50 protein-coding genes and 1 pseudogene (2 of these 51 cut by a window edge) are annotated in these 57,671 nt (G+C 61.3%); 31 read left to right on the forward strand and 20 right to left on the reverse strand.

Features of this window, described 5'->3' with window-relative positions:
- Both asnB and IMCC21224_RS05550 read left to right on the forward strand, forming a co-directional pair.
- Positions 1-523 carry the 3' end of an asparagine synthase (glutamine-hydrolyzing) gene (gene asnB / locus IMCC21224_RS05545; protein WP_047994506.1) on the forward strand. The gene continues 1,334 nt to the left of window position 1, outside the view, so only the last 523 of its 1,857 coding nucleotides appear in the window; its start codon lies off the left edge, out of view; it ends in the stop codon at positions 521-523.
- Between the two features lie 60 nt (positions 524-583).
- Positions 584-7,816, forward strand: a complete 7,233-nt coding sequence (locus IMCC21224_RS05550; RefSeq protein ID WP_047994507.1) for a non-ribosomal peptide synthetase — start codon at positions 584-586, stop codon at positions 7,814-7,816.
- A 16-nt stretch (positions 7,817-7,832) separates the two neighbouring features.
- On the opposite strand, the gene IMCC21224_RS05555 is transcribed toward IMCC21224_RS05550, so the two are convergent.
- From IMCC21224_RS05555 to fdxA, 8 genes are all read right to left on the reverse strand, one after another.
- Positions 7,833-8,543, reverse strand: coding sequence for a thioesterase II family protein (locus IMCC21224_RS05555; RefSeq protein ID WP_082135138.1), 711 nt, complete (start codon positions 8,541-8,543; stop codon positions 7,833-7,835).
- Between the two features lie 7 nt (positions 8,544-8,550).
- Complete coding sequence (locus tag IMCC21224_RS05560; protein ID WP_053078901.1) at positions 8,551-9,684, reverse strand: prohibitin family protein; 1,134 nt, start codon at positions 9,682-9,684, stop codon at positions 8,551-8,553.
- The gene (locus IMCC21224_RS05565; protein WP_047994508.1) at positions 9,668-11,335 is read right to left on the reverse strand and encodes an ATP-binding cassette domain-containing protein; all 1,668 of its coding nucleotides are present in this window, start codon (positions 11,333-11,335) and stop codon (positions 9,668-9,670) included. The genes IMCC21224_RS05560 and IMCC21224_RS05565 overlap by 17 nt, the downstream gene beginning before the upstream one ends.
- 74 nt (positions 11,336-11,409) lie before the next feature.
- The gene (locus IMCC21224_RS27680; RefSeq protein WP_156178145.1) at positions 11,410-11,574 is read right to left on the reverse strand and encodes a hypothetical protein; all 165 of its coding nucleotides are present in this window, start codon (positions 11,572-11,574) and stop codon (positions 11,410-11,412) included.
- A 9-nt stretch (positions 11,575-11,583) separates the two neighbouring features.
- Entirely contained in the window at positions 11,584-12,072 is a 489-nt protein-coding gene (locus IMCC21224_RS05570; RefSeq protein ID WP_053078902.1) for a YcjF family protein, read from the reverse strand.
- Positions 12,073-12,351: 279 nt separating this feature from the next.
- Positions 12,352-13,110 carry a 4'-phosphopantetheinyl transferase gene (locus IMCC21224_RS26390; RefSeq protein WP_156178147.1) on the reverse strand — a complete coding sequence of 253 codons (759 nt, stop codon included), beginning with the start codon at positions 13,108-13,110 and terminating at the stop codon, positions 12,352-12,354.
- Between the two features lie 146 nt (positions 13,111-13,256).
- The gene (locus tag IMCC21224_RS05580; protein ID WP_047994509.1) at positions 13,257-14,057 is read right to left on the reverse strand and encodes a ferredoxin--NADP reductase; all 801 of its coding nucleotides are present in this window, start codon (positions 14,055-14,057) and stop codon (positions 13,257-13,259) included.
- A gap of 13 nt (positions 14,058-14,070) precedes the next feature.
- The gene (fdxA, locus tag IMCC21224_RS05585; RefSeq protein WP_047994510.1) at positions 14,071-14,412 is read right to left on the reverse strand and encodes a ferredoxin FdxA; all 342 of its coding nucleotides are present in this window, start codon (positions 14,410-14,412) and stop codon (positions 14,071-14,073) included.
- A gap of 137 nt (positions 14,413-14,549) precedes the next feature.
- On the opposite strand from fdxA, the gene IMCC21224_RS05590 reads away from it, so the two are divergent.
- The 13 genes from IMCC21224_RS05590 to IMCC21224_RS05650 all read left to right on the forward strand — a co-directional run bounded on the left by IMCC21224_RS05590 (position 14,550) and on the right by IMCC21224_RS05650 (position 26,590).
- A complete protein-coding gene (locus IMCC21224_RS05590) occupies positions 14,550-14,840 on the forward strand; it encodes a DUF971 domain-containing protein (protein WP_047994511.1) in 291 nt (96 codons plus the stop codon).
- Between the two features lie 62 nt (positions 14,841-14,902).
- Positions 14,903-16,645: a fumarate reductase/succinate dehydrogenase flavoprotein subunit gene (locus IMCC21224_RS05595; RefSeq protein ID WP_047994512.1), complete on the forward strand. Its 1,743-nt coding sequence runs from the start codon at positions 14,903-14,905 to the stop codon at positions 16,643-16,645.
- An 11-nt stretch (positions 16,646-16,656) separates the two neighbouring features.
- A complete protein-coding gene (locus tag IMCC21224_RS05600; RefSeq protein ID WP_047994513.1) occupies positions 16,657-16,899 on the forward strand; it encodes a ferredoxin family protein in 243 nt (80 codons plus the stop codon).
- Positions 16,900-16,906: 7 nt separating this feature from the next.
- Positions 16,907-17,869: a HEAT repeat domain-containing protein gene (locus IMCC21224_RS05605; protein ID WP_047994514.1), complete on the forward strand. Its 963-nt coding sequence runs from the start codon at positions 16,907-16,909 to the stop codon at positions 17,867-17,869.
- Positions 17,870-18,176: 307 nt separating this feature from the next.
- Positions 18,177-19,553, forward strand: a complete 1,377-nt coding sequence (locus IMCC21224_RS05610) for an ABC transporter substrate-binding protein (protein WP_197089168.1) — start codon at positions 18,177-18,179, stop codon at positions 19,551-19,553.
- Positions 19,554-19,640: 87 nt separating this feature from the next.
- Positions 19,641-20,537, forward strand: a complete 897-nt coding sequence (locus tag IMCC21224_RS05615; RefSeq protein ID WP_082135140.1) for an ABC transporter permease — start codon at positions 19,641-19,643, stop codon at positions 20,535-20,537.
- On the forward strand, positions 20,537-21,202 hold the full coding sequence (locus tag IMCC21224_RS05620; protein ID WP_047994515.1) for a hypothetical protein: 666 nt from the start codon (positions 20,537-20,539) through the stop codon (positions 21,200-21,202). Before IMCC21224_RS05615 ends, IMCC21224_RS05620 begins: the two co-directional genes overlap by 1 nt.
- Positions 21,195-22,034, forward strand: a complete 840-nt coding sequence (locus tag IMCC21224_RS05625; protein WP_047994516.1) for an ABC transporter ATP-binding protein — start codon at positions 21,195-21,197, stop codon at positions 22,032-22,034. Before IMCC21224_RS05620 ends, IMCC21224_RS05625 begins: the two co-directional genes overlap by 8 nt.
- The gene (locus IMCC21224_RS05630; RefSeq protein WP_047994517.1) at positions 22,031-22,627 is read left to right on the forward strand and encodes an SCO family protein; all 597 of its coding nucleotides are present in this window, start codon (positions 22,031-22,033) and stop codon (positions 22,625-22,627) included. Before IMCC21224_RS05625 ends, IMCC21224_RS05630 begins: the two co-directional genes overlap by 4 nt.
- Positions 22,624-23,055: a copper chaperone PCu(A)C gene (locus IMCC21224_RS05635; protein ID WP_047994518.1), complete on the forward strand. Its 432-nt coding sequence runs from the start codon at positions 22,624-22,626 to the stop codon at positions 23,053-23,055. The genes IMCC21224_RS05630 and IMCC21224_RS05635 overlap by 4 nt, the downstream gene beginning before the upstream one ends.
- Complete coding sequence (locus tag IMCC21224_RS05640) at positions 23,042-23,647, forward strand: c-type cytochrome (protein ID WP_047994519.1); 606 nt, start codon at positions 23,042-23,044, stop codon at positions 23,645-23,647. Before IMCC21224_RS05635 ends, IMCC21224_RS05640 begins: the two co-directional genes overlap by 14 nt.
- Positions 23,644-24,360, forward strand: coding sequence for a Crp/Fnr family transcriptional regulator (locus tag IMCC21224_RS05645; RefSeq protein WP_047994520.1), 717 nt, complete (start codon positions 23,644-23,646; stop codon positions 24,358-24,360). The genes IMCC21224_RS05640 and IMCC21224_RS05645 overlap by 4 nt, the downstream gene beginning before the upstream one ends.
- A gap of 334 nt (positions 24,361-24,694) precedes the next feature.
- Entirely contained in the window at positions 24,695-26,590 is a 1,896-nt protein-coding gene (locus IMCC21224_RS05650) for a propionyl-CoA synthetase (RefSeq protein WP_047994521.1), read from the forward strand.
- A gap of 65 nt (positions 26,591-26,655) precedes the next feature.
- On the opposite strand, the gene IMCC21224_RS05655 is transcribed toward IMCC21224_RS05650, so the two are convergent.
- Positions 26,656-28,932 (reverse strand): NADP-dependent malic enzyme, encoded by a 2,277-nt coding sequence (locus IMCC21224_RS05655; protein WP_047996896.1) that lies wholly within the window; start codon positions 28,930-28,932, stop codon positions 26,656-26,658.
- Between the two features lie 207 nt (positions 28,933-29,139).
- Here IMCC21224_RS05655 and IMCC21224_RS05660 point away from each other — a divergent pair, with 207 nt between their 5' ends.
- From IMCC21224_RS05660 to IMCC21224_RS05685, 6 genes and pseudogenes are all read left to right on the forward strand, one after another.
- Positions 29,140-29,532 carry a cytidine deaminase gene (locus IMCC21224_RS05660; RefSeq protein WP_047994522.1) on the forward strand — a complete coding sequence of 131 codons (393 nt, stop codon included), beginning with the start codon at positions 29,140-29,142 and terminating at the stop codon, positions 29,530-29,532.
- A complete protein-coding gene (locus tag IMCC21224_RS05665; protein WP_197089169.1) occupies positions 29,532-30,857 on the forward strand; it encodes a thymidine phosphorylase in 1,326 nt (441 codons plus the stop codon). Before IMCC21224_RS05660 ends, IMCC21224_RS05665 begins: the two co-directional genes overlap by 1 nt.
- Positions 30,854-32,064, forward strand: a pseudogene (locus IMCC21224_RS05670) (phosphopentomutase). The gene IMCC21224_RS05665 and the pseudogene IMCC21224_RS05670 overlap by 4 nt, the downstream one beginning before the upstream one ends.
- Positions 32,061-33,089, forward strand: coding sequence for an adenosine deaminase (locus IMCC21224_RS05675; RefSeq protein ID WP_231582020.1), 1,029 nt, complete (start codon positions 32,061-32,063; stop codon positions 33,087-33,089). Before IMCC21224_RS05670 ends, IMCC21224_RS05675 begins: the two are co-directional and overlap by 4 nt.
- Positions 33,086-33,718 carry a uracil phosphoribosyltransferase gene (gene upp, locus IMCC21224_RS05680; RefSeq protein ID WP_047994523.1) on the forward strand — a complete coding sequence of 211 codons (633 nt, stop codon included), beginning with the start codon at positions 33,086-33,088 and terminating at the stop codon, positions 33,716-33,718. Before IMCC21224_RS05675 ends, upp begins: the two co-directional genes overlap by 4 nt.
- A 67-nt stretch (positions 33,719-33,785) precedes the next feature.
- Positions 33,786-35,093, forward strand: a complete 1,308-nt coding sequence (locus IMCC21224_RS05685) for an SPOR domain-containing protein (protein WP_047994524.1) — start codon at positions 33,786-33,788, stop codon at positions 35,091-35,093.
- A 92-nt stretch (positions 35,094-35,185) separates the two neighbouring features.
- Here the strand turns inward: IMCC21224_RS05685 and IMCC21224_RS05690 are convergent, their stop codons facing one another.
- Together IMCC21224_RS05690 and IMCC21224_RS05695 are read right to left on the reverse strand one after the other, a co-directional pair.
- On the reverse strand, positions 35,186-36,211 hold the full coding sequence (locus IMCC21224_RS05690; protein WP_047994525.1) for a hypothetical protein: 1,026 nt from the start codon (positions 36,209-36,211) through the stop codon (positions 35,186-35,188).
- Between the two features lie 133 nt (positions 36,212-36,344).
- Positions 36,345-37,970, reverse strand: coding sequence for an AMP-binding protein (locus IMCC21224_RS05695; RefSeq protein ID WP_047994526.1), 1,626 nt, complete (start codon positions 37,968-37,970; stop codon positions 36,345-36,347).
- 117 nt (positions 37,971-38,087) lie between these two features.
- Between IMCC21224_RS05695 and IMCC21224_RS05700 the strand changes: the two genes are divergently transcribed.
- Positions 38,088-38,741 (forward strand): sulfotransferase family 2 domain-containing protein, encoded by a 654-nt coding sequence (locus IMCC21224_RS05700; RefSeq protein ID WP_047994527.1) that lies wholly within the window; start codon positions 38,088-38,090, stop codon positions 38,739-38,741.
- Positions 38,742-38,771: 30 nt separating this feature from the next.
- Here the strand turns inward: IMCC21224_RS05700 and IMCC21224_RS05705 are convergent, their stop codons facing one another.
- Entirely contained in the window at positions 38,772-39,347 is a 576-nt protein-coding gene (locus IMCC21224_RS05705) for a cupin domain-containing protein (protein WP_047994528.1), read from the reverse strand.
- A gap of 314 nt (positions 39,348-39,661) precedes the next feature.
- Between IMCC21224_RS05705 and gabT the strand changes: the two genes are divergently transcribed.
- The 6 genes from gabT (at position 39,662) to IMCC21224_RS05735 (ending at position 47,948) form a co-directional block, all read left to right on the forward strand.
- Complete coding sequence (gene gabT, locus IMCC21224_RS05710) at positions 39,662-40,972, forward strand: 4-aminobutyrate--2-oxoglutarate transaminase (protein WP_047996899.1); 1,311 nt, start codon at positions 39,662-39,664, stop codon at positions 40,970-40,972.
- A gap of 241 nt (positions 40,973-41,213) precedes the next feature.
- A complete protein-coding gene (locus IMCC21224_RS05715; RefSeq protein WP_053078904.1) occupies positions 41,214-43,277 on the forward strand; it encodes a hydantoinase/oxoprolinase family protein in 2,064 nt (687 codons plus the stop codon).
- A complete protein-coding gene (locus IMCC21224_RS05720) occupies positions 43,274-44,917 on the forward strand; it encodes a hydantoinase B/oxoprolinase family protein (protein WP_047994529.1) in 1,644 nt (547 codons plus the stop codon). The genes IMCC21224_RS05715 and IMCC21224_RS05720 overlap by 4 nt, the downstream gene beginning before the upstream one ends.
- A 37-nt stretch (positions 44,918-44,954) precedes the next feature.
- Positions 44,955-45,578 (forward strand): TRAP transporter small permease subunit, encoded by a 624-nt coding sequence (locus tag IMCC21224_RS05725; protein ID WP_053078905.1) that lies wholly within the window; start codon positions 44,955-44,957, stop codon positions 45,576-45,578.
- Positions 45,575-46,882: a TRAP transporter large permease gene (locus tag IMCC21224_RS05730; RefSeq protein ID WP_047994530.1), complete on the forward strand. Its 1,308-nt coding sequence runs from the start codon at positions 45,575-45,577 to the stop codon at positions 46,880-46,882. The genes IMCC21224_RS05725 and IMCC21224_RS05730 overlap by 4 nt, the downstream gene beginning before the upstream one ends.
- A 28-nt stretch (positions 46,883-46,910) precedes the next feature.
- On the forward strand, positions 46,911-47,948 hold the full coding sequence (locus IMCC21224_RS05735; RefSeq protein WP_047994531.1) for a TRAP transporter substrate-binding protein: 1,038 nt from the start codon (positions 46,911-46,913) through the stop codon (positions 47,946-47,948).
- 64 nt (positions 47,949-48,012) lie between these two features.
- On the opposite strand, the gene IMCC21224_RS05740 is transcribed toward IMCC21224_RS05735, so the two are convergent.
- A complete protein-coding gene (locus IMCC21224_RS05740) occupies positions 48,013-48,888 on the reverse strand; it encodes an SHOCT domain-containing protein (protein WP_047994532.1) in 876 nt (291 codons plus the stop codon).
- A 240-nt stretch (positions 48,889-49,128) separates the two neighbouring features.
- Here IMCC21224_RS05740 and IMCC21224_RS05745 point away from each other — a divergent pair, with 240 nt between their 5' ends.
- Positions 49,129-50,076, forward strand: coding sequence for an NAD(P)-dependent oxidoreductase (locus IMCC21224_RS05745; protein ID WP_047994533.1), 948 nt, complete (start codon positions 49,129-49,131; stop codon positions 50,074-50,076).
- 96 nt (positions 50,077-50,172) lie between these two features.
- On the forward strand, positions 50,173-50,661 hold the full coding sequence (locus IMCC21224_RS05750; RefSeq protein ID WP_047994534.1) for a hypothetical protein: 489 nt from the start codon (positions 50,173-50,175) through the stop codon (positions 50,659-50,661).
- A gap of 2 nt (positions 50,662-50,663) precedes the next feature.
- Here IMCC21224_RS05750 and IMCC21224_RS05755 read toward each other — a convergent pair whose 3' ends face one another.
- The 3 genes from IMCC21224_RS05755 to IMCC21224_RS05765 are packed head-to-tail and all read right to left on the reverse strand — an operon-like array spanning position 50,664 to position 53,309.
- The gene (locus IMCC21224_RS05755) at positions 50,664-51,335 is read right to left on the reverse strand and encodes a TadE/TadG family type IV pilus assembly protein (protein ID WP_047994535.1); all 672 of its coding nucleotides are present in this window, start codon (positions 51,333-51,335) and stop codon (positions 50,664-50,666) included.
- Positions 51,336-51,345: 10 nt separating this feature from the next.
- Positions 51,346-51,882, reverse strand: coding sequence for a TadE/TadG family type IV pilus assembly protein (locus IMCC21224_RS05760; RefSeq protein ID WP_047994536.1), 537 nt, complete (start codon positions 51,880-51,882; stop codon positions 51,346-51,348).
- Positions 51,879-53,309, reverse strand: coding sequence for a Tad domain-containing protein (locus tag IMCC21224_RS05765; protein WP_082135143.1), 1,431 nt, complete (start codon positions 53,307-53,309; stop codon positions 51,879-51,881). Before IMCC21224_RS05765 ends, IMCC21224_RS05760 begins: the two co-directional genes overlap by 4 nt.
- A 364-nt stretch (positions 53,310-53,673) precedes the next feature.
- Between IMCC21224_RS05765 and IMCC21224_RS05770 the strand changes: the two genes are divergently transcribed.
- Entirely contained in the window at positions 53,674-55,110 is a 1,437-nt protein-coding gene (locus tag IMCC21224_RS05770; protein ID WP_047994537.1) for a Glu/Leu/Phe/Val dehydrogenase, read from the forward strand.
- A 258-nt stretch (positions 55,111-55,368) separates the two neighbouring features.
- Here IMCC21224_RS05770 and lpdA read toward each other — a convergent pair whose 3' ends face one another.
- From lpdA to odhB, 4 genes are all read right to left on the reverse strand, one after another.
- Entirely contained in the window at positions 55,369-56,757 is a 1,389-nt protein-coding gene (gene lpdA, locus IMCC21224_RS05775; protein ID WP_047994538.1) for a dihydrolipoyl dehydrogenase, read from the reverse strand.
- A gap of 75 nt (positions 56,758-56,832) precedes the next feature.
- Positions 56,833-57,228: an MAPEG family protein gene (locus IMCC21224_RS05780; RefSeq protein WP_047994539.1), complete on the reverse strand. Its 396-nt coding sequence runs from the start codon at positions 57,226-57,228 to the stop codon at positions 56,833-56,835.
- Complete coding sequence (locus IMCC21224_RS05785) at positions 57,225-57,458, reverse strand: hypothetical protein (protein ID WP_047994540.1); 234 nt, start codon at positions 57,456-57,458, stop codon at positions 57,225-57,227. The genes IMCC21224_RS05780 and IMCC21224_RS05785 overlap by 4 nt, the downstream gene beginning before the upstream one ends.
- 112 nt (positions 57,459-57,570) lie before the next feature.
- A protein-coding gene (gene odhB / locus IMCC21224_RS05790; RefSeq protein ID WP_047994541.1) for a 2-oxoglutarate dehydrogenase complex dihydrolipoyllysine-residue succinyltransferase crosses the window boundary here: on the reverse strand, positions 57,571-57,671 show its 3' end. The gene runs 1,411 nt beyond the window's last position; only the last 101 of its 1,512 coding nucleotides appear in the window; the start codon falls outside the window, past its right edge — the gene reads right to left on this strand; it ends in the stop codon at positions 57,571-57,573.

A 57,671-nucleotide genomic window follows, 5' to 3' on the forward strand; every position in this document is an offset into this window, starting at 1 on the left:
GCCAGTGGATCACGCGCAACTGGCCGGGCGCAGCGCATTTCACAAACGCTCATACCTCGATCTCAAGCTGCGGCTGCCGGATCATCTGTTGGCGGATCATTCCGACCGCGTTGCCTATTGCGCCAGTGTCGAGGCGCGGTATCCCTTTCTGGATCCCAATGTCATCGACGTCGCACGCCGGATTCCGCCCGCGCTGATGCTGCGCGGCGGTGAGGAAAAATATATGCTCAAGGCGCTGGGGGCGCGTTATCTGCCGCCCGACCTGTGGCAGCGGCGCAAATTCAGCTTTGTGGCGCAGGGCAGCCCGCATTTGCTGCGCAAGGGACAGGATTGGGTAATGGATCTGCTGGCCCCGGACACTGTGCGGCGGCGGGGGGTCTTTAATCCAGACACCGTGGCAAGGTTGCGCGCGCAATATGAAACGCCCGGTTTTGACCTCAGTCAGACATTTGAGGACGATTACCTGATGATTGTCCTGACCACCGAACTTTTGATGGACGCGTTCGACCTGTCCGTCGCCTGACATCAATTATAAATCAATCGCTGCGCAAGCGGCGCCAGACATGCAGACAAGGCTATTCACATGCTCGACTTCCGCGACGCGATCTTGACCCTGGCACAGCAGACCCCGGATGCGGCGGCGGTCGTTGACGATCGCGGGGGGCTGACCCGTGGCGCGCTGGCCTTGCGGGCCGGCGGAGTGGCGATCTGGGCAGCGGGGCTGCCCGCCGGGACGACAAAGGCACGGATCATCGCCATCCTTGCGCCTGCCGGCGGCGCGCAGATCGCGGCGATGCTGGGGGTTTCTGCCAGCGGTGCAGCCTTTATGCCGATCGACCCGACTCTGCCTGCCGCGCGCATTCGCGCCATGCTGGAGCGCGCCGGGCCGGTGGGGTTATTGCATGACCAAGCCTTCAGCGAGCTGGCGGCGCAGCTTGCCACGGACATGCCCCGCGCGTCACTGGATGAGCTTGCGTGCGCACCGCTGGGGTTGTCACCGGTGCGCCCGGATGCGGCGGCTTATGTCATGTTCACCTCAGGCTCGACCGGCGCGCCAAAAGGCATTCTGGGGCGCTACAAAAGCCTGAACCATTTCCTGACCTGGCAGCGCGACAGCTTTGATCTGGATGCGACGACGCGCAGTGCGCAGCTGGCACCGGTGACGTTCGATGTCAGCCTGCGCGACGTTCTGCTGCCGCTTAGCCTGGGCGGCGTGGTCACTGTGCCGCCGCGCGACCTGATTGCGGTGCCACGCAAATTACTGGGTTGGCTGCGGGATCACGACGTGACGCTGCTGCATTGCGTGCCCAGCCTGCTGCGCCTGCTGACCTCGGAGCTGGCGCTGTCGCCGGACGCAGAGCGTGCAACACCTGACGCCCTGCGCCACCTGTTTCTGGCCGGAGAGCCGCTGTTGGGCCGCGATGTCAAAGCCTGGCGCGCAGTGACCGGGGCCGACACCACAATCGTCAACCTTTATGGTCCATCCGAGACCACACTGGCCAAGGTGTTTGCCCGCGTCGGCCCGGACGCCGATCTGCCTGATGGGATGTTGCCGATCGGGCAGAGTCTGCCGGATACAGATGTGCTGATCCTCAAAGCCGACAGGATTGCCGTCCCCGGTGAGATTGGCGAAATCTGCATCCGCACAGGATTTCCGTCGCTTGGCTATCTTAACGATCTTGAGGCGACGCGCACGGTGTTTCAGCGCAATCCCTTTGGCACCGAGGCGAATGATATCCTGTATCGCAGCGGTGATATGGGGCGGCGTCGGCCGGATGGGCAGATCGAATGCCTGGGGCGCCGCGACAGTCAGGTCAAGATTGCAGGCAATCGTGTCGAAGGCGCCGAGGTTGAGTCGGTGCTGCGCGGCCTCTCTGGTGTTTCGGGCTGCACAGTGGTGATCAACCGCGACGATCCGGCGGATCCGTTTCTGGTGGCCTATGTCACGGGCGACGCGCCGGATCAGGACGAGTTGCGGGGTGCATTGCGCGACATCCTTCCGGATTATATGTTGCCCCGTTTCATTGTGCCGCTGGACGCGCTGCCGATGCTGATGAACGGCAAGATCGACAAACGCGCGCTGCCCCGCCCCGAGGCGCTGGTGCATGGCGATGCGGGCCCCGTGCCCGCCGCAACCGCAACCGAGCGTCGGGTTGAGGGGATATGGCAGCAAATCCTGGGGCTGGAGACTGTCGGGGTCGAGACACCGTTTGCCAATCTGGGGGGTGATTCCCTTAAGGCGATCAAGGTGCTCGGCGCAATCTACCGCGAAACCGGGATTGAGCTGCGGATTGCGGATTTCTTTGCCGCCCGGACAATCCGGGCGCTGTCTCTGATCCTTGATGATCCCGAAACGACCGGGGGTGGTGGTGCGATGACGTCGATCCCACAGGCCGCAGCGGCCGCGCATGACCCGCTGTCGGACACGCAGGAACCGCTGTGGGCGATGCAGCAGATCGGCATGAACCCAACCGTTTACAACCTGTGCTTCGGGTTTCGTGCCGAGGGTGGTCTGGATCTGGCGCGGCTTGAACGGGCGTTTGTCCACCTGATCCAGAGTTATGAAATCCTGCGCACCCGGATTTCCGTGGTGGATGGTCAGCCAAGGCAGGTGATTGTCGACGATGCCGGATTCCGGATCGAACACCAGGAATTGCCCGCCGATGAGGATTTTGAGGGCGCAGCGCAGGCACTGCTGCGCGCTGAGCGGCAACGGCCCTTTGATTTGGGTGTCGCGCCGCTGGTGCGGGTGGTCGCGGTGCAGGCTCTGGGGGACGGCCCGGTTTTTCTGGTGATTTCGTTCCATCATGCTGTGTGTGACGGACAATCGCTGAACACGGTGGTTGATCTGATTGGGCAGGCCTACGCGAACGACGCGCCTTTGGCTGCGCCGTCGCTTCAATATCGCGATGTCACCGCATGGCAGACCGCTCGTCTCGCCACGCCAGGGGCCGAACGCCTGCGCAGCTATTGGAAAACCTGCCTTGACGGAGCCCCGCGCGCGATTGATCTGCCCGAGGCCCAGCCGCGTCCGGCGCAACAGCAATTCCACGGTGCCACGCTGCGGCACGATTTGCCGCGGCATCTGGCCAAGGATTTGACTGCACTGGCCCGAAACGGTGACAGCAGCCTGTTCAACGCGCTGCTCACCGGGCTGGCAATCGCGCTGGATCAGCGCGCCGACCAGCCGGACATGGTGATCGCGACTCCGGTGCTGGGGCGGAATCACCCGGATCTGGCGGATCAGATCGGGTTCTTCGCCAATACGCTGTGCCTGCGCGTCACCCTGGACCGCGCAGGCAGCGTGAGCGATGGGTTACAACAGGTCACACGGCGGGCGCACGAGGCGCTGGACCATCAGGACTGGCCGTTCAACCGGCTGGTTGCCGACTTGAACGAGCCGCGCGATTTGTCGCGCAATCCGGTTTGCAACGTCATGCTGGTGTTGTTTGACGCCGACCGACCGGAATTAAGCCTGCCCGGCGTGTCACTGACCGCGTTTGGGCGCGACACGGAATGGGCCTTTAGCCGGTTTGATCTGGTGTTCCACGTCACCCATGACAGCCGCACGGGTGCGATGGTTCTGGATCTCAACCACGACACGGCGCTGTTTGACACCGCACAGGTGGCGCGGATCGCGCGGCATTTCCAGACCATTCTGGAACAGATGGCCGCAGCGCCGGATCGCGCCATTGGAACGCTCACCCCCCATGATAGCGCCCAGACGGCCATAGTTGCGTCGCTTGATCGCACAGCACTGGCTGCTGACGAGGCCACGCTAACTGCGCTGTTCGCCAAGGTTGTCGCCACCACGCCCGAGGCCATCGCGGTCGTGGATGATCACGCAGCGCTGAGCTACGGCGCGCTCGATCAATGGTCCAATGGCATTGCGCAAACTCTGGTTGCGCAGGGCGTCGGGCCAGAGCGGACGGTTGCCATTTCAGGCGCGCGCTCGGCGGCAGGGGTGGCCGCGATCCTTGGCGTGTTAAAGGCCGGGGGCGCCTGGGTTGCGCTGGATGAGCGTTGGCCCCGGGCACGCACCGATGCGGTTCTACGCGATGCCGACGCAAGCGTCGTGTTGGAGGGCGATGCCGCCCGGGTCACGCCCAACGCGCTACGAGTGCAGGATATCGATTCAAGTGCTAAGCCGATGGATCATGCGACCCCAACAGGTCTGGCCTACGTCGTCTTCACCTCAGGTTCGACCGGCACACCCAAGGGGGTGATGATCGAACACCGCGCTGTCACCAACATGCTGCGTCAGCAAATCAACGCGTTTGGCGTCACGCCTGACAGTCGGTTTCTGCAATTCGCCGCACCAGTGTTTGATGCGCATGTCTCTGAGGTGTTTGTCACGCTGCTCGCCGGGGGTCGGCTGGTCATTCCGTCGCGCGACACCCTGGAGAATCCTGCGGCACTGAAACGGGCCATGGGCGATCACGGCGTCACCCATGCCACGTTGCCGCCCAGTTTTTTGGATGTTGCCCGTGATGTGCTGCCTGAAACGCTTGAGGTGCTGATCACTGCTGGCGAATCCGCGCGCCCCGAAGAAAGTCGGCGTCTTGGCGCGCGGTTCCGGCTGATCAATGCCTACGGACCAGCGGAAAATGCCGTCTGTTCGACCGTGTACGTCGTCGATCCGCAGGATATCGAGTCCGTTGTGCCGATTGGCGCGCCAATCAATGGCACCGGTTTGACGCTGTTGGATGGATCGGGGCGCGCTGTGCCGGTTGGCGTCCCGGGGCAGCTCATGCTGCACGGCGCAGGTTTGGCGCGCGGATATCTGGGGCAGCCGGAGTTGACAGCGGCGGTGTTTTCCTCGGCAGATGTGCCCGGTGGGCGTCGTTATGCCACCGGTGATATCGCGATGCTGCGCGACGATGGTGCGGTTGTGTTCCTGGGGCGGCAGGATGACCAGATCAAGATTTCGGGCCAGCGGCTGGAACTGGCCGAGGTCGAAGCGCGTCTGAACGCGGCCCCCGATGTTGCGCGGGCTATCGCGGCCCCAGTGACTGGGGCGGGCGGGCGCACGACACTGGGGGCTTGGGTGCTCAGGGCACCGGGGCCAGTCAGCCTTTGGCCGTCGGTTGCCGAATTCTTTGTCTATGATGATGTGGTTTATCAGGCGATGGCTGGCGACCGGGGCCGCAATGCCCGCTACGCTGAAGGGTTTCAACGTCATTTGCCCGGCCAGACCGTACTTGAGGTCGGACCCGGCCCCTATGCGATCCTGTCGCGCATGGCGATTGAGGCCGGCGCCCGCCACGTCTACGCGATTGAAATCAACCCCGAGATTGCCGACCGTGCCCGCGCCGCTGTGATCGAGGCCGGAATGCAGGACCGGATCACGGTTTTGACGGGGGACGCGACCGAACTGGTTCTGCCTGAACCTGCCGACTGGTGCATTTCGGAAATTGTCGGTGGGATCGGCGGTTCCGAAGGGGCGGCGGCGATCCTGAATGGAGTGCGCGCCAACCTAAGCCACCCTGAAAACATGCTACCACGCAGCAGCGTCACCCGAATTGCGGCGGTTGATCTTCCTATGTCGCAGATCGATCCCGGCTTTTCGTCGGTTGCGGCGGACTACGTGCGTCGGATCTTTGAGCAGCGCGGTCGCCCGTTTGATCTCAGATTGTGCCTGCGCCGGTTTGACCGCGACCGGCTGCTCAGCAGTTCGGATGTTTTCGAGAATCTGAATTTCACCCACGAAATGACATTGGAGGGCGCGCATGACATCTCTTTAGATGTGCTGCGCGACGGGCATATGTCGGGGTTTGTCCTATGGCTGACCATGGATGTGGGGGCGAACCGGGGGATTGATGTACTGAGCGATACGTCAAGCTGGCTGCCGGTTTATGTGCCGCTCGGATCGGGTGGCATTGCAGTGCATCAGGGGGATCAGATCCGGGCGCGGATCACCCGGACGCTCGATGCAGGCGGACGACATCCCGACTTTGACATCAAGGGTGCGTTGATGCGCGGGGCTGACGAGGTGATGCCGCTCCGGGTGGCGGTGCCACATATGGCGCCGGATTTTGGCAATAGCCCCCTCCATTCGCACCTGTTCAATGCATCCGGACAGCCCCGCATTGTCGAGGATGGTTTTCTGGACGGGATTCGCGCTTACGCCGCCGCCCATCTGCCACGCTACGCTGTGCCCGGCATCCTGCGAGAGATCGAGACACTGCCGCGCACCGTCAATGGCAAACTGGCGCGTGCCGAATTGCCCGATCTCGTGGCGCAGGGTCAGAATAGTTCTCTCGTTCCGGTGGATATCTCTGATCTCGCCAGTCAGATCGCCGGTGTTTTCGCCCGCATGCTCGAGCGCGAGAGCATTGACCCGACCATAGGGTTCTTTGAACTGGGGGGCGACTCGATTTCGGCCGTCAGGGCCGTCGGTGCGCTGGCAACCGAACAAATCGATGTGACCGCGGCAGAGATTCTGCATCATCAGAGCGCGGTGGCGCTGTCGTCCGTGGCGCGCCAGGCGGGTCGCCGCGAGATTTCCCGCAATATCGGCCCGGTTCCGGCCCATCCCGTACAGGCATGGTTTATGGCTCGCCACCCGCATGTGACGCGCCGGTTCAATCAGTCGGTCCTGATCAGCCTGCCAGAGCGTGCAGACATCGCTGTGCTGGAGGATGCTCTGCAGGTGTTGCTGCGTCGTCACGGCGCCCTTCGTTTAACGTTTGCCCCCGGCACAGGCGGGATTGAAGAGCCGGAATATTCGCAGCAGCAACCGCTTCTACAGGTCGATGAGTTGCGTGATCTTTCGCCCGACGCATTGGCCGCCCGGCGTGACGCAGCGGCTGAGAGGGCCCATGATATGATCGACCCGCTGCTGGGGCAGCTCGTTTCCGCGCGGTTGCTGCGCGATGCTGAACGGGACCAACTGCTGCTGGTGGCGCACCACCTGTCCGTGGATATGCTGTCCTGGCAAACCCTGATCGCCGAGCTGGACCAGCTGTTGCACGATCCGCAAAAGCCACTGCCAGAAGTGCGCGCGCATTATACCAACATTTGCGCGGCGCTGGCCAAAGAGGCGCTATCGCCGACCACGACAACCGAAAAGCCGTTTTGGGATAGCGTCGCCCGGCTTGCGGACTCGCTGGTCCTGCCTGAGCCGACGAACGGCGCCGTGCGAGACATGATGCCTCTGCGCTTGGATATCCCAGATTCGGTCACTGCATTCGACGCGCACAAAGGTGCCGACATGCAGTCGAGGCTGCTGCGGGCCATGGCGGATGCGGCGAAAATTGTTCTGGGCTGGTCACAATCGGTGATTGATCTGGAAACCCACGGACGGGATTTGCCACGCCAGGTGCCGGATGCCTCGGGCATTGTGGGTTGGTTTACGCGTATCACGCCCGTTGTTGTCGCGGCGCAGTCCAAGGGTGACGTGCTGAGCGAGGTGCCGCGCGGTGGGCTCGGCTTTGGGCTGCTTGCCTGGCAACGTGGGAATCATGACGCGCTGCGCGACGTTCAGGCGCCGATGGCGTTGAATTATCTCGGTGATCTGTCGGTTGCGAAACCGATCCCGGAAAGAGCTGCGGGATTGCAGATTGATTGGGATGGTCTGGGGCAGGGGATTGATCCGGCGTTTCGAACCGGCCATGCCCTTAGCGTTCTGGCGCACCAAAGCGACTCGGGACTATTCCTGTCGCTCAGTGTCGATCTTGCCCTTGTCCGGCTGGATGTTGCGCAGGCGTTTGGCGCAGCTCTGCGCGCAGAGTTGATGACGGCAACACCCGTCCCCGCACATTCGGCTGTGGGCGAGATTGACATGGAGGCGCTGGCCGCTGATCTCGGGCTCTGAGGCGGTGTCTGCAAATCTATCGCGCGGCGACAGAACCCGTCAGATCCAGAATTGAACTGGCGATGGTGTTTAGAACTTTGGCGGGCGCGTTGCGCGGAAAGAAATGTCCGCCATCAAAAAAATGGTGTCGGAACCCGCTGCCCCGGCTGGCCCACTGGGCCATCGCGGCAGCGGGTATTAGTGGATCGTCGCGTCCCGACAGGGCAATCACCGGGATCGGTAAGCGTGGCGTTTCGGCAGGTTCAAAGGTTTCGACCACGGCGAAATCGGCGCGCAGCACAGGCTCCATCAGATCCCAAAGCTCGGGGTAGATGTCAAACGCCAGGTTTGCGGGGTCATAGCCGCGCAACCGCGCCAAAAGGGTAGGTTTGTCCAGAGTATGCATCAGCACTGAACGCTGAACCGGAGGCGGTATACAAGCGGAGACGACCAGCACGTGCGGCAGCGGCAGGTTTTGCTGCAATCGGCGCAGGCACCAAGCGTAGCTGATCATCCCCCCCATCGAATGTCCAAACAGGACGTGAGGTCGCAGCAGCACTGGCACCAGCTGTTCGTCGAGCCAGTCCAGAAGCGGACCCATACGCGTGAACGGTGCCTCTTTGATCCGACCCTCGCGTCCTGGTGGGCAGACCGGTCGAATCCGCAATCCGGGACTTGGCAGGTTCGTCCATGGATGGAAAAAGGCGGTGCCTCCGCCGGCGAATGGCAGGCAGATTAGGTCGCGCATAGCCGACTCATGGGGTTTTCTGGGAGCGTTCAAGCGCAGGTTCGGTCGGCTGGCGGAGACCACTCAGCTGCTCGACCGGGGAAAAGGTCGACGCGCCTGAGATATCTCCGGTCTCGATATGGCCAGATTCTCCGTCAGGGTTGGCGCGTTCAGTGATGATCTCTCCATCGCCGGTTTCGATAGTGTCAAGAACGACCGGCGCTGGCGAATCATTTGTACTGGTGTCTTGCGGATTCTGCGCGACACTCATGCTCTGGCTGCTTGTGTCCAGGATCAGCGGCAACCCGGTCTCCGAATTGCCGATCACCACCACCTTGGCATTGTTGGATTCGGCAAGCCGCAGCGTCGCTTCGATACCACGCCAGCGCAGGTAGCTTTCCGAAATCGCGGGCGAAACAATCTCTTGGAATTGGCGGATGCCCTCCCCTTCGATCTTCTTGCGGGCACTCTCGAGCTTTTCGGTTTCAACCCGGAATTGGTATTCCTCGACGCGCTGGGCTTGTTGCAGCTTTTGTTCGATTGCCACCTGCAATGCATGTGGCAATCGAACGCTCTTGATCAGCGTGTCTTCGAGCACCACGAGGTTGGGTGTTTCGTTTGCGGTGGTGCGTTTTCCAATCCCGTTGGGATAGTCGTGGGCGACCACGCGACTGTAGATCTCTTTCTGTACCTCGCTGCGGTCAACGCTATAGAGTTTTTCCGCCTCGTGCCGCGAGATGACCTCGCGGGCGACCGATCCGACCACCGGAACCAGCAGCGTCTCAAGGTAGTTGAGGCCGACGTTGGTATTCAGTTCCACAATGTGGTTTTTGACGGCGCGCCAGCGGAATGTCAGCGTGATTTCCATGTGCAGGCCGTCGCCAGATACCACCTCGTAGACCTGATCAAAGGTTTGCAGCCGGATGTCGTAGGTGTAAAATTTGTCCCATGGCAGGATAATATGCACCCCTTCACCGAGCGGGCCGTCCGAGGAGTCCTCGGCGGTCCAGGCCATGCGGTGCCAGACGACGCTGGCATGACCGACAGGCGTCGTGTGGACCATAAGATCCCACAGCAAAATCAAGGCGATAATCGCGATCAGGATTGCAAAGCTCAGGCCGTTTGACAGGCGCCGCAGGCGTTTTTTACTGGTTGGCGTCATCTTGTACCTCAAGGTTCAGATGTCCGGCCGCCATATGAACTCTGCGGTCGCAGCAATCAAAATATTGTTCGTCATGCGTGGCAGCGAGGATCGTTTTGCCTGCATCCCTGAGGCCGGGCAGAATCTCGCGGTAGAACCGCCGCCGCGTCTCGGGGTCCTGGTCGGCAGCCCATTCATCAAGGATCAGGATCTGTCGATCCTCGGCCAGCGCCAGCGCCAGCCCAAGCCGTTTTTTCTGCCCTGTTGACAGCGCGGCGGGGTCGATCGTGCGCAGATCCGGGCCAAACTTGGCGCGTATACCAAGTTCGGTTAACCAGTATTCGAACCGTTTCAATCCGGCCTCATCCAACCCGTAAGGTTCAGGAAAGACGTGAAAATCGGCGAAAACTGTCGAAAACAAATTGCGATAGCTTTGTTGCTGGTACAGCGGAGTCGGGGTGCCGTTCAGCAGGATGTCGCCCGTCCTGCGCGGATACAGACCTGTGAGAACCCGGAGCAGCGTGGTTTTGCCCGATCCATTACCGCCGGTCATAAAGACGATTTCATTTCGGGTCAGAGCCAGGTCGATATCGGTGATGGCGAACCCTTGATCGCCGCCGTGGCGATAACTGAGGTTGGCCAGCTCCAAGGATTGGAACGGATCTGATTCCTCGCTGATGATGTCTTGTTCGCGTCGGGCTGACAGCTCGGCAACGCGGGCTTGGAATGCGTCGATTTCCGTCAGTGCGTATTGCGCTGTTGTCACCTGCTGAAAAGTTTGCACCACCGCGCTGATTGGCCCCAGAAGAAAGATCACCGCAATCATGATGCGTGAGATGTCGCCGGAAGACTCCTGTGATAGCAGCGGCATGACGAACACAACCGACCCGGCCATCAGATATGAGGCCGAGTTGCCGGTGGCCAGCATGCCGGCAAAATGCGCCGCCGCGTTGCTGCGTCCCTGAGCCAGTTTGTCCGACCGGGTCTGTACATCGGTGTGGAAATCGCGGCGCCGTGCGGGGTTGAGGCTTAGTTCCTTGGCTCCGCGCACCAACCCTTCGGTGATTTCGCGGTACGCCTCTTCCGCGCGGGTGGCGCGACGCATGTCGTCCTCAAGCAGGCTGCGGCTGGTTAGAAATCCCGCAACGGTCAAGACGACCACAATTGTGGTCAACAGCGCTGCGAGGGGTGACAGGAACAACAGGTAGGCGAACATGAACAGCAGCAGTACAAGGCCTTCTGCCCCCGCGATGATCGGTACAAGCGTCTGAGACAGCGCCGAATAATGCGCGTCGGCGCCGTCCATGACATTGCGTAGGCCGACGGCCTGGATGTCCTCGAGAGACAAGTTCAGGACATCCTCTGCCGTGGCCAGACGACGATCGTGTAGCGCCATTTCGATGGATTGCGTGGCCTCGCGGATCAGGTAGTTCTGCGCCCAGCGATAGATCACCAGCAACAGCAAAAAGCCAAAGGCCATCAGCCGGGAATAGCCGTGATATTCGACTTCGCGTGCCTCTGCGTTCAGCAGGAACAGCACCACGGTGCCACAGGTCGCTGACAGGATCGCGACGATCCCAAGGTTCAGAAGCCCCGGTCGCCCGATGGAAGACCAGAGCTGGAACAGCCCGAAACCCCGTGCATTCTGCCCGGTCCGGCTGCCTGAGGCCATCAGCCTCAAAAGCCTTTCGCCCAGCCCATCGGGCTGAGCGGTTGTAGACGCCTTTCTGGTCATGCTTTCGACAACTAATGTTTAGGCTGAGTCAGTAGCAGCATGATGGCCACGATCAGCGGCGTGAGGATGATGGCGAAGACAAATGCCCCACCAAATCCCAAGGCACGGTCGCGCCCGAACAGCCCTACAATGGCGCAGAGTCCAAGATAGGTTATGACGACGACCGGATGCATCATTGGCCGGACCTATTTTGCTCTCGCGGACGAGAACTCTTCTTGCAGGTCTTTCTTGATCGCATCAACGCTGAAGTCGAGCATGGATCCGCCGCCTTCAAAGTGGCGCACAAATATCTTGCCGATGGCGTAGGTGGATGCAGCGGCAAAGGTCGCCATGCCTGCACTGCCAATCAGCGTACCGCTGAACGGGATCAGTTTGACTGACGCGCCCAGCAGGCTGGTGCTGACAGCGGCCGGGGCAAGCGTCCCGAGCAGCGATGTGATCACCGCCTTGAGATTCTGTTCGTCTGCGTCCTGACCGTAAGCCGCAGCAATCTTGCGGACCATTTGAATCTGGACTGCACCAATGGCAAGCAGGTCAAGATAGGGCACTGGCACAATGCCACCCGCCGCCGACCATTTCACCGAGGAAGAGATGATTTCGGCAGCTTTCTGATGCCGCATATCGGCTTCGGTTGTCGTTTTTTCGTCGTCTTTCGCAATCGTTGCAGTCGCCATTGTGTCACCTCATGTCGGTTGGAATGAAATCGGACCGAAGGTCAGGCTATGCCCGAAATTCAGCTTTCCGCCGCGTCATTACTACAACAGTTATTCGATACCCAAAGGCCAAAGTCCAACCTTATTTGCCCTGTTCAAAACGTTTCGGCCCGGTTTTTTCGATGTGAAACAACGAAATTTACCAGAAGACATGCGGGATTCGGAAATAGTAAAGAAATGGTTAATTTCTGGGGAAATTTTCCCGTGAGGGGATAGAATATTTGAAAAATATTTTAAGCGTCAGCGCGGCCGGAAATCGTTCGGAACAATCTGCGCCGACCGCGCACAAAACGTCAATACCTGCCCCCGCCACCACGCTGCCCGGACGTATAATGTGCGTTGATGTCCGAGCTGTGAGGCCAAGTCTGGCATCAGCTCAAAATGCAGTATGTCGTCTGTGAGTGCCGTCAATCGCGCCTCGTGAAAGTCGACAAAGCGCCTCACGGTTGGATAAACCGCCTTGAACAACGCCTCCTTGGCCGAAAACAGCAGCGTGAACCCCGCCTCAGACCAAGGCGTGTTGACAAGAAGCGCCAGTTCGTCGGGATGAACAATCCGAGGGCCAAGGCCGAGGCTGTCGTCCGGCGCGACCGGGGCTTCGACGTCGATGCCAAGACCAGAAAATTGCTGCGACGCCCCGACGACACATATGACGAATCCGCTGTTGTGCGTGAGACTGCCTATGACGCCAGACGGCCAGATTGGTGCCCGGTCTGGCCCAAGTAATGGCCAGTCCACTGTGCTGCTGTCAAACACTGGCGGAGTGGGGCGCAATTGCCGGATTGCATAACGCGCACAGGTCCGCCCCGCCCGGTATTCGCCCTGACGCTTGGCGACTGCCCGCCCCAGCACTGGGGGCAGGGAAATTCCCAGCGTCGCCATATCGCTGCCATCCAGTGTCATCCAGCGGGCGGATAATCCGGCGTCGTCAAGCCATGTCGGCAGCGCTGCGACTGTATCGTCAGTGGAGAGCGGCCCGGCATTCATTGGTTCCGCCACCCGGACACAAGCCTACAAGCGACCCTGGCTGGCGCGTTTTGAAGAAGAGCGGTCTGTTGGGGGTCAAATTGGCGCATCATGGCACGAGCCTACAAACCCTTGAGGCCGGATGAAAGATGCCGATCACGCAGCAGGCGCGGATATGGTCAATCCAGGAACGCCTTTTCCACGACAAACTGCGCCGGGGCCGAATTTGCGCCCTCTTGCAGGCCAGCCGCCTCGCACAGCCCCATTATGTCCTTGTTCAGTGCCAGATTTCCGCAAACCATCACGCGGTCAGTGTCGGCCGACCAGTGCGGCAGGCCAAGGCTGTCAAACACCTGACCCGAGCGGATGTGATCGCTGATCCGGCCTTCGTGCGCCGACGGCTCGCGCGTGGTGGTGGGGTAGTAGTGCAGCTTGTCCGCGACCAATTCGCCGATCAGGGGATCGTCGGGCAGGGCCGCGACGATTTCTGCGCCATAGGTCAGCTCGGCTTTGGTGCGGCAGGTATGGGCAAGAATGACGTGATCGTACCGCTCCCAAGTCTCGGGGTCGCGCAAAAGCGAGGCAAAGGGCGCAACACCTGTGCCGGTGCAAACCAGCCACAGCCGTTTTCCCGGCAGCAATGCATCATGCACCAGCGTGCCCACAGGTTTCGGGCGCAGCACAATTTCGTCCCCCGCGACGATCTTTTGCAGGCGTGACGTTAGCGGTCCGTCCGGCACCTTGATCGAATAGAACTCCAACTCGTCATCCCAGGACGGTGAGGCAATGGAATAGGCGCGCAACAGCGGTTTCCCGTCCTCCTTGAGCAATCCGATCATCACGAATTCGCCAGAGCGGAACCGCAGCGACGCGGGGCGCGTCACGCGAAACGAAAACAGGGTGTCGGTCCAGTGACGAACCGAGGTGACGGTCTGCGCATCTGGCAGGGTCTTGGTGGCGGGTTTGGTCTGAACATTCATCGGGTGGGTCCTATCAGGCGGCTTCGGCGGCGGGCTTGTCAGAAAAGAGCGTGTCCAGCTTGTCAGGCTGTCCGTCCAGGGCGTCCGCTTCGGGCAGCGGTTCTTTCGCGTCAACGATCACGGGCCAGAGGGCGGCATATTTTGCATTGAAGGCGACCCATTTTTCCATGCCGTCCTCGGTATCGGCACGGATGGCATCCGCCGGGCATTCCGGTTCGCACACACCACAGTCGATGCATTCATCCGGGTCGATCACCAGCATGTTTTCGCCCTCGTAAAAGCAGTCCACCGGGCAGACTGACACGCAGTCGGTGTATTTGCAGCCAATGCAGTTGTCGGTCACGACATAGGTCATCTTTTTAGCGTCCTTTCCTGTTTGAGGCTGAGTGTGCTGCGCTGCGGCGCGCCTGTCCGTCAATAAATTGCTATTGTCGGATTCTGCGGAGCGGCATCCTGGTGGCAACCGAAGACAAGACCACAGGAAGCTTTGAAATGATCAACACATTGGCCGCAACCCCCGACAGCCGCGCCCTGACCGTGACATGGGACAGCGGTGAGGAATCAACTCTCTCGGCTGAAATTCTGCGCCGCGAGGCGCGTGACGCCTATTCGATCCGCGAACGGGTGGATCACGGTGTGGTGCGCGTCCTTCCGGGGATAGCGATCACTGCGCTGGTTCAGGTTGGGCATGGCGGCGTGAACGTCCATTTTTCAGACGGCCATGACCGCGCGATCTATCCATTCGAGTATCTGCGCGAACTCGTCGACCGCTTTGACAACTAATTGACAGAGGTCATGCCGCGCTGCGGCGCAGGCTGATTCCAGCAACCTAAAGGAAGCCGAAAATGGACGAGATACTGGACGGACTGACGCAGATCGACTGCGACATCCTCGTGATCGGAGGCGGGACCGCCGGCCCGATGGCCGCGCTCAAGGCTAAGAAAAAGAACCCCAAAGCCAATGTTGTTCTGCTCGACAAGGCGAATGTAAAACGCTCGGGCGCGATCTCGATGGGGATGGACGGGCTGAACAATTCGGTCATCCCCGGCTATGCCACGCCCGAGCAGTACACCAAGGAAATCACCATCGCCAATGACGGCATCTGTGATCAGGCCGCGGTCTATCGCTATGCCGAGGAATGCTACGGCATCATCCAGGAACTCGACAGCTTTGGCATCCGGTTTCAAAAGGATCAGAACGGCGAATACGACGTCAAAAAGGTGCACCATATCGGCACCTACGTCCTGCCGATGCCCAACGGCGACACCGTGAAAAAGGCGCTGTACCGCCAGTTGCGCAAGGCGCGCATCAACATCGTCAACCGCTATATGGCAACCCGCCTGCTGACTGGCGAAGGCCGCGTCGCCGGTGCGATCTGCGTCAACACCCGCACGGCTGAATTCCTTGTGGTGCGCGCCAAGGCGGTGATCATGGGGTTGGGGGCGGCGGGGCGTCTGGGCCTGCCGACCAGCGGCTACCTTTATGGCACCTACGAGAACGCCAGCAATTCGGGCGAAGGCTATGCAATGGCGTATCACGCCGGTGCGGGCCTTGCGAACCTCGAATGCTATCAGATCAATCCGCTGATCAAGGATTACAACGGTCCCGCCTGCGCCTATGTGGCCGGTCCGCTGGGCGGATATACCGCCAACGCGGCGGGCGAACGGTTCATAGAATGCGACTACTGGTCCGGCCAGATGATGCAGGAATTCTTTGACGAACTTCAGGGCGGCAAGGGGCCGGTGTTCCTGAAACTCAACCACCTGGCCGAGGAAACCGTGGCCGAGATCGAGCGCGTGCTACACATCGTAGAACGGCCTACGCGCGGGCATTTCCACGCCGGGCGCGGCACGGATTACCGCAAGACGATGATCGAGATGCATATCTCGGAAATCGGATTTTGCTCGGGTCATTCGGCCAGCGGTGTCTTTGTTGACGAAAACGCCCGCACCACGATCAAGGGTCTTTATGCGGCCGGCGACATGGCGAACGTGCCGCACAACTACATGCTGGGCGCCTTTACCCACGGTGCCTTTGCTGGTGAGGATGCCGCCGACTATATCAAAGACATGGATTTTGCCGAATTCGACCACGCCGAGGTCGAGGCCGAGCGCATCCGCGTCATGGCCCCGACCAAGCGCGACGACGGCATCCCCCCCAACCAGATCGAATACAAGACCCGCCGTCTGGTGAACGACTACCTTCAGCCTCCCAAGGTCACGGCCAAGATGCAGCTGGCGCAGAAACGCTTTGCCGAGGTGCGCGAGGATATGGAGCAGGGGATGTATGTCCGCGATGCCCATGAACTCATGCGCTCGCTTGAGGCGTCGACGATTCTGGACTGTGCGGACATGGCCGCCGCGGCATCGCTCTATCGCACCGAAAGCCGCTGGGGGTTGTATCACAACCGGGTGGAGTATGAGCGCGACGACGAAAACTGGTTCTGCCACACGATCCTAACCAAGGGGGCCGATGGCCAGCCCGCGCACGCCAAGAAGGCGGTGCAGCCCTACGTCGTCGACATCGCGGACGAGGAGAAGGACGCCTATTACAACCAGCGCGTCGATCCCTCGGTCGCAGCAGAATAAGGAGAGATTTCATGCCCCTGGCCCAAACCGCTACAACCGTTCCCGTCGTCGTCAACAAGGATCTGTGCATCGCTGACAAAGGCTGCACCGTCTGCGTTGACGTCTGTCCGCTGGACGTGCTGCGCATCGCCGTGACCGATGACGGGACCAAGACAGCCTACATGAAGTATGACGAATGCTGGTACTGCATGCCCTGCGAGGCGGACTGCCCCACCGGCGCCGTTACCGTCAACCTTCCCTATTTGCTGAAGTGAGGGCCAGATGACAGCTTTGTTCGAAGAATTTGACGATATCGCGGATCTGGCCCTGGGTCTGGACGACCCGTCGCCGGGGACACGGATCATGGCCGTGATCGATCTGGCCGACAGCGCCGATCCTGCGGCCATTCCCTATCTGACCCGGGCCATCGGTGACCCGGACGGGGGTGTGCGTAAACAGGCGGCGCTGGCGCTGACGTCGTTTGATGGCCCCGACACCGCAGCCGCGCTGGTGATTGCCCTGTCGGACAGCGATGCCGCCGTCCGCGAGGCCGCAGCCCTCAGCCTGACCGAGCTTAAGGACCCCAAGGCAGGCGATGCAATCCTGCCGCATCTGGGCGATCCGGATGAGTTCAAGCTGCTGTCCTGTTTTGCCGGCATCAAGGAACTGCGCCGCCCCGAGGCGATGGAGCCCGCCATTGCGGCATTTTCGCATGGCTCGGCGACCGTTCGGGTGCAGGCGGTGGGAGTTGTCGGGTGGTTGCAGGACGACGCATCGCTGCCTGCGCTACGTGACGCGGCAGGCGATATCGACCCCGCAGTACGCCGCGCTGCGCTGGCCGCGTTGGGCTTTGCCCGGTCGGGCACCGCACAAAAGGCGCTGGTTGAGGGGCTCACCGACCCTGAATGGCTGGTGCGCGAAGCCGCGGCCGAGACGCTGGCAAAAGTCGGCAGCTCCACCTGCATTCAGGCGCTGCGTTCGGCGCTGTCGGATGATTTCTGGCAAGTGCGTCTCAAGGCGGTCCGTTCATTGGGCAAGCTGGGTGCGACCGAGGCGGCGATGCAGATCGGCGCAATGATGGAGCTGAACCTGCCCAATCTGCGCAAGGAATGCGCCGCGGTTCTGGGAGAACTTGCGGTGCAGGAAACGCGGCCCTTTCTGGCACCGTTCGAAGACGATGCAGACCCGGATGTACGCAAGAATGTGCGCTGGGCCTTGGCGCGGATCGACAAGGCCGCCGCCTGATCTGACTAAAAACATAACACTGCCAGGCTCCTCGAACCGCAAGGTTCGGGGGGCTTTTCGCGGCCTAAGATTTAAGATTTAAAGCATTGAAATATAAAGATAAATTTTGAAGTGATTCGGGTCTGATTTGCCATGGAATCCGATCGGATAAGCCAGATTAACGCGCAGATGCCGTCGGAATCAGGTGAAATTTTGGGCATGTCTCGGATGGCCGGTCACAATGTGCCTGCGCGGCTTTGAGGTTCGGCAATCGCACCGGATACTGGGGCAAGAAAATAGAAACGACCCAATCCTTCAGGAGCGACGCATGACATTTCCCCCCCTACGCAGCACCTTTCTAGCCGCTGGCATGGCGACCCTCGCCAGCACGGTTTCCGCTGAGACAATTACAATCGCCATCGGCCACCAGTCGATGTGCACCGACACCTACACCGCCGGCATCGTGGTCAAGGAACTTGGGCTGCTGGAGCAGAACCTGCCGACAGACGGCAAATATGCCGATGCCGAATATGACGTGTCCTGGGCCGACTACAGTTCGGGTGGGCCGATCACCAACCAGATGATGGCGAACAAGCTGAACTTTGGCGTAATGGGGGATTACCCGCTGATCGTGAACGGCGCCAAGTTCCAGGAAACCGACAGCCTGCGCACGCTCTATGTTGCGGGCACGGGCTATAACCTCAAGGGATCGGGCAATTCGATCGTGGTGCCGGTCGACAGCGATATCTATTCCATCGACCAGCTAGTCGGCAAAGAGGTCTCGACCCCCGTTGGCTCGGCTGCGTGGGGTATGCTGCTCAAGGCGATGCAGGACAACAACATCTCGACCGCCGACTATGCGCTCAAGAATCAGAGCCCGGCCGTGGGGGCCGCCAACATCGCAGCGGGCAAGATCGACGCCCACTCGGATTTCTGCCCCTGGTCCGAAATCATGGAATTCCGCGGCACGGGCCGCAAGATCTATGACGGCTCGGAAACCGGTGTGCCCTATCTGCACGGCGTCGTGGTCCGTCAGGATTTTGCCGAAGAATACCCGGAAGTGGTCGAGGCCTTTATCAAGGCGGTTTATCAGGCCGGGGAATGGATCCGCTCTGACCCGATGCAGGCGGTCACCGAGATGGAGGGCTGGACCGGTGTCGAGAAAGAGGTGCTGTATCTCTACTTCTCCAAGGGCGGCCATCTGACGTTGGACCCAACGATCAAAACCGCCTGGGTCGACGCGCTGAAGTTTGATCACAGCGTTCTGGTTGCCGAAAAGGCGATCCCGCCGCTGGATTTTGGTGCCTGGATCACCGAAGATTATCTCAAGGCGGCGTATACCGATCTGGGCGTGGATTACGAAGCCGAAAAGGCCGTGACGGTCGATCCCAAGGAAAACAACGCCGGTCTCCCGATGGAAATCTGGCACGCCCGTGACGGCATTTCCGACTATCCGGATATGACCACGTTTCTGACCGCACTGGCCGAAATGACTTCGACCGGGGCCAAACTGAACGCCACCTACGTCTATGACACCGAAACCGGACTCAAGCTGTTCGGCAAGACGGCGTTCTGGGTCAAGGCCGGGGATGATAGCTATGCCACCTTCCTGCGCAAGGGGGAGGCCGAGAGCTATGCCACCGCCCATAGCGGCGCGATGATCACCTTTGAGGACGCGATCGCGGACTTCACCACCGAAGGCTGATCTTTTGGGGCCGCGCGCCTCCGATCCAGCAAGACGCGGCGCCCCCGTTTCCAGGGGGCGTCCATCGAGCCCGAAAAGGACAAGACCATGAGCCAGGCCGCACAGAGTATTCCAGACGACGCCATCATCCCTCCCGGCCCCTCCGCTCAGTCCGCGCCACCGGACGGACCAGCGCCCGCTGCCACGCCGGGTCGACTGCGGCAATTGCTGCGCCCCGAATTGCTTCAGTCCCTTGGCCTCGGCCTTCTGTCGCTGGCGGCGGGCGTGTTGTTCTGGCACTGGGCGTCGTCCACGAACCTGAATTTCTATGTCAATTTCGAAAATGTTCCTGGCCCGGGCAAGGTCTTTGCCTCGTTCCTCGGACATTTGCAGACCGAGATATTTTACACCCATATCCGCGTGTCGATGCAGCGTATCGTGCTCAGCTATTCCATCGCTGCTGCCCTTGGCATCGGGCTGGGGCTGATCATGGGCCGGTCCAAGATCGTTCGCGCGTTCGTCATGCCATATATCGAGGTGATCCGCCCCATTCCCGCCGTCGCCTGGATTCCGCTGGCGATCCTGATGTGGCCGACCGAAGAGGCGTCGATCATCTATATCACCTTTCTGGGGGCCCTGTTTCCCATCGTACTGAACACCCTGCACGGTGTCGAACAGACGCCCGAAGTGCTGGTGCGCGCGGCGCAATCCCTTGGTGCATCGCGTCTGGCGATCTTTGGTCATGTGGTGCTGCCTGCCGCGCTGCCGTCGATTTCGGCGGGGCTGGCGATTGGCATGGGGGTCAGCTGGTTCTCGCTGCTGGCGGGCGAGATCATCTCGGGCCAATACGGCATCGGTTACTTTACCTGGAACGCTTACAGCCTGATCAACTATCAGGACATCGTTGTCGGGATGCTGGTAATCGGTTTTCTGGGCACGGCCTCGACAGCGGCGATCAAACTGATGACCAAGCCGCTGCTGAAATGGCAAAAGAGGACCCGGTGATGGCTGCGACTCTGTCTGTCATCGCCGAAGTGGTGCGACGCGACTGGTCCCGTCTGCTGCTTTGGGGTCTTGTCTTTGCGCTGTTGTCGCAGGTTGTCATGCTGATTGGGCTGATCGCGCGCTTTGGGGCGCTGCCGAACTACGTCACCTTTTATGACTGGATCGGCAATGTCGCGTGGATAGTTGAGTCGACCCCCAGCTGGTCGGATATCCCGCCGATCATCGCAGATGAATGGCTGATCGAGGTTGGCTACATGAACTATGACTATGGCACCGGCATTTCGGAATGGAGCCTGAATGTGCTGCCATCGCGCCTGATGGTGCTGTTTGGCCTTGGCGCGCTGATCAGCCTGTGCCTGCGCCTTGCCCGCCACGGCGGCTGTTCCGTAAATGCCCGGCGCAGCGCGACGGTCGCAACCGGCGCCGGAACCGTGCTGGTCGCCATGACCAACGCCACGATGAGCTGGGTAGTCTGCTGCGCCACGCCCACTTGGGTTGTGGGGCTGTCGATGATGGGTCTTGGCGTGTCCACGTCGCTGGCGCTGGAACGGCTTGGCCCGATCTTTGCCTTTGTCGGCTTTGGACTGCTGATTGCCACAACGCTTTTTCTGGCCGTGCGCAGGCGCGCACCGCAAAGCCTGAATATGGAGACAACACATGCTTGATGTCCTGAAATATCAGCGCCCCGGCGCGCCGGTGAATTCCTCTGGCAAGGGGGCGATCCAGATCACCGACGCCTCGATCACCTTTGGGCGCGGTGCCTCAACCTATCACGCGGTCGAGTCGACGTCGCTGCGGATTCAGCCCGGCGAATTCGTCTGCATCCTTGGCCCCTCGGGGTGTGGAAAATCCACGTTGTTGAACGCCATCGCGGGTTATGTGACACCCACCACCGGCAGCGTTTCGGTGGATGGCGTCAGAGTTGAAAAGCCCGGACCTGACCGGGGTATGGTATTTCAGCAATATTCGCTGCTGCCGTGGAAGACGGTCTACGAAAACGTCGCCTTTGGCCCACGCATGGCGGGTGCCAGCCGAACCGAAGCGGGCTCGATCGCGAACACCTTTCTCGGTATGGTTGGGCTGAAGAAATTCGGCAGTCGCTATCCGGCGGAACTGTCGGGCGGGATGCAGCAGCGTGTCGGGATCGCCCGTGCGCTGGCGAATTATCCCTCGGTTCTGCTGATGGACGAACCTTTTGGCGCGCTGGATGCCCAGACTCGCCTGATGATGCAGGAAAGTCTGCTTGAAATCTGGGCCAAGTTCGGCACGACGGTGGTGTTTGTCACCCATGATGTGGACGAGGCGGTGTTTCTGGCCGACCGCGTGCTGATCATGTCTGCCGCCCCCGGCCGTATCATCGAGGATCTGCGCATCGACCTGCCACGCCCGCGCACAACTGAACAGGCGTCCCTGCCGGAATACATCGCAGCGCGCCAGAAATGTCTGGCCATCATCCGTTCAGAAAGCCGCAAAGCGTTTGAGGAGCAAAACAAATGAGACGCGCCGCCATTGCCTGTGTCCTTGTCTTTGCCGCACTGCCCGTCGCGGCACAAGTGCAGGGGGTCATGCTGGACGCCCCCGTGGCAATTCCCGACTTTATCCTGAGCGATGAGGCCGGACAGATATTTTCCGACGCGGATCTGGCGGATCAGTGGACCCTGATCATGTTCGGTTTTAACTCTTGTCCGGACGTTTGCCCGTTCACTTTGGGTAATCTTGAGGCGGCGATTGCCGAAACGGCGCTACGGGTGCGGCCCGACAATGTGCCACAGGTGGTCTTTGTCTCGGTTGACCCGGCGCGCGACGCCAAGACTGTCACCGACTATGCACAGTTTTTTCACCCCGATTTTCGCGGTGTGACCGGCGCCCGCGACCAGATTGATACGCTGATCGAGGCAACTGACAGCTTTTATCGCCTGATGCCGCCTGATCCGTCGGGGTATTATACAGTGCAGCATTCCTCGTCCGTGTCGGTCATCGGTCCCGATGGGCAGCTCAGGGCCAAGTTGCAACCACCGTTCGATCCCGGCCTGACCGCCGAGTTTCTGGCCCGCCTGCAAATCACCTACCGCAAGGAGCTGTTGCAATGATCAGGCTGTTCGCTGCCCTGTTGATTGTGCTGCCAGCGCTGGCGCATGCCGATGGAATCAGTGCCGTCGACGCCTACATTCCCGTGGCCCCGCCGGGCGCGCGCTCACATGCGGCCTATATGACCCTGCACAATAGCGGCGACGCGGTTCGCAGCCTAATCGCGGTCTCGGCCCAGGGCTATGGCATGGCGCATCTGCACGAAAGCCGTGTGAATGACGGCATTGCGACCATGTTGTCGGTCGAACAACTGGATATCCCACCGCGGGGAGAGGCGCGGCTGGCGCCGTCGGGTCTGCATGTCATGTTGATGATGCCGATGGCGTCGTCAACGCCCAACGGTGCGGTGGTGACGCTGACGCTGACCTTCGCCAATGGCGAAACCCTGGACGTGCCCGCCACTGTAAGGGACCGGGATGCCGGGTCGTAGCCTCTGGGTTGCTTTTGCCCTGTCTCTGGCCACGGTTGATCCTGGCGGTGCGGATATGCTGTCAGACGAGACCCCGGCCTATGAGCGTTGCGCCCTGTGCCATGGACTGTTCGGGGACTCGCCACGCGACAAGTTTCCCAGACTGGCAGGTCAGCGGCCGGCCTATATCGCCTCGCAGATCCGCGCCTTTCTTGACGGTCAGCGCCGCAACGATGGCGGTCAGATGGTCGCTGTGGTGACGGAACTCGGCCCCGACGACATCGCACTTGTGGTCGACTGGTTTTCGTCCCAGGCCCAGCCTGATCCGATTTTGTCCGATGACACCACGGCAGAGGCAATGGAAACCGGCTATATTGCCTATCTTTCCGCCGGTTGTGAGGAATGTCATGACGAAAGGGGCTCGGGGGCGATAAACATCCCTTATCTTGCTTCCCAACATCCTGCATATCTGGCCAAACAGATGCGCGACATGCGTGATGGGCGCCGCTTTGGTGTTTCGATCGACGTGATGCGGGCGCAGCTGAGCAGCCTCAGCGACGCTGATCTGGACGCGATAGCGGCCTATCTCGCCGCGCAGGACAGGACGGAATGACAGACCTACACGATGAACAGAACAGCGCCATCTATCTTTCTGAGTACCTGCTGGAGATCAACGAAGGGGCGGGATTCCTTGCCACTTTGACCGAAGACGACCGGGACAGGGTGCGCCGGACCGGGCTTAGAACTGCTATTCACAAAGGCGAGGGCCTGTTCTTTCAGGGCGACGCACACACTGGCATCTGGATCATCGAATCCGGTCGGATCCGTACTTTTTACGCCGGGCCCTCGGGTCGCGAGATCACGCTGGCGTACTGGAGTGGAGGCCATTTCGTCGGTGGACCCGAGGTGTTCGGGCGCGGGCGTCATGTCTGGTCCGCTGATGCGCTCGAGGATACCGAGCTGCTGTTTGTCTCGGGCACCGCGATCCGGACGTTGGTGCGCGAAGTCCCCGACGTCGCCATTTCGATCATCGAAGGGCTGATCGCCAAGGCCAAGTGTTATTCCGCGCTGATCCAGATGCTGGGCACACGTTCGGTTTCCGAGCGGCTGCGCCAGCTTCTGGTCATTCTGGCTGACACCCACGGGCGGCATGAAAACGGTCGGGTTATCATCGAACGATCCATCACTTACGAACAGGTGGCTACGATGGTCGGGGCCACGCGCCAGTGGGTCACGCAATCCCTCGACAAGCTGCAGAGTGAGGGGGTGCTGAACGTCTCACGCAAGGAAATCGTCATCCACAACCTCGAACGCCTCGAAGAGTGACAACCTTGAATCTGGTCGTTCTGACCTGAAACACCCGGAACCGCCTTTGCGGTTTTGGCAGGGTTCGTCCAGTCGACACTGATCGCGCGCAGCCCGCCGACGGTTCGGCCGGCGCTGATGGATTTGCTATGAGTGTTCTCCCGGCATCTACCACGTGCCATGGGTCATCCGCGCGGTATTCGCCGTCTCGGATCAGTTGGGCGCAGGCCGCTGCTGACCACGATAATGGGCGCCGCAGTTGTGGCCTTAGTGCGGCACATCGCTCGCTTGCCGCGCTGTATTCCGCTGCTTACACAGGATCAGACGGCAAGGACGCAGAGGGAGGACGCTGCTCATGACCTATTCCGAGGTATATTCATCCTGGAAAGAAGCCCCCGAAACCTATTGGATGCGGGCCGCCAGCGCCATCGACTGGGACAGGCCGCCATCGCAGGCGTTGTTTGACCGTGGCGATCACCTGTACGAATGGTTCGCGGACGGGCTGACAAACACCTGCTGGAACGCGGTGGATCGTCATGTGGCAGCGGGGCATGGCGACCGGGTTGCGATCATCCATGATAGCCCGATCACCGGGACACAGGCAAAACTGACCTATGCCGAGCTTCGGGAAAAGGTTGCAACTCTGGCTGGCGCGCTGCGCGACCGTGGCCTGACCAAAGGCGACCGGGTCATCATCTACATGCCAATGGTGCCCGAGACGCTGATCGCCATGCTGGCCTGCGCCCGTCTGGGCCTGATCCATTCGGTCGTGTTCGGCGGGTTTGCCGCACACGAATTGGCCGTGCGTATCGACGACGCCACGCCGCGCGCGATCATTGCCGCCTCGTGCGGGTTAGAGCCGGGGCGGGTGGTGCATTACAAGCCACTGATCGACGGTGCGATCGCTCAGGCCAGCCACAAGCCCGATTTTACCGTGATCCTTCAGCGCGAACAGGAAATTGCCACACTGACCGACGGCTACGATTTTGACTGGCACGCCTTTCAGGACGGTGCAGCACCCGCCGACTGCGTCCCGGTTGAGGGCAACCATCCGGCCTACATCCTCTATACCTCGGGCACTACGGGTGCGCCCAAAGGGGTGGTGCGCCACACCGGCGGGCACATGGTGGCGCTGCACTGGACGATGAAGAACGTCTTTAACGTCGATCCGGGGGATGTGTTCTGGGCCGCCTCTGACGTGGGCTGGGTCGTGGGGCATTCCTACATCTGCTACGGGCCGTTGCTGCACGGCAACACCACCATCGTGTTCGAGGGTAAGCCGGTCGGTACCCCCGATCCCGGCACCTTCTGGCGGGTGATTTCCGAACATAACGTGCGCAGCTTTTTCACCGCGCCAACCGCCTTTCGCGCGGTCAAGCGCGAGGATCCCAAGGGCGAGTATCTGAAGAAATACGACCTATCGTGTCTGCGCGCTGTCTATCTGGCTGGCGAACGCGCCGATCCCGACACCATCATCTGGGCGCAGGGGATGCTGGATAAACCGATCATCGACCACTGGTGGCAGACTGAACTGGGCTACCCCGCCGTCGCCAACCCGGTCGGCATCGAACTGCTGCCGGTCAAGATCGGATCGCCCACTGTGTCGATGCCGGGCTATGAATTCAGGATCGTCGATCCCGACGGAAACGAAATGCCACCGGGAGAGCTGGGGGCTATCGTCACCCCGTTGCCGCTGCCGCCCGGCACCTTTCCGACGCTGTGGAATGCCGAGGACCGGTTCCGCAAAAGCTATCTTGCCACCTATCCCGGCTATTACGAGACTGGTGATGCGGGGATGATCGACGAGGATGGCTATCTTTATATCATGGCCCGCACTGACGATGTGATCAACGTGGCGGGCCACCGCCTGTCCACAGGCGGGATGGAAGAGGTTCTGGCCGCCCACCCCGATGTTGCCGAATGCGCGGTGATCGGCGTGGCGGACGCACTCAAGGGGCAGTTGCCAATGGGCTTTGTCTGTCTGACCAAAGGCGTGAACCGCCCACATGATGAGATCGCGCGCGAATGCGTCAAGCTGGTGCGCGATCAGATCGGCCCGGTGGCGGCGTTCAAGTTGTGTACCGTGGTGGATCGCCTGCCCAAGACCCGCTCGGGCAAGATCCTGCGCCGCACGATGATCCAGATCGCCGATGGCACCCACTTCAAGCCACCCGCGACCATCGAAGATCCGGCCACGTTGGACGAAATCCGGGCTGCGCTGGTGCCGCTGGGATATCCGACTGCACGCTGATGCGGCGTCCCCGGCTGGCCTGCGGCTGGTCGGGGTCTCCTCAGGTGCAATGCAACCCGGCACCCTTAGCCGTAAGCAGACACCGGCGTGCCCGCGATTGCGGCCATATTCAAAAGGCCCCGCGCGGTGATTGCGGGGGTCACAATATGCGCCTTGTTGCCCATACCCATCAGGATCGGACCGACTTCCAACCCGCCGCCCTTCATCTTGAGAATGTTGCGCACCCCCGAGGCGGCGTCAGCATGGGCAAAGATCAGCACATTCGCCGCCCCGGACATCCGGTTGCTTGGCATCAGGCGGGCACGAAGTTCGGGATCGAGGGCGGTGTCGATATTCATCTCACCCTCATAGCAGAAATCCCGTGGCATCCGGTCGAGGATGGCAATGGCATCGCGCAGCCGCGCGCCCGAGCCCTGAGTTTGGCTGCCAAAGTTCGACTGCGCGCACAGCGCGATGTTCGGCGTGACACCAAAGCGGCGGACATGGCGCGCGGCGGAAATCACCGTCTCAGCAAGCTGCTCTGGCGTCGGCAGGGCCCGGACATGGGTATCCGCGATAAACAGCGGTCCGTCTTCGAGGATCATCAGGGATAGCGCGCCTTGGGGATGCAGGCTGGGGCCACCCAGCACCTCTTCGATATATTTCAGGTGCCAGCGGTATTCGCCAAAGGTGCCGCAGATCAGTGAATCCGCGTCCCCCATATTCACCATGACCGCGCCAATGGCGGTGGTGTTGGTGCGCATGATCGCGCGGGCCAGATCCGGCGACACGCCGCGCCGCGCCATCAGGCTGTGATAGCTTTCCCAGTAATCGCGATACCGTGGGTCATTCTCGGGGTTTACGATGTGAAAGTCGCGGCCGGGGCGGATGTTCAACCCCAGACGTTCGCAGCGCATCTCGATCACATCGGGGCGGCCGATCAGGATCGGCGTCTCGACCGTCTCTTCCAATATGGCCTGAGCGGCGCGCAGCACCCGCTCGTCCTCGCCCTCGGCAAAGACGATGCGGCGTTCGGCGCTGGCCGAGGCGTGGAAAATCGGCCGCATCAGCAGGGCCGACTTGTAGACCGACGCATCGAGGCGGGCTTTGTAGGCGACCAGATCGTCAAGCGGGCGGGCGGCGACGCCGGTATCCATCGCAGCCTTGGCCACAGCGGTGGACACCACGCCGGACAGGCGCGGGTCAAAGGGTTTCGGGATCAGATAATCGGCGCCAAAGGTCAGCTGTTCGCCCTTGTAGGCTGCTGCCGCTTCGGCGCTGGTGGTGGCTCGGGCCATGGCGGCGATGCCTTCGACGCAGGCGATCTCCATCTCGTCGTTGATCTCGGTTGCGCCGACATCCAGCGCACCGCGAAAGATAAAGGGAAAACACAGCACGTTGTTGACCTGATTGGGAAAATCCGACCGTCCGGTGGCGATGATTGCATCCGGCACGACGCTACGAGCGACATCGGGCATGATTTCAGGGTTGGGGTTGGCAAGGGCAAAGATGATCGGACGCGCAGCCATGCGCGCCACCATTTCGGGTTTCAGCACATTCGGCCCCGACAGGCCCAGGAACAGATCCGCGCCGTCAATCACATCGTCAAGCGTGCGCTTGTCCGTCGCCTGGGCAAAGCAGGTTTTTTGCGGGTTCATGTCGACGTCGCGACCTTCATATACCAGGCCATGCACGTCGCAGAGCCAGATATTTTCGCGCTTCACGCCTAGTTTCACCAGCATGTTCAGGCAGGCAATGCCGGCGGCCCCGCCGCCGGTCGAGACGATTTTGATCTCTTCAAAGCTTTTGTCGGCCACAAACAGTGCATTGCGCGCCGCCGCGCCCACGACGATGGCCGTGCCATGCTGATCGTCATGAAACACCGGAATGTTCATCCGCTCGCGGCACAGTTTTTCGACGATGAAGCAGTCGGGTGCCTTGATATCCTCAAGATTGATGGCGCCAAAGGTCGGTTCCAGCGCGCAGACAATGTCGGCCAGCTTCACCGGGTCGGGTTCGTTCACCTCGATATCAAAACAGTCGATATTCGCGAACTTCTTGAACAGGACGGCCTTGCCCTCCATCACCGGCTTGGATGCCAGAGCACCGATGTTGCCCAGACCCAGAACGGCTGTGCCGTTGGTCACCACGGCGACCAGATTTCCGCGCGCGGTATAGCGCGCGGCATTGGCCGGATCGGCCTTGATCTCAAGACAGGCCTCGGCGACGCCGGGGGAATAGGCACGGGCCAGATCGCGGCCATTGGCCAGCGGCTTGGTGGCGCGAATTTCCAGCTTCCCGGGTTTCGGGAATTCGTGATAGGCAAGCGCCGCCTGGCGCAGCGAATCGTTGGCGTCTGACATCTCTGGTCCCCCAAGTGCCGCCCCGGTGGCGGCGTTTTGCAGCACTTGGTAGACTGTTTTGCCGCAGGCGGAAAGCGTTGGATCACTGTCGGGCGGAACATCTGGCGCGGTTGCTGACCAAAGGGCAGGGGGCGTCGGCTCCCGCGCCCGCTTGCATTCCGCCTGCTGGCTCCGCAACATGGCGGGGCAGTCCAAAAGGAGAGTCCGATGTCGCTCAGAGAGGCCGCGCGCGCGGTGCGCGAAAATGCCCATGCCCCCTATTCGGGGTTCAAGGTGGGGGCGGCGCTGCGCACCCCCGGTGGGGCGGTCTATGTCGGTTGCAACGTGGAAAACGCCGCCTATCCCGAAGGCACCTGCGCCGAGGCCGGGGCCATTGCCGCCATGGTTGCCGCCGGCGAGACGGTGATTGCCGAGGCCTATGTGATTGCCGACAGCCCGGATCCCGTCCCCCCCTGTGGCGGTTGCCGTCAAAAGCTGGTCGAATTCGCAGGCGGCGAAGTGACGGTGACACTGGCCACGCTGGACGGGGCCGAACGGGTGATGCGAGTGGGGGAGCTGTTGCCCGGCGCCTTTACCCGGACCCACATGGACCGCAACTGATGGATGCCCGCGCGATCATCGCGACCCTGCGGCGCGGGGACGAGCCAGATGCCGAGGCGCTGGGCTGGTTTGCGCGCGGACTGGCCGATGGTACCGTCAGTGATGCGCAGGCCGGTGCCTTTGCCATGGCGGTCTGCCTGCGTGGGTTGTCTGATGCGGGGCGTGTGGCGCTGACCTGTGCGATGCGCGATTCGGGGGCGATGCTGCGCTGGGATCTCGGCGCGCCGGTGCTGGACAAACATTCCACGGGTGGCGTGGGGGATTGCGTTTCACTGGTGCTTGCGCCCGCGCTTGCGGCTTGTGGCGTTTACGTGCCGATGATCTCGGGGCGGGGGCTGGGTCACACCGGCGGCACACTTGACAAAATGGAGGCGATCCCCGGCGTTGTGACCACGCTGGACGAGGCGCGGTTCCGCGCAGTGGTGGCCGACGCGGGCTGTGCCATTGTCAGCGCAACAGCCGATATAGCGCCCGCTGACCGGCGGCTCTATGCGGTGCGGGACGTGACCGGAACCGTTGAGTCGCTTGATCTGATCACCGCGTCGATCCTGTCGAAAAAGCTGGCCGCCGGACTGGACGGTCTGGTGCTGGACGTCAAAGTTGGCTCAGGCGCGTTCATGAAATCGGATGCCGAGGCGCGGGCCTTGGCCCAGGCGCTGGTTGACACTGCGTCGGCGGCGGGGTGCCCGACAACGGCGCTGATCACCGACATGGCACAGCCGCTGGCCTGGGCGCTGGGCAACGCCCTCGAAGTGGGCTGCGCGATGCAGGTGTTGACCGGGGCCGCATCGGGCCGGTTGGCCAAACTGTCGATGACATTGGGCAGTGCGTTATTGGCGCAGGCCGGATTGGTGCCGGATCTGCCCGCCGGCGAGGCGCAGATTGCCGGGGCGATCAGTAGCGGAGCGGCGGCAGAACGCTTTGGCCGCATGGTCGCGGCGATGGGTGGCCCGGTGCATTTCGTCGAGGACTGGCAACGCTTTTTGCCCGAGGCACCGGTGGTCCGCGAGGTGACGGCCACAACCTCTGGCCACGTTACCGCCATCGACGGAGAGGTTCTGGGTCTGACGGTGGTTGCCCTGGGCGGTGGACGGCAGGTCGAGACGGATGTGATCAACCCGTCGGTGGGCCTGTCAGACTTGGTGCCGTTGGGCACATGGGTCGAGAAGGGCCAGCCGCTGGCGCGGGTTCACGCCGCGCGAATGGATCAGGCCGAAGCAGCGCTGCGCGCCGTCCATAGTGCAATCACGTTGGGAGCGGTCCCTGAGATTGGGCCACTGGTGCGCGATCGGATTGCCCCCGCGCAAACCGGGGGTACCCCATGACTCGCGCGTTTCTGGTCGTCATGGATTCGGTCGGGATCGGCGGCGCGCCAGATGCCGCTACGTTCTTTAATGGCGATCTGCCCGACACCGGGGCCAATACGCTGGCCCATATCGCGCAGACCTGTGCCGCAGGGCAGGCCAAAGACGGGCGCAGCGGATCACTGCGCCTGCCTGTGCTGGAGCGGCTGGGGCTGGGGGCGGCTGTACGGCTTGCCTCGGATGAGGCGCTGCCGGGGTATGATGCCACGCCAACGGGCCTCTGGGGGCGGCGACCGAACTGTCGCGCGGTAAGGATACGCCCTCGGGTCACTGGGAACTTGCGGGGTTGCCGGTGCCCTGGGACTGGCATTATTTCCCCGACTCTGTACCCGCCTTTCCGCCTGAAATTGTGCAACTGGTCTGTGATCTGGCCGGGACCGATGGCATCCTTGGCAATTGCCATGGGTCGGGCACGGTGATGATCGACCAGTTCGGGGCCGAACATCTGCGCAACGGCAATCCGATCTGCTACACCTCGGCGGATTCAGTGTTTCAGATTGCAGCGCATGAAAAGGCGTTTGGCCTCGACCGGCTGTTGGATCTTTGCGCGGCGCTGGCGCCGCATCTGCATGCACTCAAGGTGGGGCGGGTGATCGCCAGACCATTTGTCGGCAGCGCGGGCGCGTTCCGGCGCACGGCGAACCGGCACGATTACGCCATCAAGCCGCCGCAGCCGGTGCTGACAAACTGGGTGCAGGATGCAGGACAAAAGGTCCATGCCGTGGGTAAGATAGGCGACATCTTTTCGATGCAGGGGATCGACGATCTGCGCAAAGGGCCAGACACCGAATTGATGCAGCACCTTGGCGATCTGATCGACACCGCCCCGGACGGCAGCCTGACATTCGCTAATTTTGTCGAGTTTGATTCGCTGTGGGGGCATCGCCGCGACGTGTCCGGGTATGCCCGCGCACTGGAATGGTTCGACACGGAAATCGGTGCGCTGTTGCCACGCCTGCGCGACGGTGACCTCTTGTGCCTGACCGCCGATCACGGCAATGACCCAACGTGGAGCGGCACCGACCATACCCGCGAACGGGTGCCGGTGTTGATCTATGGATGTGGGGCGGGATCGCTGGGACATGTTGGCTTTGCCGATGTGGCGGCCAGTATCGCGACCCACCTTGGCGTGGCCCCGCAAGGGCCGGGACGGAGCTTTCTAAAATGACCCCAGAATTGCCCCCTGTGATGGACGAAGAGCAGCTGGCCGCAGTCCTCGACCTGCCCAAGGTCGAATTGCACCTGCACCATGAGGGGGCCGCACCACCCGAATTCATCCGCCGTCTGGGGCAGGAGAAATCGATAAACCTGACAGGGGTGTTCAACCCTGACGGCAGCTATGCCTTTCACGACTTTGCCCATTTCCTCAGCGTCTACGAGGCTGCAACGCAGGTTTTGAAAACACCCGAGGATTACGCCCGCCTGACCACCGCTGTGCTTGAGGAAAGTGCCGCCAACGGGGTGATCTATTGCGAAACCTTTCTGAGCCCGGATTTCTGCGGCGGCGGCGATGTCGGGGCATGGCGCGAATATCTGCACGCGATTCGCGACGCCGCCGATGCGGCCGAGCGCGCCCACGGCATCGTGCTGCGCGGCATCGTCACCTGTATCCGTCACTTCGGCCCTTACCGGGCCAAGGCACCCGCGCTTTGCGCCGCCGAGACGGCGGGCGACTGGATCGTCGGCTTTGGCATGGGGGGTGACGAGACTATGGGCAAACAAAAGGATTTTGCCTGGCCGTTTGATCTGGCGCGCGAGGCTGGGTTGCAGCTGACCACCCATGCGGGCGAATGGCGCGGCCCAGCCGAGGTCCGCAGCGCGATCGAGGATCTGCGTGTTACGCGGGTCGGTCACGGTGTACGCGCGATCGAGGATCTGGCGCTCGTCGATCTGATCGCCGAAAGGGGCATCGTGCTTGAGGTCTGCCCGGTGTCCAACGTGACGCTGAAGGTTTACCCGAATATGGCCGCGCATCCGATTGAAGAGTTGCGCAAAAGGGGCGTCACGGTCACCGTGTCCACCGATGATCCGCCGTTCTTCCACACCAACATGCGCCGCGAATATCACAACCTCGCCAAGACGTTTGGCTGGTCGGCAGAGCAATTCAGCGAGCTTGCCCGAACCTCGGCCCGCGCTGCCTTTTGCAATGATGAGACAAAATCCGCCCTGCTGAAACGACTGGAGACCCCATGACCGAGCATCTGACAATCGTCGATCACCCGCTGGTGCAGCACAAGCTGACGCTGATGCGCGAAAAGGGCACATCGACCGCCGTGTTCCGCCAATTGCTACGCGAAATCAGCCAATTGCTGGCCTATGAGGTGACGCGCGATCTGCCCCTCACCAAGCGCCGGATTGAAACCCCGATGCAGGAAATGGAGGCCCCGGTGCTGGCGGGCAAGAAGCTGGCGCTGATCTCGATTCTGCGGGCGGGCAACGGGCTGCTGGACGGGGTGCTGGAACTGATCCCTTCGGCCCGTGTAGGCTTTGTCGGGCTGTACCGGGACGAGGCGACTCTGCAACCGGTGCAGTATTACTTCAAGGTGCCCGAGGGGCTCGAGGACAGGCTGGTGATCGCCGTGGACCCGATGCTGGCGACGGGCAATTCTTCGGCTGCGGCGATTGATCTGCTCAAGAAGGCAGGGGCCACAAATATTCGGTTTCTCTGCCTTCTGGCTGCGCCCGAAGGGGTGGCGCGGATGAAAGAGGCGCACCCCGATGTGCCGATTGTCACAGCGTCGCTCGATAGTCGGTTGAATGATAAGGGTTATATCATTCCCGGACTAGGGGATGCGGGTGACCGGATGTTTGGCACTAAATAAGCTGTTTCATCGCTTTACTTGGGGCAAGTGATCATGCAGTCTTGCCCCTACATCTGTGGGGGCAGACATGATTATTTCACGATTCTTGACCATTGGCCTGCTGGCCGTGACATCCTTTGGCGCAACAGATGCTTTCGCGCAGGGGCGCAACGCGGATATCCCGGCTGAGATCCCGCCGAGCAGCTATACTGCCCGGCAATATGTTGACAGCAAAGGTTGCGTGTTCATTCGCGCGGGCATCGACGGTGCCGTAACCTGGGTGCCGCGGGTTACGCGCGGGCGCGAACAACTGTGTGGCGCAACGCCATCGGTTGCCAATGCGGCCCCGACACCGCGCGCGGCTCCGCAACAGGCAGAACAGATCACCATCACAACGCCTGCACCTGCTCCCGCGCCAAAGGTCATCGCTCCGGCACCTCGGGTGAAGCAGCGTGCGGCTGCGCCGACACCGGCCCCCCGACCCAAGGCATCGCGCCCCCCGGTGCGCACAGTCGCCTCGATCCCGGCGTCGAAAAAGCCAGCGCAGCGCGTTATTCGGGCTGCCCCGGCACCCGTGCGGGCGCAAGCGCCGGTGCGAAGGGTGATTCAGGCGCCGGTCGCGCCGTCAGCGTCGGCATCTTCGCGTGTTCGTACGGTCAAGGTGGCACCGGGCGCGCGCATGCCCGCCTGCACCGGTGTACCGACTGCGGGCGGTGGCTATACCGTGCGCTGCGGTGCCGAAGCAGCCGCCTATATCGCCGCGACTGGCCAAACTCAGGTCCCGTCCTCGGGTGTCCGCGCGACCAACTCTGTCCGTACGGCCAGCGCCGCGTCAGGCAGCACCCGTATCGTGCCGCATCATGTTTATGAGGCGCGCGACGATCAGGTTGTGACGGTGCCCAAGGGGTATCGCCCGGCGTTTGATGATGGTCGGCTGAACCGCCAGCGGGCGAACCAGTCGATTGAGGGCTATCAGGCCACACAGCTGGTCTGGACCAGCACCGTACCGCGTCGGCTGATTGATCGCCGGTCGGGACGTGACGTGACGGTAAAGTATCCCAAACTGATCTATCCCTACACCGATTACGCGACCCAAAATGCGGCGCTGTCGACCCAGAGCGCGCAACGCGTGGCCCCCAGCGTTGCCGCTGCGCCGTTGACGCGGGCCAATCAGGGACGGTTTGTGCAGGTCGGCACCTTTGGCGTGCCGTCAAACGCCACACGCACGGCGGCGCGGTTGCAGGGCATGGGTCTGCCGGTCCGGCTGAGCAACTATTCCAAGGGCGGTAAGGCCTACAAGATTGTGATGGCGGGGCCGTTCAACTCGTCGACACAGATCAGTTCCGCGCTGTCAGCGGCCCGTCAGGCCGGTTTTTCCGACGCCTTTGTGCGGTGACGCCAGTCAGCCGTGAATGACACCAAAGGCTCCTGCATTGCGCTGGGGCCTTTTTGCTTTGCATGGGCGTTGCAGGACCAGATTGCGCGGGGCTATGCGCCGCAGATACCCTGAAGCCGGACCCAGTCGGCATCGCTCAGCACGGCACTGCTGCCCTCGACGGCGCGTGGATCAGCCTCGATCAGGGGCAGGGTGCTTTCGCCGGTGATATCCTCGGCATAGGCGTAGGGCGTGGTGCGCAGTTCCGCCGCAGCAAAGGCGGGGATCAGAATGTCGGGACTTAGCGGCTGGGGTTCGGCTGTCAGCAATGCCTCGGCGTATTGATCCAGCGCGGCATCGGGCAGCACCCCTGTGGTCAGCAATTGCAGCGACGCCAGCAACCCGGCATGGCGCAACAACCCTTCGAGAGGGTCGCGGCGACTGGCCCGAACCGCCTCGACCAGCACGTACCCGGCGGTCACGTCGGGGTCTTCGGGGTCCTCAACCAGGGCGCGGTTCAGCAGGATGATACCGCCGGGCAGATGTGCCGCCCGACGCACACCTTCGCGCAGCACCACGAGGTCATTGCTGCGCTGCTCGCCCAGAATTCGACTGGCCAGGTGGCGCAGGGGCACGACCGCCTCGGCGGCGGCGCAGGGCTGGCCTGCGACACGCGAAATGCGATCCTGAAGCGCGAGGCCAATCTCGTCCCGTTTGACCATCGGCACAACCTTGACGGTATGCTGCAGCAACGCATTGGGCAACCAGAACAGCGCCAGCCCGGCAATCGCCAGGGCAAAGCCGCCTGTCGCGACGAACCGCAGTTTACCGGGGCGCGGGCGACGGCGGTCGATGACACGGCGGACTTTTTCGATGCCGTCGATCATCACGGATTCGGCGTCGTCCAGTTCCAGCGTCTCGCCGGAGTCACCGTCGGGGTGAAAGATGGCCGGGCGCTGGCCTTTGTTCAGCCGGGCGACAGCGGCCAGAGACCAGTGCGCCAGCACCCGGTCCGAGGTATCGCTGATGGTCAGCGTGGCGTCCCCCAGCGATACAACCACCTCGCGCCGCTGGGCGTCAGGTGTGGGCCGCCACAGGCCGGTCGCCTCAAGCCGTTGATATTCGTTCAGCGCTGTCATTGTGGGCTGCTCTGCCTCTTGTCCGAACGAATCGTAACATGACGCAGACCACGGGGGCAATGCGACTGGAGCGGAGCGGACCGTGTGCAGCCCCGCCGATCCGCCTTAACCTTGGGGAACTCAGGTCATTTGCTCAGATCGATTTGGCGCGCTCGCGCAGGGCGAATTTCTGGATCTTCCCGGTCGAGGTCTTGGGAAGTTCCTCGAACACCACGTGTTTCGGAGTCTTGAACCCGGCCAGCTTGCTGCGGGCAAAGGTGATCAGGTCCGCCTCACTCACACCACTGCCTGGCTTTAGTTCGACAAAGGCGCAGGGCACTTCGCCCCATTTATCGTCCGCTTTGGCCACCACGGCACATAGATTGACCGCCTCATGCCCCATTAATGCGGCCTCAACTTCGACGGACGAGATATTTTCCCCGCCCGAGATAATGATATCCTTGGCGCGGTCGGCGATCTGCATGTGTCCATCCGGGTGCAGAACTGCAATGTCGCCGGTGCGAAAATAGCCGCCCTTGAAACTATCGGCCGTGGCCTCGGGGTTCTTGAAATAGCCCTTCATCACGCCATTGCCGCGAAAGGCGATCTCGCCCTTGGCACCCGCATCGCGCGGGATTTCGCTCAGGGTGTCATCCACCACGGTCACATGCTCAAAAAACGGCATCGCTACACCCTGCCGCGCCTTGATTGCGGCGCGGTCATCGCCCTGTAGGTGATCCCATGCGCCGGACCACAGGCATTCGGTGCCGGGGCCATAGGTTTCCGTCAGCCCGTAGACCTGTGTGACGTTGAAACCCATCGGCTCGATCTTGGCCAGCGTTGCGGGGGCGGGTGGCGCGCCTGCGGTAAACACCTCGACCACGTGGTCGAAATCACGGCGCTGTTCGGCGGGCGCGTTGACCAGCATGTTCAGCACGATTGGCGCGCCGCCGAAATGCGTCACGCCTTCGTCGGCGATGGCGTTGTAGATCGCGGGCGCGGTGATGTCGCGACAGCCAACAATTGTGCCGCCCAGGACCGGCATCATCCAAGTGTGGCACCAGCCGTTGCAGTGAAACAGCGGCACGATGGTCAGGTAGACCGGATGCAGCACCATGCGCCAACTTACGATCTGGCCCATGGCGTTCAGATAGGCGCCGCGATGATGGTAGACCACGCCCTTGGGCCGCCCGGTGGTGCCGGAGGTGTAGTTGAGTGCCAGGCTCTCCCATTCATCCTCGGGCATGATCCAGTCAAAGTCGGGATCGCCCTGCGCCAGCAGATCCTCGTAGGTCTGGTATTGTCCTGTGGCTGGGTAGCCGCCGTGATCGTCCGGCACCTCGATCAGGACGGGCCGGGCGGTGACCACCTGTGCCAGCGCCGCCTCGGCCAGCGGCAGGAACTGCGTATCCACCAACACAATCCGTGCGCCGCCATGCCCAAGGATATAGGCGACGGTTTCGGTTTCCAGCCGGGTGTTTATGGTGTTGAGTACGGCACCACAGGCGGGCACACCAAAATGCGCCTCGGCCTGTGGCGGCAGGTTCGGGATCAGCGTCGCCACGACATCACCGGGGTTGACCCCCAGCCCGGCCAATGCAGAAGCCAGCCGGGTACAGCGCGTATGATATTCGGCGTAGGATTTGCGATGTGGGCCGTAGATCACTGCCGGGTGATCGGCAAAAACGTCGGCCGCACGTTTGAGAAACGACAATGGTGTCAGCGGCGTGTAATTTGCCGCACATTTGTCCAATCCGGTTTCGTCAGCCAGCCAGCCCATTCGTATCCCCCCGTGTTGATGTGGCGACAACTATGCGCGGCTTTCGCAGAGTTGAAAAGCCGGAGATTCCCCCGGCGGGCTGTTGCGCCGTGATCCACACCCGGCCTAATCTGCGCCATGATCATTTCACCCGGTCGCGGCTATATCTTTGTCCATATCCCTAAGACTGGCGGCACCTCGATGGCGCGGGCTCTTGAGGCGCGGGCACAGCGCGACGACATCCTGATTGGCGACACACCAAAGGCGCGGCGCAGACGGTCGCGACTTCGGGCGCTGGCCCCGCGCGGACGGCTGTGGAAACACAGTACGCTGGCTGATATCGACGGCGTTCTGACGCCTGCAGAGATCGCTGGACTGTTCACTTTTACCCTGGTGCGCAACCCGTGGGACCGGATGGTAAGCTATTATCATTGGCTGCGGGTTCAGGAGTTTGATCACGCGGCGGTCAAACTGGCAAAGCTCACCGATTTCTGCGGGTTTGTGATGGACCCGGACACCGCCACCAGTCTGCGCCGGCAGACCTATGTCAGCTATATGTGCGATATCGAGGGCGCCGAGCAGGCCAGCGCGTATCTGCGACTCGAGCATTTGGAGGCGGATATGGCGCCGTTGGTGGCGTTGCTGGGTTTTGTTCCCGAAATCCCGCGTGATAACCGGTCACCTGATCGGGCCAGAGATTACCGCGCGCATTACACTGCCATCACGGCTGAGCGTGTTGCGGATATCTGCGACACTGACATCGCGCGCTTTGGATATCAGTTCGACGGATGAGTTCGGGTCGCGGTGTTGCAGGCCGCGTCGTCAGAATGTCGGCGGGGTGCAGGCGCTGATCAGGACGCAATCCTCGGACCCGATATTGCGAAAACGATGCGGCAGGCGGCTGTCAAAAATGTAGCCGTCGCCGGGGTTGAGCACGCGCACATCGTCCCCCACATGAACTTCGATGATGCCGCGCATGACAACGCCCGCCTCTTCGGCCTCGTGCGACAATGGCTCGGGTCCGGTATCGGCACCGGGGGGGTAAGTTTCGTGCAGCATTTGAATTGCATGGCGCGCCGCATCGCCCAACTGGCGCAGTGACACGCGGCCAGCGCGGACACCAAGCCCCAGATCCTGGGGCGACAGTTCGGTAAATTCGTCAGCGGTGTAAAAGTGTTTCGGCGCGTTGGTCTGTTCCAGTTCGGAAAAGAATTCGGACAGCGGCATCGGGATCGCATCCAGTAGACGCTTTAGCGACGAGACCGAGGGTGATGTTTTGTTCTGCTCCATCAGGGACACGGCGCCACTGGTCATGCCGGCCCGCGATGCCAGTTCGCGCTGGGACAGGCCGCGTTCCTCGCGCACTGCCTTGAGTCGGCTGCCAATGTCGAGCGTCATTCCATCTCCGATTCGTGCTTAGAATACTCAACATAGTTCTGCTGTTGCGGATTAAGCAGAAATTTCATCCGGATTCCAGCGTGGTATGGGGATTTCGGATCAGATCGCAACAGGATTGACAATTATAATCGTCAACTGCATAGAATATTCATCTATTGGCAACCCGCATCGGAGTCCCTTCCATGGCCACCCAACCTCGCAAAACCACCACGCGCAAACCTGCGGCGTCCAGGAAGACAGCGACCGCACAGGCGGCTGGGCTCGACAAAACCACGTCGCGCGTTGCGGCGCAGAGCATCGCTGCCGCGACCGAAATGGCCGCCAAGTCCAGCAACGCCGCCCTGATGGCGCGACGCGACGCGGCGGTGCCGCGCGGTGTCGCATCGGCTGCGGCGGGAGTATTTGCCGATTATGCCGAGAATTCGGAGCTGTGGGATGTCGATGGCAAGCGTTATATCGACTTTGCCGGCGGCATCGCGGTTCTGAACACTGGCCACCGGCACCCAAAAGTGGTTGCCGCAGCCAAGCTGCAAGAGGACCGGTTCACCCACACCTCGTTCCAGGTCGTCCCCTACGAGCCTTATGTGGCACTGGCGGAAAAGCTGAACGAACTCGCGCCCGGCAATTTTGCCAAAAAGTCGCTGCTGGTCACCACCGGCGCCGAAGCGGTTGAAAACGCGGTCAAGATAGCCCGCGCCGCGACTGGCCGCCCCGGTGTGATCGCCTTTACCGGCGGCTACCATGGCCGTACGCTGCTGACGCTGGGCATGACCGGCAAGGTGACGCCCTACAAGCGCGACATCGGCCCGTTCCCGTCCGACATCTACCGCGCGCCGTTCCCCGATGCGCGCCATGGCATCACCGTGGCCGATGCCATCCAGGGTCTGAAAACCCTGATGCTGACCGATGCGCAGCCCGAACGCATTGCCTGCATCATCCTGGAACCCGTGCTGGGCGAAGGTGGCTACGTCCCGGTCCCGACCGAGATGTGGCAGGCGCTGCGCGCGGTCTGTGACGAGCATGGCATCCTGTTGATTTCCGACGAAATTCAGGCCGGTTTTGGCCGTACCGGGACCTGGTTCGCGATCGAGCATTCGGGCGTCGTGCCGGACCTGATCACTGTGGCGAAATCCATGGCCGGCGGCTATCCCATCGCCGGCGTGATCGGTCGGGCTGACGTGATGGACGCCATGGCACCCGGCGGTCTGGGCGGAACCTACGGCGGCTCACCTGTCGCCTGCGCTGCGGCACTCGCCGCCATCGACGCGATCGAGAGCGAGGGGCTGCTGGCCCGCTCGACCGCCATGGGCGAGATGTTCCGCGCCCGCCTGTCGGAAATCGGTGCCCGCAGCGCGCCCTACCGGATGTGGGATATTCGCGGCATTGGTGCGATGCTGGCGGTTGAGTTCGTCACCGATTTCGACACTGCCACCCATGACGCCGCACTGACCAAGGCGGTTGTTGCCGAGGCGCTTAAGCGCGGGCTGATCCTGCTGTCCTGCGGGATGCACGGCAATGCGCTGCGCATCATGGTGCCGCTGACCGCATCCGACGCTCTGCTCGAAGAGGGGCTGGTGATCTTTGAAGAGGCGCTGGCCGCAGCTATCGCATCCGAGACCATGTAACGCCGACCCCAACGGCACAATTCCCAATACATGGTTACGGATTTTGGCGCACCCTTTGCCGGGTGCGCCATTTTTTATGCGGCGGTCCCAAAACCGCGCCGACTGTGTTGGACGCAGGAAAAAGATTGTGGACATTGCAGGGGCAAACCGTGACGGTCGGCCCAAATGACGTGTGCGTTGTCGGTGTGAAGACGAACCGGGAGCGTCACGGCCTGATATTATTGTGAGAGATACCAGAACATTGACGCGTCCCCCAATCCGCATTGCCGTTGACATCGGTGGCACCTTCACTGATCTCGAATTACGCAATGCGGCCACCGGGCGGACGCACAGCCTGAAATCCCCGACCACACCGGATGACCCGGCGCGGGGCCTGTCAGATGCCATTGCAATGGCGCGTGAGGCGTTCGGTTTTGCCAATGCCGACATTGACGTGATCCTGCATGGCACCACCATTGCCACCAATGCAGTGCTGACCCGCGATCTGCCGCGCGGCGCGCTGATCACCACCGCCGGGTTTGAGGATGTGCTGGAAATCGGGCGCCACGCCCGCACCGACATCTACGCGTTAAAGGGGCCCGAGCGGTCGCTGCTGGTGCCGCGCCACCGCCGTTTTGGTGCGCCGGGACGGATCGGTTCTGGCGGGGAAGAAGTGCAACCGCTGGACCTGACCGCTCTGGACGTGGTGATCGACAGGGTTGCGGCGAGCGGCGTGGGCAGTTGCGCGATCTGCCTGCTCAACGCGTTCACCAATCCGGCGCATGAGATCGCCATTCGCGAGCGTCTGAAGGCGCGGTGCCCGGACATGGCGGTGTCCTGTTCGCACGAGGTGTCACCCGAGATCCGCGAATTTGAACGCACGGCAACCACGGTTCTGAATGCGCTGCTGGTGCCGGTGATCGATCGATACGTGACCGCCCTGCGCAAGCGGCTGAGCGCCGAGGGGATCACCGCGCCGGTCTATCTGATCCAGTCAAATGGCGGCGCGATCAGCCTGGATATGGCGGTGGCGGCACCGGTCAAGCTGCTGCTGTCGGGGCCATCGGGCGGGGTCCTCGCGGCGGAACGTCTTGCGGGGGTGCTGGGCGATCCGAATGTTGTGGGCGTTGACATGGGCGGCACCAGTTATGACGTTGCTGTGGTCGCGGATGGCCACCGTACCGTGGTCACTCAGGGCGAAATTGACGGACTGCCCGTCCGCGTTCCGATGGTCGAGATGCACACCATTGGCGCGGGGGGCGGCTCTATCGCCTATGTCGACGCGTCGGGTCGGTTGCAGGTCGGCCCACGCAGCGCCGGGGCGGTGCCGGGGCCGGTCTGCTATGGCAAAGGCGGGGTCGAGCCGACTGTAACGGACGTGAACCTGATCCTTGGCCGTCTGGATGCCGCAACCTTTCTGGGCGGTCGGTTCGCGCTGGATCTGGATGGCGCGCGTGCCGCCCTGCACAGCCGGATCGAGGTGCCATTGGGGCTGACCCCTGACCATGCGGCCGCAGGTATTCTGGCGGTGGTCAACGCGCGACTCGCCGCGTCGATCAAGTTTTCGCTTTTTGCGCGTGGCCTTGATCCGCGCGACTTTGCGCTGATGTCCTTTGGCGGCGCAGGTGGTTTGCACGCGATCGAGGTGGCGCGGGAGTTGGGCATCACCCGCGTGATCTTTCCGCGCGACCCGTCGACCTTTTCGGCCCATGGCATCCTGCAATCTGACATTCAGCACGATCTGTCCCTGACCGACATCCTGCGGCTGGCGCCACAGAATCTGCCTGAAATTCGCGCCATGGCGGCGGACCTGCGCACAAAGGGCGCTGCGCTGCTGGATGCCGATGGTATGGACGCGGGCACGCGGGATCTAAGCCTTAGTGCCGATCTGCGCTATCGCGGGCAGGCGTTCGAACTTCTGACGCCACTGCCTGATGGGCCGATTGACGACGCAACCCTGATCGAGCTGCGGACGCGGTTCGAGGAACTGCACCGCCAGCGGTTCTCGTTCGATGATCCCGACGAGGCGGTCGAACTTGTCACCCTGCGCCTGACCGCAACCGGTCGTTTGAGTACCCCGGAAACGGCGTCTGAAGCGGTGCATGACACGGCCATAGCATCCCCCCCGACGCAACGCCGCGTGCACCTGGATGGCGCATGGCGCGAGGCGCCGGTTCATCGGCAGGACAGCCTGAGCCCCGGCCTACGCATCACCGGGCCCGCTGTGATTGAACAGGCTTATACCACCATGCTGATCTGCTCTGACTGGGTGCTGACCGTCACTCCGTCGGGCGATCTGATCGCCACAGAGGAGCCGTCGACATGACACAGGCCCGCGTTGATCCTGTCCTGCTGGAAATCGTGTCCGCCGCGCTGATTTCCGTGGCCGAGGAAATGTCCGTCACCGTCTGGCGCACCAGTCGGTCCACCACGGTGCGGGAATTACTGGACTATTCCACCGCAGTTTTTGATGCTGACGGGCGCAATGTGGCGCAGGCCGCACGGATGCCGGTGCATCTCAACTCAATGGAAATCTGCCTGCAACACGTGGCGGCGCACCATATCCCGCTGGATCAATGGGCCGAGGGTGATGTGATCGTGACCAACGATCCCTATTGCGGCGGCCAGCATCTGCCGGACTTCATTGCCTTTAAGCCAGTGTTTCGCGACGGCAAACGTATCGCCATCACCTGTGTCCTCATCCACCACGTCGATGTCGGCGGCGGCGCTGCGGGCGGTTACAACGCCAAGGCGGTCGAGGTGTTTCAAGAGGGGCTGCGGCTGCCCCCCGTCCGGATCGTCCGGCAGGGCGAGATGCAGCAGGATCTGTTCGCCACCATCCTGCAGAACGTTCGCGAGCCCGAGACCTTTCGCGGCGATTTCCTGAGCCAGATCGCGGCGCTTGAGGTCGGGGCCAAGGCGGTTCACCGGCTGGCCGACCGCTATGGAGTCACGGCCTTGGCCGAAATTGGTGCCGCGCTGCTGGACCATGCGGAACACGAGATGCGCGCGGCGCTGACGGCGCTGCCCGACGGTACCTATGAAGCCGAGGATTTTGTGGATGGCGATGGGATCGAGGAAGGGTCCAAGCGCATCAAGGTCGCTCTGACCATCGCGGGCAGCGAGATAACGCTGGATTTCACCGGCACGGCGGATCAGGCCAAGGGGCCGATCAATGCGACCATGGCAACAACCACGTCGGCGGTCTACTACGCCGTGATCGCGGCCTGCGGCGTGACGGCGACGGTCAATGCCGGCTGCTATCGTCCGATTACCGTCACCGCCCCCGAGGGATCATTGGTCAACGCCGCGTTTCCGGCGGCGGTATCGATGCGGATGCTGCCCGGCCACAGGATCGCGACCGCCGTTCTGCGGGCTTTTGCGCAGGTCATGCCGGACCGCATCCCAGCCTCTTATTACGGCACCACGTTTAATCACGCGGTCAACATCCGTCACGCGGACGGGCGGCGTCAGGTCTATTTCGACGCCGAGTTGGGCGGATGGGGCGCGCATCCTGAACGCGACGGTCCAAACGGTCTGGCGGCAGGGTTCCACAACGGTCAGAACACCCCGGTTGAAATGATCGAAGCGCTGTTTCCCATGCGCTTTGTCACCTATGGCCTATTGCCGGATTCGGGTGGTGCCGGTCGGATGCGCGGCGGTCTGGGCATCGTGCGTGCATGGGAGTTTCTGGCCGAAAGCGGTCTGCTGAACAGCGCATTTGATGCCTTTACGTCACTGCCCTATGGGTTGGACGGCGGCGCACCGGGGCGGGGCGGCACGCTGAGCGTCACGCGCGACGGTGTGACCACGCCACTCGCGGCCAAGACCATCGGTCATGCGTTGCGGGCGGGCGATATCGTGCGGATGGAAACGCCGGGCGGCGGTGGTCATGGCGACCCCGCGTTGCGCGATCCCGATGCGCAAGCTGCTGACCTTCTGGACGGATACGTGACCCAGCGATGATCTGCCCACGCCGAAAACTGGACAAACGCACCGGCAAGTGGTCGGATCATCCAAGGACGGAACTGGCCGGGGGGACAAGCCGCTGAAGGAACCGCTGCCACAACGGATTTCGCGCGTGCTGGCCTGGGTGGCCGGCGCTATCATTCTGTTCGGCTGCGCTCTGCCAATTACCATCGACGTGATCGCGCGCCTGCTGATCAACCGTGGTCTGGTCGAGAGTTTTGAGATTTCTGGCTATGCGCTGGCCGCCTGTGTCGGACTGGGTCTGGCCTTTACCGTAACAACCAAGGCGAATATCCGCGTCGATTTCCTGACTGCGAAACTGCCTTTTGGCCTGCGGGCCGGGTTCGATCTGCTGGCGGCGGCGGTGCTGGCCGTTGTGGCTGTGGCGCTGGCGTATTTTGCTTATGGCACCGTGGCACAATCTGTGGCGATGAACGCCAAATCCATCTCGCAGTTGCAGGTGCCCATGGTGATCCCGCAGGGCCTGTGGTGGATCGGGCTGGTCTGGTTCGCCTGCGTTGCGGTGCTGGTGCCGCTTCAGGCCGCTGGTCGCCTGATCCGGCGCGACCGAGCCGGATTCGAGGCGCTGATCGGGTCCGTCAATGTCGATGAAGAGATCAGTCAGACCGGACTGCGGACGCAAGAGGATCAGACATGATTCTTACCGCATTCACGCTGCTGATGGTCTGCCTTGCGATCAGCCTGCCGGTCGCGGCGGTGCTGGCGCTGACCGGCTATGTCCTGTCCGAGCAATACGCGTTTTTCCCGATGACCGGCGCTGCGGGTGAGTTGGCGTGGAATTCATCCAATGATTTCATTCTGATCGCTGCGCCGATGTTCATCATGATGGGCGAACTCATGCACCGCTCTGGCGTATCCGAGCGACTGTTCACCGCGCTTACTCCGTGGTTTGCGCGGGTGCCGGGGCGACTGATGCACACCAACATCGCGGCGTCTGCGGTGTTTGCGGCAACCTCGGGCAGTTCACTGGCGACGGCAGCGACCATCGGCACTGTGGCGATTCCAAACATGGACAAGGGCGGGTATAATCGCCCCCTGTTTCTCGGCTCGATCGCCGCCGGAGGAACGTTGGGTATCCTGATCCCGCCCTCGATCAACATGATCATCTATGCGGTGCTGACCGACACCTCGGTTGCGGACCTCTATGCTGCCGGGTTCATCCCCGGCTTTGTGCTTGCCGCGCTGTTTTCCGGCATCGTGCTGGGGCTGGTGCTGTGGCGGCCGGCTTGGGGAGGACATGCGGTGGGGGATCACACGCTCTGGCCCGAACGTATTGCGGGGCTCAAACACCTGATCCCGCCGCTGGCACTGTTTCTCGTGGTTGTTGGGTCGATCTACGCGGGCGTCGCCACACCGACCGAGGCGGCCGCGCTGGGTTTGATGGCGACCGTGGGGCTGGTGGCGCTGAATGGGCGGCTGACGCTGCCGGTGATGCTCGCGGCATTCGAGGGCACTGTGCGCACCACCTGCATGATCATGCTGATCGTGATCTCGGCGTTTTTCCTGAATTTTGTCATGGTGTCTATTGGCCTGGTGGCCGCGATCACCGATGCGGTGTTGTCTCTGGGCTGGCCGCCGCTGGGGATGCTGCTGGCGATTGTGGGTTTTTACCTGCTGCTCGGCTGCTTCATGGAGACGCTGTCGATGATGATCGCCACCACGCCGATCATTGTACCGGTGATCGTCGGGCTGGGTTATTCCCCGATCTGGTGGGGCGTGGTGTTCGTGATTCTGATCGAAGCTGCACTGATCACCCCGCCCGTTGGCATGAACCTTTATGTCGTGCAGGCCGTGCGCAAGGGCGGCGGTGCCTTCAGCGATCTGTTCAAGGGCGCGGCTCCGTTTCTGCTGGCCATGCTGACGATGATCGGCCTGCTGATCCTGTTTCCGCAGCTTGCGCTGTGGCTGCCCACCATCCTCAATCCCAAAACAGGCGGATGATCCGCCGGTCCAACGCAGGAGATCCTATATGACACACAGAATCCTCACATCCGCGCTGCTTGCGTCGCTGGCGCTGCCCGCTGTCGCGCAGGACATGCCCGAGACAGAGTTCAACGTGGTCGGCTCCATCGGCACGCTGTCGATGTACACCGCCAAGGAACTGCCGTTCTGGACCACCGAAATCCCCGAGGCGTCGGGTGGCAAGATCAAGGTGCAGGTCAAGCCGTTCACCGAACTGGGCTTCAAAGGCGGCGAAATTTTCCGCCTTGTGTCGAACGGCACGCTGCAAATGGCAACCACCGTTCTGGCCTACAATTCCGGTGAGGTGCCGACCAATGAAGCCACCGATCTGGTTGGCCTTGTCGGATCTGTCGGGCAGTTGCACGAAGTCGCAGATTCCTTCCGCCCAACCTATGCCGATTTCCTTGAAACTCAGCACAATATCAAACTGTTGGGCTATGGAACCTATCAGGCGCAGGTGATCTATTGCCGCGATGAATTCACCTCGATTGCCGATCTCAAGGGCCGCAAGGTTCGCGCCTCGGGCGCGTCACAGCAGGCGTTTGTGGATTACCTTGGCGGCTCACCGCTCAGCATCGCCTTTGCCGAGGTGCAGCCGGCACTGGCCAGTGGTGTCGTGGATTGCGCCATCACCGGGGCGCTGTCGGGCTACAAGGCCAAATGGCACGAATCGGCCAGATTCATCTCTCCGATGCCAGTGACATTCGGTCTGGCGGCGCATCTGGCGAATCTGGACTGGTGGAACGGGTTGGATGCTTCGGTTCAAGGTCTGCTTGAAGCGGAACTCAAAGGTCTGGAAGATTCGATTTTTGAGCTGGCTGCGACCGAGACCGAGACAGGTCTGGCCTGCAATACATCTGGTCCGTGCCCCGAGGGCGAGCCTGCCGGTATGACCCTTGTCGCCGTCACCGAAGAGGATGAGGCGCTGCGGGCTGCTGCGCTCAAGGCAGTGATTCTGCCGGCATTCGCCGAACGCTGTGGTGCAGATTGCACGGCTACCTGGAACGAGACGGTCGGCGCATTTCTGGATATCACGATCGAATGATGTTTGCGGGGCGGCGTATCTGCCGCCCCTATCCACCCGCGATCTGGTCGGCGGGACGGGCGGATCAGAGGCGGCTGAGCAGCTCGGATTTCTTGGCCTCAAATTCGGTATCAGTCAGAATGCCGCTGGTCCGAAGATCGGCAAGCTTTTGAATCAGTGAAATAATCGCGTCTGCGCTGTCGGTCGGGACGGGGCGAGCAGGCGGGGTTGAGACCGACTGCGGCGGTTCCACCTTTTCGGGATCTTGTTGTACGGCGGGCGCGACTTGGGGCGCTGCGGGTGCGGGCTCGGTAGGGAGTGTTTCGGATGTCGGCTCAACGGCGGTTGCGGGCGTTTCGGTGCGCCGTACCTTTGGCAGGTCCGCGACCCGGACCAGACCATTCTGGCTGACAAAGGTCAGAGATTGGTCGCCGCTTTGCTGTTGCGAGACGCCGGAAATCTGATGATCCCCGGTATCATAAACCTCAAGCACGCCACCGATTTCTATGGCCAGCCGACGTGTCGCTGGAAAGACGCCATAGCGCATGGAATTCTGCGCCCCGGTGGATGAGGGCATTCCCAGATCTTCCGGCCAGGTGGGCTGACCAAAACCGGATCCCGACACAAACAGGCTGGTGCCGCCGGACTGGCTCTGACTCTGGCTGCTTGTCATGCTTGGTCTAGGGGCAAAAACCTGAGCACCGGCAATAGCATGGGACAGTTCCGACGCCATGGCGTCCACCCGCGCCTTGAGGCCGTTGTTGAACATATCACCGATCATCGTCATGCCACCCAGCGACCATTGCCCCATGCCGCCCAGCTCATAGTGGTTGAACTGTGCCTGCGTGCCATGGCCGTTCGCTACCGCAAAAAGCAGCGTTTCAATGGCATCTGTCGACACACCATGGCGCGCAGCCATATCGGCGACGAGTTTGGTGCCTTCGGGTGTCAGGCGGGTCATCGGCTGGGTCCAGTTCGGGGCTATCGAGTTGTCACAAGTATTGTGGCCTAGCAGGTTGTCGCAGATGCGTCCATGCGCGGTCGACGCTCTGCTGCTCAGGGCGGCGGGAATGCCTGAAATCAGGGCAACGCTCTGCGGCGTGAACCGCAGCGGGATCGGTTGGCAGATGTCGGTATTGGGACGGACGTTGCGGCCTATGGTGCGGCAGATGTCAAACAGGCATGTTAGAGAGGTCAGAGTATGCAGGTGGGTTTCATTGGATTGGGCGCGGTCGGGGCAAAGCTTGCAGGCTCGCTCTTGCGCAACGGAATCGCGTTGACGGTGTTCGATCTGGATGCTGACAAAATCGCAGGGTTTGTCGCAAAGGGCGCTAAGGCCGCCGCCGACCCGGCGGAAATGATGCGCATCTGCGATGTGGTCATCACCAGCTTGCCCAGCCCGGCAGCGTCCGAGGCCGTGTTGATGCAAATGCTGCCCGAGATGGGACCGGGCAAGATCTGGATGGAGATGTCGACCACCGATCCCGACGGCATTGTGACGCAGGCCGAACGGGTTGTGGCGACGGGCGCGCAGATTGTGGAATGTCCGGTGTCGGGCGGTTGTCACCGGGCGGCGACGGGCAATATCTCGATCCTTGCCGGGGCGAATCGGGCGGCGTTTGAGACCGTGTTGCCATTGCTGACAAAGCTGGGCCGCAGAGTGCTGCACACCGGCGCGATTGGCACGGCCAGCACATTGAAAGTTATGACAAATTACCTGGCCACCGCCAATCTTCTGACGTTGTGCGAAGCAATGGTGACGATGCGGGCGCGGGGTCTGGATGCGGCCACGACCTATGAGGCGATCCGCATTTCTTCGGGCACGTCTTTTGTGCACGAAACAGAGAGCCAGCTGATCCTGTCGGGATCGCGGGATGTGGATTTTACCATGGACCTGGTGCTCAAGGATATCGGCCTGTTTCAGGGGTTGGCCGAAGCCGAGGGCGTGCCGCTGGAAATCTCTCCGCTGTTGATTGATATCATGCGGGACGGGGCGTCACGTTATGGCATGCGGGCGCAGTCGGATCGCATCATCGAGCGGCTCGAAGAAGCAACGGGCCTGTCGGTGCGCGCGCCGGGGTTTCCGGCAGAACTGATCGACGACGAACCCGAAGAACCCGGGTATGAGGTGCGCCACCCGATCACCTGAGCCAGACATCACGCGCGTGCCCCGATCCGAAACCGGTTTCCAGAGCCGGGAAACCCGGATAGAGGGGCCAGAACCGGACACAACAGGGGCGGGATCATGACAGAGCAGCGAATTCTGGCAGAAGTGCGGGCCTCAGCGCCACGTCGGGTCATCGGTGTGGGGATGTTGCTGTTTCTGGGTGGATTGCTGATCTTTGTGGCGTTGGACACGCCGCCGACGATCGGTTGGCAGATCTTTCTGGTGGTGATTGGATTGGCCGCGCTTTGGCTGGCCGGAGTCATGTATCAGGCCACCAAGGGGGTACTTAGTCTGACTGCGACAGAGTTGCGGGACAGTGATGGCACTGTGCTGGCCCGGATCGACGAAATTTCCAAAATCGACCGTGGTATGTTCGCGATGAAACCTTCGAACGGCTTCACTCTGTTGCTGAACCGGCCGCAAGCGCGGTGCTGGCGGCCGGGTCTTTGGTGGCGTCTGGGACGCCGTGTCGCCGTGGGCGGGGTCACGCCGGGATCACAGACCAAACCGATGGCAGATGTGATCGCGGCGCTGGTTTCCGGCCAACTGAACGACGGGCAGATCTAGGATCAGGCGCCGCTCGGCTCGATATTGTTTGAGCCATCCTCGTTCGAGCAGGTGGTGACAGCGTGCGAAGTGTCGCAGAACGAACCATCAGGATCGCCGCCGCCCCAGCTGTTGTTGCCACTGTCGCCGACATACATCACTTGGGGGGCAAACCGCGGGCGGGTGAAGGAATACGTCTTGATCTCGAAATCGTCCAGTCCGACCTGCATGGCGGAATGATAGTCGTCCCAGGTTTCGACCAAGATCACCTGATCGTTGTGGGCCATGACCGGAAGGCGATCTGCGTAGTCGCGCATATCGGCGTCGTCGAGCGGGCCGTAATTGCCTCGTGCCTCTGACCAGACCACATCGTACCCGTCCGAGCCGCCGTCATAGCGCACGATGGTGATGCGCAGGTCCGATTCGTTCCCCTGCGATTTGTTGAGCAAATAGAGCAGATCGCGCGTATTATCGATATACTCGTCATCCAGTGGATCGGTCTCACGTGAGATCATGTCACCGATGGTATAGTTCGCCTTTTGGTTCACGCCCTGCTGGCGGAAGGCATCGAAGTAGACCCAAGAGGCGCCAAAGAGCCAGAGCAGCACGGGCAGGACGATCATCGCCTCAACCGTGATGTATCCGTCGGTATCGTCCGAAAAGCGGCGAAGACGGGCTTTGAGTTGGTTCAACATATCCCTGTCCTCACAGCGGTTCTTGCACGAATGCAGCGGTTGAAATGATGGCCGAATATCCTTGTGCGTCCTTGGCGAGGGCACTGCCCAGACCGGTGGCCGGCGAGATCGGCTTGTACTTGTAGCAGGCGCGCAGCAGCATCAGTTCGTTGCCACCGCCGTTTTCGAATTCACGCAGCGGATTCACAGGCAACGAGGTGTCGACGCAGTCTGCACCACGCTCAGGGTCGCTCCAGTCGCGAATGTCGAGGCGAACCATCTCAAGCTTGAGCAGTGACATGCAGTTGGGCAGAACGGCTGCCCCGTCGCAGATTTCCTGCTTGATCGAGTCGTGGGTGAAGACGGTCCCGGTCCCCAGGCGGACATCGCGGACGGTTTGGTCCAGGGCACGTTCCATGGCAGTGTTACGGATGGTGACAGAGCCCAGTTCGATACCCGATACGATGATGCCGATAAACAGCGGGATCCAGAGGGCAAAGGGAACAACCATTGAGCCTTCTTCGCTATCGCTGAAGTGGCGCAGGCGGTTTGAGATAAAGCGCATCATTGTGTGAGCCTCAACTGGTTGATCGCACGGGCGATTGAGTAAAAGGCATCTTCGATTTCGGTGCCTTCGACGCGGAAGAAGTGCGAGGCAGAAGACGCACAGTTCTTCATGACGTCGGCGCCGTGGTCACTGACTTCAAAGCCGATAGACCAGATCACGATGCCCTTTTCCTTGGCCGCGTCGCAGATGTTGTCGAGCAGAGAATCGCCCAGGTTGGCGTTGTATTTCTGGGTGTAGAACGAACTATGGCTGCTGGAACGGACATATCGTGCAAGGTAGTACCATAGATTGTACCGCTCCCACTGCGCGACCTCACTGGACGAATTGTAAGCCCAGTCCTGGATGCGGAACGATCGGTCGTGCTGGCCGTCGGTCATCAGAACCACGGTTTTCAGCGTCTCCGTATCGTCATAGTTGACCGGACGACCCGAAAATTCAGCATCCATGCTGCCCGAGTTGATCAGCCCGGTCGCAATCCCGCGAGTCGAAGGATCAAGCAGGGCGGTGCCCCATTTCATCCCCATAAAGATCGATGTACCGGCGCGGGGCTGGAACTGGGCGATCTGGTTTTTCAACGCGGTTGCGTTTTGGCTGAACGGTGCAATCCGTTCGTAGTTGTAGCGCGGGCAGACAGTGTCCGTGCGATCGTTGCTGCCGGAATAGTTCCACTGAAAGTGCTGCATCTGCTCGTAAGTCATCGAGGTGTTCAGCACAGTCGAATTGAACTGGGAATCCGGAAATTCGAGGCAGTGCGAATATCCGTGTTTCCAGTCGACATTCATCTGTTCGGTGATCAGCGGACCAGCGTTGACTTGCTCGGAATAGGGCACGAGCGAGATCGAGATCAGATCTTTGGTGTTGTCGTTCAGCACCGTGTCGACAAACGTGTCGGCGGCCGAGCGCAGGTTGCGCAGTTTGTTGTTTTCGGCCATCGACCCCGAAATATCGAGGACCATCGAGATCTCGACCTTGGCGATCTTTTCTTCGGCCTGGGCTGCGCCCTTGGCCTGCATGTTCTCGATACCGATGAGCGACATAAAATTGGTCGGTGTGGTGACCGACGCATCGGCAGTGACGCGTTTGTAGTTCAGACCGTGGTCGACCCGGACATCGTTTAGCGCATCACCAAGGTTCATCTTGTCCATGTAGTCGGTGACGACATCCTCAGGATCAAGGACCTGCTCCAGGTCCGCCGCCGCCAGAACGGCGCGGTCCAGAGTGCTCTGGATCTTGTTCCGTTTCAGCTCGGTCGAGATCATGTCGATGCCGGCGCCGCCGAACACCATGAGAATCATAGCTCCCGCAATCGCAACATAGCTCATCGCGCCAGATTCGCTTTGGCGAAAGCTGGCGCAGCCGGTCCGCAGCGTCGAACGCAGTTTCCGTACGCCAGCGATGGACCTGATTTTAAATTCAGGAATCATCATTTTTGTCCCAATACCTTCCCCTCGGAAACACCCGAGAACTCGCCCCACCACTGACAGAGTATGCCCATTCTTTTGGCCTATGATCGTGGCGGAATTGGGGCAGATTGAGGCTCAATTTCTTAAAAATATCCATGAAATTTAATACATTACCACAGGTTTCCCGGAATCTGTTTCGCTGTTTGCAACAATACCGACATAGTTTTCAGGACTTGCCCGAAAGATTCAGTACAAAATGTGGCGCAGAAAAATACTCGAATATTCGCAATCGTTTTACGTTAGCCTTATGCATAGTTTTTAAGCGCACCTGAGTCGCCAGCAACCCGTTCCGCCCAACGATCCTGTCCCGCCGCAAGGAGATTATCCCATGGCCGCCACACCGATCAACGAACCGAGCTTTCGCGAAAGCGTTGACCTCATGTTCAACCGCGCCGTTGCGCTGATGGACCTGAGTCCGGGGCTCGAGGAAAAGATACGCGTTTGTAACGCCACCTATACGGTGCGTTTTGGCGTACGACTGCGCGGCGCGATCCATACTTTCACCGGCTATCGGTCGGTACATTCGGAACATATGGAACCGGTCAAGGGCGGCATTCGTTTTGCCGCCAATGTGCATCAGGATGAGGTCGAGGCGCTGGCCGCCCTGATGACCTACAAATGCGCGCTGGTCGAGGCGCCGTTTGGCGGCTCAAAGGGCGGTTTGCGGATCGACCCGCGGCTCTATGATGAACACGAGCTTGAGCTGATCACCCGGCGGTTTGCCTATGAGCTGATCAAGCGTGACCTGATCAACCCAAGCCAGAACGTTCCCGCCCCCGACATGGGCACTGGCGAACGTGAGATGGCCTGGATTGCGGATCAATACGCCCGGATGCACACCACCGACATCAACGCCAAGGCTTGCGTTACTGGTAAGCCGCTGAATGCTGGTGGCATTGCCGGTCGGGTTGAGGCGACTGGGCGGGGCGTGCAATATGCGTTGCAGGAATTCTTTCGCCACCCCGAAGATATCGCCAAGGCAGGTCTGTCGGGTACGCTGGATGGCAAACGGGTGATTGTGCAGGGTCTGGGCAACGTTGGTTATCACGCCGCAAAGTTCCTGCAAGAAGAAGACGGCTGTCGTATCACCGGGATCATCGAGCGTGACGGCGCGCTGCATAACGAGGCGGGCCTTGATGTCGAATCGGTGCGCCAGTGGATCATCAAGCATGGCGGGGTGACCGACTATCCCGACGCCACGCATCATGCCGAAGGTGCGGCCGTGCTTGAGGCTGCGTGCGACATCCTGATTCCCGCCGCGCTCGAAGGGGTGATCCATCTGGCGAATGCGCATCAGATCAAGGCACCGCTCATCATCGAGGCAGCGAATGGCCCGATTACGGCTGGCGCGGACGAAATCCTGCGCGACAAGGGCGTGGTGATTATCCCGGATATGTACGCCAACGCGGGCGGTGTCACCGTGTCCTATTTCGAGTGGGTCAAGAACCTGAGCCATATTCGCTTTGGCCGGATGGGACGCCGCCAAGAGGAGTCGCGCCACCAGTTGGTGGTGGATGAGCTTGAGCGGATTTCGGAAAGTCTGGGCAAGACATGGACGTTGTCGCCTGATTTCAAACAGCGCTATTTGCGCGGTGCAGGCGAGTTGGAGTTGGTGCGCTCGGGGCTGGATGACACGATGCGGATTGCCTACCAGTCGATGCGCGAGGTCTGGCATAACCGCGAGGATGTGACCGATCTGCGGACTGCCGCCTATCTGGTCAGCATCGGCAAGGTCGCCGCCAGCTACCGGGCCAAGGGGCTCTGAGCGCAGGGTTCACTGGCCCATAGCGTGATTGCGTCGTGTCAACCGGATGCCGATGCTCTGGCAGGTGAGTTTTGTCGGCAGCGTCTTAGGAGGTGGCACCGACGGCGGGAATTTGTGACAGCGCGCAGGGTGGGGCACAGACAGGTTATTGCGTCACGCCCCACGGTCCCTGTTTGCAGGGCTGTGGGGCACCGTCACTGGTTCGCGCGTATGTCGTGGCATTGACAAATGATCTTGTCAACGCCACGCCTGTTGCCGTTACATGTGGATCGGGCCGTCGCCGCAGGCCAGTGCAGCTTCGCGGACGGCTTCGGAATATGTCGGGTGCGCGTGGCAGGTCATTGCCACATCTTGCGCGGCCGCGCCGAATTCCATGGCGACACAGATCTCGTGGATCAGGTCGCCGGCCATTGGTCCGATGATATGCGCGCCGAGAATGCGATCAGTGTCCTTGTCGGCAAGGATCTTGACAAAGCCGTCGGCGGCAAAGTTTGCCTTGGCCCGACCGTTCCCCATGAACGAGAACTTCCCGGCCTTGTAGGCGCGCCCCTCGGATTTCAGCTGTTCTTCGGTCTGGCCGACCGAAGCCACCTCGGGATGGGTGTAGATAACGCCCGGGATAACGCCATAGTTGACGTGACCATGTTTGCCTGCAATCACCTCGGCGGCGGCCATGCCTTCGTCCTCGGCTTTGTGCGCCAGCATCGGGCCGGTGATGGCGTCACCGATCGCGTAGATTCCCGGAATGTTGGTGTGCCAGTGTTGGTCGGTCTTGATCTGGCCGCGGTCTGTCATCTCAACACCCAGTTCGGCCAGACCCAGGCCGTCGGTGTAGGGTTTGCGGCCCGTTGCCACCAGAACCGTGTCGGCGTCCATGGTGTGTTCGCTGTCATCCTTGCGCAGCTTGTAGCTCACCTGCGCTTTCGAGCGGGAGACCTCGACACTTTGAACTGCGGCGCCAAGGGTGAATTTCAGGCCTTGTTTGGTCAGCAGTTTCTGGAACGCCTTTTGAACTTCGCCGTCGAGACCGGGCGTTATCACATCGAGGAATTCGATCACCTGAACTTCGGCGCCAAGCCGCGCATAGACCGACCCAAGCTCAAGCCCGATGACCCCCGCACCAATCACCACCAGCTTTTTCGGGATCTTGCCCAGTTCCAGCGCGCCAGTCGAGGTCACAACGGTCTTTTCGTCGATTTCGATGCCGGGCAGGGAAGAGGGTACAGAGCCGCTGGCGACGATGATATTCTTGGTGTCATAGGTGTCATCCCCCACCTTGACCTTGCCTGCCTCGGGGATCGATGCCCAGCCTTTGATCCAGTCGATCTTGTTCTTCTTGAACAGGAACTCGATGCCCTTGGTGTTCTGGCCGATCACCTCGTCTTTGTAGGAAAGCATCTGTTTCCAGTCGACCGTCGGGCTTTTGCCCTTGAGGCCCATCTGCGCAAAATTATGTTCGGCCTCGTGCAGCATATGGGTGGCATGTAGCAGCGCCTTGGACGGGATGCAGCCGATGTTGAGGCAGGTGCCCCCCAGAGTGTCACGCCCCTCGACGCAGGCTGTTTTCAGGCCCAGCTGGGCGCAGCGGATCGCGGCCACATAGCCGCCTGGGCCTGAGCCGATGACGATGACGTCGTATTGTGCCATTTGGATGGGTCCTTTCTAAGAACGAGGCAGGGACGCAGCCCATTCACCCCGGAATATTTGTGGCCAGAAGGCGGATCATATCAGGGCCATGATCAGCATGATCACCGTGGCGCCAAAGCCGATGGCCCAGATCAGCGAACGCCAGGGGCGCAGGCCAAAGTAATAGGCCGGAACATAGGCGATACGGGCGATCAAATAGAGCAGGGCGCAGGCTGCGGTGATGCCGTCGCCCTGATCCGAAAAGGTGATGACGAAGACGGCGACCGCAAAAAGGATCAGCCCTTCGAAATGGTTGTTCATCGCACGCTGCAGCCGGGCGGTTTTTTCCGACATCGGCTTTGATGGGGGCCGGTCGCGGGCGGATGATGTGTATCCGGGGCCAAGCTCCAGGTTTGCGGGTATTGCGAACAGCACGAATTGCAAAACCTGGAGCAGGGTCGCAAGGGTAAGGATGGTAAGTTCGGGGGTCATGCCGTTTCCAGGAAATGATGCTCGGATGGACCGTGACCCAGGCTAACTGAGTTGTCGATCCAGCGACGGGCTTTGTCAGCGTCTTTCACCTCGAACAATGCCCAATGCGCACCGGCCACGCCACGCCAGAGTTGTAGTAGCGTCAGTCCAGCGGTGCCGCGGTTTTCTGCGTCGACGTCAAAGGCACCGCGATCAAAATCGGCAAATTTGACAATAAGCTGATGGCTCATCCGGATGTTTCCTGCAGCTTGGCGCAGAAAGCGCGCTTCTGACGCCCAAAAAAGACAGCGGCCGCCCCCTGATACCGCGTGTGTAGCAGCGGGGGTGGTCAGTTTTTTCGTATTACAGATCCATCAGAAGACGGCGCGGATCTTCGAGTGCCTCTTTGACCCGGACAAGGAAGGTTACGGCCCCTTTGCCGTCAACGATGCGGTGGTCATAAG

This window comes from Puniceibacterium sp. IMCC21224 (assembly GCF_001038505.1).
Classification (GTDB): Bacteria; Pseudomonadota; Alphaproteobacteria; order Rhodobacterales; family Rhodobacteraceae; genus Puniceibacterium.

Coding starts and splice junctions, on each gene's coding strand:
- IMCC21224_RS05655 (WP_047996896.1), bottom strand. CDS start 28,932: ATGTCAGACGCCAACGATTCGCTGCGCCAGGCGGCGCTTGCCTATCAC.
- IMCC21224_RS05780 (WP_047994539.1), bottom strand. CDS start 57,228: ATGACCCCCGAACTTACCATCCTTACCCTTGCGACCCTGCTCCAGGTT.
- IMCC21224_RS05610 (WP_197089168.1), top strand. CDS start 18,177: ATGACATTTCCCCCCCTACGCAGCACCTTTCTAGCCGCTGGCATGGCG.
- IMCC21224_RS05550 (WP_047994507.1), top strand. CDS start 584: ATGCTCGACTTCCGCGACGCGATCTTGACCCTGGCACAGCAGACCCCG.
- IMCC21224_RS05730 (WP_047994530.1), top strand. CDS start 45,575: ATGATTCTTACCGCATTCACGCTGCTGATGGTCTGCCTTGCGATCAGC.
- gabT (WP_047996899.1), top strand. CDS start 39,662: ATGGCCGCCAAGTCCAGCAACGCCGCCCTGATGGCGCGACGCGACGCG.
- IMCC21224_RS05620 (WP_047994515.1), top strand. CDS start 20,537: ATGGCTGCGACTCTGTCTGTCATCGCCGAAGTGGTGCGACGCGACTGG.
- IMCC21224_RS05675 (WP_231582020.1), top strand. CDS start 32,061: ATGACCCCAGAATTGCCCCCTGTGATGGACGAAGAGCAGCTGGCCGCA.
- IMCC21224_RS05645 (WP_047994520.1), top strand. CDS start 23,644: ATGACAGACCTACACGATGAACAGAACAGCGCCATCTATCTTTCTGAG.
- IMCC21224_RS05770 (WP_047994537.1), top strand. CDS start 53,674: ATGGCCGCCACACCGATCAACGAACCGAGCTTTCGCGAAAGCGTTGAC.
- IMCC21224_RS05740 (WP_047994532.1), bottom strand. CDS start 48,888: ATGACCCGCCTGACACCCGAAGGCACCAAACTCGTCGCCGATATGGCT.
- fdxA (WP_047994510.1), bottom strand. CDS start 14,412: ATGACCTATGTCGTGACCGACAACTGCATTGGCTGCAAATACACCGAC.
- IMCC21224_RS05755 (WP_047994535.1), bottom strand. CDS start 51,335: ATGTTGAACCAACTCAAAGCCCGTCTTCGCCGCTTTTCGGACGATACC.
- IMCC21224_RS05765 (WP_082135143.1), bottom strand. CDS start 53,309: ATGATGATTCCTGAATTTAAAATCAGGTCCATCGCTGGCGTACGGAAA.
- IMCC21224_RS05580 (WP_047994509.1), bottom strand. CDS start 14,057: ATGAATGTTCAGACCAAACCCGCCACCAAGACCCTGCCAGATGCGCAG.
- IMCC21224_RS05600 (WP_047994513.1), top strand. CDS start 16,657: ATGCCCCTGGCCCAAACCGCTACAACCGTTCCCGTCGTCGTCAACAAG.
- IMCC21224_RS05785 (WP_047994540.1), bottom strand. CDS start 57,458: ATGAGCCATCAGCTTATTGTCAAATTTGCCGATTTTGATCGCGGTGCC.
- IMCC21224_RS05665 (WP_197089169.1), top strand. CDS start 29,532: ATGGATGCCCGCGCGATCATCGCGACCCTGCGGCGCGGGGACGAGCCA.
- IMCC21224_RS05735 (WP_047994531.1), top strand. CDS start 46,911: ATGACACACAGAATCCTCACATCCGCGCTGCTTGCGTCGCTGGCGCTG.
- lpdA (WP_047994538.1), bottom strand. CDS start 56,757: ATGGCACAATACGACGTCATCGTCATCGGCTCAGGCCCAGGCGGCTAT.
- IMCC21224_RS05565 (WP_047994508.1), bottom strand. CDS start 11,335: ATGGCCTCAGGCAGCCGGACCGGGCAGAATGCACGGGGTTTCGGGCTG.
- upp (WP_047994523.1), top strand. CDS start 33,086: ATGACCGAGCATCTGACAATCGTCGATCACCCGCTGGTGCAGCACAAG.
- IMCC21224_RS05555 (WP_082135138.1), bottom strand. CDS start 8,543: ATGCGCGACCTAATCTGCCTGCCATTCGCCGGCGGAGGCACCGCCTTT.
- IMCC21224_RS05685 (WP_047994524.1), top strand. CDS start 33,786: ATGATTATTTCACGATTCTTGACCATTGGCCTGCTGGCCGTGACATCC.
- IMCC21224_RS05630 (WP_047994517.1), top strand. CDS start 22,031: ATGAGACGCGCCGCCATTGCCTGTGTCCTTGTCTTTGCCGCACTGCCC.
- IMCC21224_RS05650 (WP_047994521.1), top strand. CDS start 24,695: ATGACCTATTCCGAGGTATATTCATCCTGGAAAGAAGCCCCCGAAACC.
- IMCC21224_RS05570 (WP_053078902.1), bottom strand. CDS start 12,072: ATGGCGACTGCAACGATTGCGAAAGACGACGAAAAAACGACAACCGAA.
- IMCC21224_RS05595 (WP_047994512.1), top strand. CDS start 14,903: ATGGACGAGATACTGGACGGACTGACGCAGATCGACTGCGACATCCTC.
- IMCC21224_RS05625 (WP_047994516.1), top strand. CDS start 21,195: ATGCTTGATGTCCTGAAATATCAGCGCCCCGGCGCGCCGGTGAATTCC.
- IMCC21224_RS05700 (WP_047994527.1), top strand. CDS start 38,088: ATGATCATTTCACCCGGTCGCGGCTATATCTTTGTCCATATCCCTAAG.
- IMCC21224_RS05745 (WP_047994533.1), top strand. CDS start 49,129: ATGCAGGTGGGTTTCATTGGATTGGGCGCGGTCGGGGCAAAGCTTGCA.
- IMCC21224_RS05590 (WP_047994511.1), top strand. CDS start 14,550: ATGATCAACACATTGGCCGCAACCCCCGACAGCCGCGCCCTGACCGTG.
- IMCC21224_RS27680 (WP_156178145.1), bottom strand. CDS start 11,574: ATGATGCATCCGGTCGTCGTCATAACCTATCTTGGACTCTGCGCCATT.
- IMCC21224_RS05720 (WP_047994529.1), top strand. CDS start 43,274: ATGACACAGGCCCGCGTTGATCCTGTCCTGCTGGAAATCGTGTCCGCC.
- IMCC21224_RS05760 (WP_047994536.1), bottom strand. CDS start 51,882: ATGATGCGCTTTATCTCAAACCGCCTGCGCCACTTCAGCGATAGCGAA.
- IMCC21224_RS05615 (WP_082135140.1), top strand. CDS start 19,641: ATGAGCCAGGCCGCACAGAGTATTCCAGACGACGCCATCATCCCTCCC.
- IMCC21224_RS05635 (WP_047994518.1), top strand. CDS start 22,624: ATGATCAGGCTGTTCGCTGCCCTGTTGATTGTGCTGCCAGCGCTGGCG.
- IMCC21224_RS05705 (WP_047994528.1), bottom strand. CDS start 39,347: ATGACGCTCGACATTGGCAGCCGACTCAAGGCAGTGCGCGAGGAACGC.
- IMCC21224_RS05660 (WP_047994522.1), top strand. CDS start 29,140: ATGTCGCTCAGAGAGGCCGCGCGCGCGGTGCGCGAAAATGCCCATGCC.
- IMCC21224_RS05750 (WP_047994534.1), top strand. CDS start 50,173: ATGACAGAGCAGCGAATTCTGGCAGAAGTGCGGGCCTCAGCGCCACGT.
- IMCC21224_RS05605 (WP_047994514.1), top strand. CDS start 16,907: ATGACAGCTTTGTTCGAAGAATTTGACGATATCGCGGATCTGGCCCTG.
- IMCC21224_RS05690 (WP_047994525.1), bottom strand. CDS start 36,211: ATGACAGCGCTGAACGAATATCAACGGCTTGAGGCGACCGGCCTGTGG.
- IMCC21224_RS05640 (WP_047994519.1), top strand. CDS start 23,042: ATGCCGGGTCGTAGCCTCTGGGTTGCTTTTGCCCTGTCTCTGGCCACG.
- IMCC21224_RS05560 (WP_053078901.1), bottom strand. CDS start 9,684: ATGACGCCAACCAGTAAAAAACGCCTGCGGCGCCTGTCAAACGGCCTG.
- IMCC21224_RS05695 (WP_047994526.1), bottom strand. CDS start 37,970: ATGGGCTGGCTGGCTGACGAAACCGGATTGGACAAATGTGCGGCAAAT.